Annotated in this window: 46 protein-coding genes (2 of these 46 running past the window's edge); 33 read left to right on the forward strand and 13 right to left on the reverse strand. The window is 55.6% G+C overall.

Annotated elements, in window-relative coordinates:
- The 5 genes from LOC70_RS10585 to LOC70_RS10605 form a co-directional block, all read right to left on the reverse strand.
- On the reverse strand, window positions 1–17 hold the 5' portion of the coding sequence (locus tag LOC70_RS10585; RefSeq protein WP_230253570.1) for a sensor histidine kinase. Its footprint begins 1,681 nt before the window's first position; 17 of the gene's 1,698 nt are visible here — the first part of the coding sequence; its start codon is at window positions 15–17; its stop codon lies beyond the left edge, outside the window.
- Window positions 18–262: 245 nt separating this feature from the next.
- Window positions 263–4,294, reverse strand: coding sequence for a chemotaxis protein CheB (locus LOC70_RS10590; RefSeq protein ID WP_230253571.1), 4,032 nt, complete (start codon window positions 4,292–4,294; stop codon window positions 263–265).
- A gap of 84 nt (window positions 4,295–4,378) precedes the next feature.
- Window positions 4,379–5,131 carry a response regulator gene (locus LOC70_RS10595; RefSeq protein ID WP_230253572.1) on the reverse strand — a complete coding sequence of 251 codons (753 nt, stop codon included), beginning with the start codon at window positions 5,129–5,131 and terminating at the stop codon, window positions 4,379–4,381.
- A 261-nt stretch (window positions 5,132–5,392) separates the two neighbouring features.
- Entirely contained in the window at window positions 5,393–6,916 is a 1,524-nt protein-coding gene (locus LOC70_RS10600; RefSeq protein ID WP_230253573.1) for a mercuric reductase, read from the reverse strand.
- Window positions 6,917–6,995: 79 nt separating this feature from the next.
- Window positions 6,996–7,907, reverse strand: a complete 912-nt coding sequence (locus tag LOC70_RS10605) for a TVP38/TMEM64 family protein (protein ID WP_230253574.1) — start codon at window positions 7,905–7,907, stop codon at window positions 6,996–6,998.
- A gap of 244 nt (window positions 7,908–8,151) precedes the next feature.
- Between LOC70_RS10605 and LOC70_RS10610 the strand changes: the two genes are divergently transcribed.
- From LOC70_RS10610 to LOC70_RS10620, 3 genes are all read left to right on the forward strand, one after another.
- A complete protein-coding gene (locus LOC70_RS10610; protein WP_230253575.1) occupies window positions 8,152–8,490 on the forward strand; it encodes an ArsR/SmtB family transcription factor in 339 nt (112 codons plus the stop codon).
- A 120-nt stretch (window positions 8,491–8,610) separates the two neighbouring features.
- On the forward strand, window positions 8,611–9,156 hold the full coding sequence (locus LOC70_RS10615; protein ID WP_230253576.1) for a rhodanese-like domain-containing protein: 546 nt from the start codon (window positions 8,611–8,613) through the stop codon (window positions 9,154–9,156).
- Window positions 9,157–9,258: 102 nt separating this feature from the next.
- Window positions 9,259–9,735 (forward strand): bacterioferritin, encoded by a 477-nt coding sequence (locus tag LOC70_RS10620; protein ID WP_230253577.1) that lies wholly within the window; start codon window positions 9,259–9,261, stop codon window positions 9,733–9,735.
- Window positions 9,736–9,775: 40 nt separating this feature from the next.
- Here the strand turns inward: LOC70_RS10620 and LOC70_RS10625 are convergent, their stop codons facing one another.
- The 3 genes from LOC70_RS10625 to LOC70_RS10635 form a co-directional block, all read right to left on the reverse strand.
- Window positions 9,776–11,218 carry a hypothetical protein gene (locus LOC70_RS10625; protein WP_230253578.1) on the reverse strand — a complete coding sequence of 481 codons (1,443 nt, stop codon included), beginning with the start codon at window positions 11,216–11,218 and terminating at the stop codon, window positions 9,776–9,778.
- Window positions 11,219–11,296: 78 nt separating this feature from the next.
- Entirely contained in the window at window positions 11,297–12,484 is a 1,188-nt protein-coding gene (locus LOC70_RS10630; protein WP_230253579.1) for a winged helix-turn-helix domain-containing protein, read from the reverse strand.
- A gap of 52 nt (window positions 12,485–12,536) precedes the next feature.
- Entirely contained in the window at window positions 12,537–12,713 is a 177-nt protein-coding gene (locus LOC70_RS10635) for a hypothetical protein (protein WP_230253580.1), read from the reverse strand.
- Window positions 12,714–12,733: 20 nt separating this feature from the next.
- Here LOC70_RS10635 and LOC70_RS10640 point away from each other — a divergent pair, with 20 nt between their 5' ends.
- Together LOC70_RS10640 and LOC70_RS10645 are read left to right on the forward strand one after the other, a co-directional pair.
- Window positions 12,734–13,696: a GNAT family N-acetyltransferase gene (locus LOC70_RS10640; RefSeq protein WP_230253581.1), complete on the forward strand. Its 963-nt coding sequence runs from the start codon at window positions 12,734–12,736 to the stop codon at window positions 13,694–13,696.
- Between the two features lie 188 nt (window positions 13,697–13,884).
- On the forward strand, window positions 13,885–15,483 hold the full coding sequence (locus tag LOC70_RS10645) for a mechanosensitive ion channel family protein (RefSeq protein ID WP_230253582.1): 1,599 nt from the start codon (window positions 13,885–13,887) through the stop codon (window positions 15,481–15,483).
- A gap of 133 nt (window positions 15,484–15,616) precedes the next feature.
- Here the strand turns inward: LOC70_RS10645 and LOC70_RS10650 are convergent, their stop codons facing one another.
- A complete protein-coding gene (locus tag LOC70_RS10650; RefSeq protein ID WP_390889025.1) occupies window positions 15,617–16,879 on the reverse strand; it encodes a GDSL-type esterase/lipase family protein in 1,263 nt (420 codons plus the stop codon).
- 277 nt (window positions 16,880–17,156) lie between these two features.
- On the opposite strand from LOC70_RS10650, the gene LOC70_RS10655 reads away from it, so the two are divergent.
- Together LOC70_RS10655 and LOC70_RS10660 are read left to right on the forward strand one after the other, a co-directional pair.
- Window positions 17,157–17,759, forward strand: coding sequence for an RNA polymerase sigma factor (locus LOC70_RS10655; protein ID WP_230253583.1), 603 nt, complete (start codon window positions 17,157–17,159; stop codon window positions 17,757–17,759).
- Complete coding sequence (locus LOC70_RS10660) at window positions 17,756–20,509, forward strand: serine/threonine-protein kinase (RefSeq protein WP_230253584.1); 2,754 nt, start codon at window positions 17,756–17,758, stop codon at window positions 20,507–20,509. Before LOC70_RS10655 ends, LOC70_RS10660 begins: the two co-directional genes overlap by 4 nt.
- Before the next feature lie 85 nt (window positions 20,510–20,594).
- On the opposite strand, the gene LOC70_RS10665 is transcribed toward LOC70_RS10660, so the two are convergent.
- A complete protein-coding gene (locus LOC70_RS10665; RefSeq protein ID WP_230253585.1) occupies window positions 20,595–21,680 on the reverse strand; it encodes a methyltransferase family protein in 1,086 nt (361 codons plus the stop codon).
- A 482-nt stretch (window positions 21,681–22,162) separates the two neighbouring features.
- On the opposite strand from LOC70_RS10665, the gene LOC70_RS10670 reads away from it, so the two are divergent.
- From LOC70_RS10670 to LOC70_RS10725, 12 genes are all read left to right on the forward strand, one after another.
- Window positions 22,163–22,987 (forward strand): sulfite exporter TauE/SafE family protein, encoded by an 825-nt coding sequence (locus tag LOC70_RS10670; RefSeq protein WP_230253586.1) that lies wholly within the window; start codon window positions 22,163–22,165, stop codon window positions 22,985–22,987.
- A 34-nt stretch (window positions 22,988–23,021) separates the two neighbouring features.
- The gene (locus LOC70_RS10675; RefSeq protein WP_230253587.1) at window positions 23,022–24,449 is read left to right on the forward strand and encodes an MBL fold metallo-hydrolase; all 1,428 of its coding nucleotides are present in this window, start codon (window positions 23,022–23,024) and stop codon (window positions 24,447–24,449) included.
- 274 nt (window positions 24,450–24,723) lie between these two features.
- Window positions 24,724–25,677 carry a DsrE family protein gene (locus tag LOC70_RS10680; RefSeq protein ID WP_230253588.1) on the forward strand — a complete coding sequence of 318 codons (954 nt, stop codon included), beginning with the start codon at window positions 24,724–24,726 and terminating at the stop codon, window positions 25,675–25,677.
- Window positions 25,678–25,708: 31 nt separating this feature from the next.
- Window positions 25,709–26,323 (forward strand): c-type heme family protein, encoded by a 615-nt coding sequence (locus LOC70_RS10685; protein WP_230253589.1) that lies wholly within the window; start codon window positions 25,709–25,711, stop codon window positions 26,321–26,323.
- 65 nt (window positions 26,324–26,388) lie between these two features.
- Window positions 26,389–26,928, forward strand: coding sequence for a rhodanese-like domain-containing protein (locus tag LOC70_RS10690; protein ID WP_230253590.1), 540 nt, complete (start codon window positions 26,389–26,391; stop codon window positions 26,926–26,928).
- On the forward strand, window positions 26,925–28,079 hold the full coding sequence (locus LOC70_RS10695; protein ID WP_230253591.1) for an FAD-dependent oxidoreductase: 1,155 nt from the start codon (window positions 26,925–26,927) through the stop codon (window positions 28,077–28,079). The genes LOC70_RS10690 and LOC70_RS10695 overlap by 4 nt, the downstream gene beginning before the upstream one ends.
- An 88-nt stretch (window positions 28,080–28,167) precedes the next feature.
- On the forward strand, window positions 28,168–29,124 hold the full coding sequence (locus LOC70_RS10700) for a hypothetical protein (protein ID WP_230253592.1): 957 nt from the start codon (window positions 28,168–28,170) through the stop codon (window positions 29,122–29,124).
- Between the two features lie 61 nt (window positions 29,125–29,185).
- Window positions 29,186–30,619, forward strand: a complete 1,434-nt coding sequence (locus tag LOC70_RS10705) for a hypothetical protein (protein ID WP_230253658.1) — start codon at window positions 29,186–29,188, stop codon at window positions 30,617–30,619.
- A gap of 371 nt (window positions 30,620–30,990) precedes the next feature.
- Complete coding sequence (locus LOC70_RS10710) at window positions 30,991–31,368, forward strand: helix-turn-helix domain-containing protein (protein ID WP_230253593.1); 378 nt, start codon at window positions 30,991–30,993, stop codon at window positions 31,366–31,368.
- A gap of 283 nt (window positions 31,369–31,651) precedes the next feature.
- Window positions 31,652–31,987, forward strand: coding sequence for a Fic family protein (locus LOC70_RS10715; protein ID WP_230253594.1), 336 nt, complete (start codon window positions 31,652–31,654; stop codon window positions 31,985–31,987).
- 671 nt (window positions 31,988–32,658) lie between these two features.
- The gene (locus tag LOC70_RS10720; protein ID WP_230253595.1) at window positions 32,659–33,471 is read left to right on the forward strand and encodes a DUF2262 domain-containing protein; all 813 of its coding nucleotides are present in this window, start codon (window positions 32,659–32,661) and stop codon (window positions 33,469–33,471) included.
- 12 nt (window positions 33,472–33,483) lie between these two features.
- Complete coding sequence (locus LOC70_RS10725) at window positions 33,484–33,984, forward strand: hypothetical protein (RefSeq protein ID WP_230253596.1); 501 nt, start codon at window positions 33,484–33,486, stop codon at window positions 33,982–33,984.
- Between the two features lie 99 nt (window positions 33,985–34,083).
- Here the strand turns inward: LOC70_RS10725 and LOC70_RS10730 are convergent, their stop codons facing one another.
- Window positions 34,084–34,689, reverse strand: coding sequence for a nitroreductase family protein (locus tag LOC70_RS10730; RefSeq protein ID WP_230253597.1), 606 nt, complete (start codon window positions 34,687–34,689; stop codon window positions 34,084–34,086).
- A 945-nt stretch (window positions 34,690–35,634) separates the two neighbouring features.
- Between LOC70_RS10730 and LOC70_RS10735 the strand changes: the two genes are divergently transcribed.
- From LOC70_RS10735 to LOC70_RS10745, 3 genes are read left to right on the forward strand one after another with little or no spacing between them, the layout of a single operon-like run.
- Entirely contained in the window at window positions 35,635–36,126 is a 492-nt protein-coding gene (locus LOC70_RS10735) for a DUF2924 domain-containing protein (protein WP_145295178.1), read from the forward strand.
- The gene (locus LOC70_RS10740; protein ID WP_145295175.1) at window positions 36,123–37,697 is read left to right on the forward strand and encodes a recombinase family protein; all 1,575 of its coding nucleotides are present in this window, start codon (window positions 36,123–36,125) and stop codon (window positions 37,695–37,697) included. The genes LOC70_RS10735 and LOC70_RS10740 overlap by 4 nt, the downstream gene beginning before the upstream one ends.
- Window positions 37,694–38,110, forward strand: coding sequence for a hypothetical protein (locus tag LOC70_RS10745; protein ID WP_196784637.1), 417 nt, complete (start codon window positions 37,694–37,696; stop codon window positions 38,108–38,110). The genes LOC70_RS10740 and LOC70_RS10745 overlap by 4 nt, the downstream gene beginning before the upstream one ends.
- Before the next feature lie 8 nt (window positions 38,111–38,118).
- Here LOC70_RS10745 and LOC70_RS10750 read toward each other — a convergent pair whose 3' ends face one another.
- Both LOC70_RS10750 and LOC70_RS10755 read right to left on the reverse strand, forming a co-directional pair.
- On the reverse strand, window positions 38,119–38,997 hold the full coding sequence (locus LOC70_RS10750) for a hypothetical protein (protein WP_145295173.1): 879 nt from the start codon (window positions 38,995–38,997) through the stop codon (window positions 38,119–38,121).
- A gap of 49 nt (window positions 38,998–39,046) precedes the next feature.
- Complete coding sequence (locus tag LOC70_RS10755) at window positions 39,047–39,469, reverse strand: hypothetical protein (protein WP_145304739.1); 423 nt, start codon at window positions 39,467–39,469, stop codon at window positions 39,047–39,049.
- 186 nt (window positions 39,470–39,655) lie between these two features.
- On the opposite strand from LOC70_RS10755, the gene LOC70_RS10760 reads away from it, so the two are divergent.
- The 11 genes from LOC70_RS10760 to LOC70_RS10810 all read left to right on the forward strand — a co-directional run.
- Entirely contained in the window at window positions 39,656–40,567 is a 912-nt protein-coding gene (locus LOC70_RS10760; protein WP_146414935.1) for an anti-sigma factor family protein, read from the forward strand.
- 9 nt (window positions 40,568–40,576) lie between these two features.
- Window positions 40,577–42,904 carry an efflux RND transporter periplasmic adaptor subunit gene (locus tag LOC70_RS10765; protein WP_145295168.1) on the forward strand — a complete coding sequence of 776 codons (2,328 nt, stop codon included), beginning with the start codon at window positions 40,577–40,579 and terminating at the stop codon, window positions 42,902–42,904.
- A 15-nt stretch (window positions 42,905–42,919) separates the two neighbouring features.
- Window positions 42,920–46,897, forward strand: a complete 3,978-nt coding sequence (locus tag LOC70_RS10770; RefSeq protein WP_230253598.1) for an efflux RND transporter permease subunit — start codon at window positions 42,920–42,922, stop codon at window positions 46,895–46,897.
- 770 nt (window positions 46,898–47,667) lie between these two features.
- A complete protein-coding gene (locus tag LOC70_RS10775; RefSeq protein ID WP_206036134.1) occupies window positions 47,668–49,365 on the forward strand; it encodes an efflux RND transporter periplasmic adaptor subunit in 1,698 nt (565 codons plus the stop codon).
- An 11-nt stretch (window positions 49,366–49,376) separates the two neighbouring features.
- On the forward strand, window positions 49,377–52,619 hold the full coding sequence (locus LOC70_RS10780) for an efflux RND transporter permease subunit (RefSeq protein ID WP_146414938.1): 3,243 nt from the start codon (window positions 49,377–49,379) through the stop codon (window positions 52,617–52,619).
- 30 nt (window positions 52,620–52,649) lie between these two features.
- Window positions 52,650–53,012: an RND transporter gene (locus tag LOC70_RS10785; RefSeq protein WP_145295156.1), complete on the forward strand. Its 363-nt coding sequence runs from the start codon at window positions 52,650–52,652 to the stop codon at window positions 53,010–53,012.
- Between the two features lie 184 nt (window positions 53,013–53,196).
- Window positions 53,197–53,544: a heavy-metal-associated domain-containing protein gene (locus tag LOC70_RS10790; protein ID WP_196784632.1), complete on the forward strand. Its 348-nt coding sequence runs from the start codon at window positions 53,197–53,199 to the stop codon at window positions 53,542–53,544.
- A gap of 96 nt (window positions 53,545–53,640) precedes the next feature.
- Complete coding sequence (locus tag LOC70_RS10795; protein ID WP_145295153.1) at window positions 53,641–54,093, forward strand: thioredoxin family protein; 453 nt, start codon at window positions 53,641–53,643, stop codon at window positions 54,091–54,093.
- Complete coding sequence (locus LOC70_RS10800; protein WP_146414939.1) at window positions 54,090–55,349, forward strand: cytochrome P450; 1,260 nt, start codon at window positions 54,090–54,092, stop codon at window positions 55,347–55,349. Before LOC70_RS10795 ends, LOC70_RS10800 begins: the two co-directional genes overlap by 4 nt.
- Complete coding sequence (locus LOC70_RS10805; protein ID WP_174820141.1) at window positions 55,346–55,990, forward strand: cation diffusion facilitator family transporter; 645 nt, start codon at window positions 55,346–55,348, stop codon at window positions 55,988–55,990. The genes LOC70_RS10800 and LOC70_RS10805 overlap by 4 nt, the downstream gene beginning before the upstream one ends.
- Window positions 55,983–57,671 carry the 5' portion of a heavy metal translocating P-type ATPase gene (locus LOC70_RS10810; protein WP_165701112.1) on the forward strand. The gene runs 450 nt beyond the window's last position, so only the first 1,689 of its 2,139 coding nucleotides appear in the window; the start codon lies at window positions 55,983–55,985; the stop codon falls past the right edge of the window. The genes LOC70_RS10805 and LOC70_RS10810 overlap by 8 nt, the downstream gene beginning before the upstream one ends.

Consider the following 57,671-nt stretch of genomic DNA (forward strand, 5'->3'; position numbering starts at 1 on the left):
TCATCGGCACGGATCATGAACCAACTGATGATCGAGACAGCTGCGACACAGCCTCCAATGCAAAAAACGAGCGTTCGCGTGCGCATCGAGATCACCAAGTAGCGAAATTTGTGCGGAAAACGACCATTCTGCTAGGTCCTGCGGAGCAACGCAAGTGAACATGGTCGCGTTAAGCCTCGCCGACGCGAGCACTTAGATGGGCGATCGAACATCCTCCACACAACAGAATTGACCAATTCGTGCTCCGAACACGACCGACGAGTCAGTTGGCCAGAACACATGGCTGCATCTCAGAAAGTTCAGCCAGAATTTGATCCAGCTTCTCGGGATTCAGCGGCTTGACCAAATGCAAATCGAATCCGGATTCGCGAACGGCCTCGCGGTCTTTGTCCTGCCCGTAGCCGGTCAACGCCACCAACCGAGTCCCGGCCAGCTCCCGATCGGCTCGCACTCGCCTCGCCAACTCGTGGCCGTCCATCACTGGCAATCCGATGTCAATGATCGCAGCATCCGGACGCACCTCACGGATTTTTTGCCAACCCGCCGCACCATCCTGCGCCTTGAACACTTTTAGCCCTCGCAACTCCAACAACACCGACAACATTTCGCGAGCGTCTTCGATGTCTTCGACGAGCACAACGGTTCGCAATTCAGACACCGAATCTTGCGTGGTTTCCTCCGGCTCAACCGTGACCCCGCACGACAACGGCAACGAAACGGAAAAGGTACTGCCTCGACCAATCCCGTCGCTGGATGCGGTCACGCTGCCGCCGTGCAACTCCACCACCGCCTTGACCAAAGTCAATCCAACTCCCATGCCTCCATTGGATCGATCCAGGGTCTCATCGGACTGATAGAATAGCGAGAAGATTTCATTCAATTTGTCTCTGGAGATCCCTGCACCGGTGTCTCGCAAATGAATCAATGCACTTCCTCGGTCGGCCGACAATGAAAGATGGATCGAACCTCCGGCGGATGTGTACTTCACGGCGTTGGTCAGCAGGTTCACCGTGACCTGCTCCAACCTGGCAGGGTCGCCTTCCACAATGATGGGATGATCCGGGAGTTCCGCAGACAACTTCAGCCCGGCTTCCTCGGCTCGCCCCGAAATTGTCCCCACCGCCTGCTCCACCACGACCGCCAAATCGGTCTGTTGCTTTCGCAGCTCAATCTTTCCATGGGTGATTCGCGAAACGTCGAGCAAGTCATCCAGCAAACGTGACATTTGTCCCAATTGTCGTCCAACGACTCGCAAGGCTTTCTCGGTCACCTCCGGTTCGATCTGGTCCGACGACATGATTGCGATCGCGTTGGTGACCGCCCCCAATGGGTTCCGCAGCTCATGCGACAGCATTGCCAAGAATTGGTCTCGGCGGGCGACGCCTTGTTTGACCTCTTGTTCCGCCACGCGACGCTGTGTGACGTCTTCGAAGGATCCCGCCATTCGAGTTTCTTTGCGTCCAGCTTTTCGCTCGGCCGAACCACGCATGTGAAACCATCGGTACTCGCCGGTGTTTCCATATTCCATTCGATATTCGATATCGAAGGCACTGGATTGCTCGAGATGAGAACTCAATGCTTTCATCACCCGTCCATGATCGTCCGGGTGCATCAGTTCTTCCCACAAAGAAACCGTCATTTCGTCGCTGGGAGAACGCCCGAGCAGGGTGTACATCCGGCGGGAACACCAAATCGCTTCCTTGGTGACGTCCTTCCAATCCCAAATGCCCGCATTGCTACCTCGCACTGCCAAATCGAAACGTTCTTCGCTCTTTTGCAACGCTTCGGTAGCGGCCTGGAGCATGGTGACGTCCACCAACGTCACCACTGCTCCTTCGACCGTGCCCCGCGACAGATAAGGAAAGATCCGTAGCAGATACCACTGCCCATTTTCGTCTTTGATCTCGCGTTGGACCGATTGTTCGGTCTGAATCACTTCGTTGATGCTGTCAATCAATGAAGGATCTTCGAGACGATGCGTGAACGCGTCGATGGGACGCCCGATGTCCTGAGGAATGAGATTGAACAACTCCGCAATCTGAGGCGTGAATCGACGCAATCGCAGCCGTGAATCCAAGAACAACGTGTGCACGTTCGTGGTGGTCAACAGATTGTCGATGTCATCATTGAGCTCGGTCAGTTCATCGATTTTGCGCTGGTGCTCCGCATTGACCGTGTAGAGTTCTTCGTTGACCGAATGCAACTCTTCGTTGGTGCTTTGCAATTCTTCATTGGACGCCGTCAATTGCTCGTTGGCCGACTGCAGCTCTTCGTTGGTCGACTGGTGTTCTTCGATCGTTGACTGCAAATGACTTTGCGTGAACTGAAGCTCGCGTTCGAGATACTCGACCGCCATGACCTGCTCCGCATTCAGGACGCTCGTTTCCTTTGGGCTGACCCTGGTTGCCTGTCGTTCCAATTGAATCAGCACGTTCCCTTCACGGCCGTCGCCCATGTCGAACTGCTCGACACTCATACGAACCGCCTGGGGCTGACCATTCAATTCGCACATAATGTCTTCGATGGAGACCGGCTTTTCATCCCGCCGAAGCTGCACCAAAGCAATCGATAGAGGCGACCTCAGTTCCGGAGCGATGATCTGCAGCAGATTGTTCTGAGGGCGTCCGTCGGCAAACGACAGATACTCACCAGCACCGCCGAAGACATGCAAAATCTCTTTTTGGGAATTGACCAAAATCGCGGGTGACAAAAATCGCTCGAGCAATTTGTCGTAAGTTTTCAACAACTGGCGCGTCGCCACCCGGCCCTGAACGGTCTCTTGTGGGGGCACCGCGTGAGGAGCCCAGGAACGTCGGGCATTGATACCGCTGTGAGTCGTCGGGCTGATCTCTCGATGCTTCCGAAAGATTCGCTGCGATTCATCCAGCGGCTGAAACTCGTTTCGCAACGCGCCCAGCGATTCGCTTCCGCCCAGGCACAACACCCCACCTGACTTCAACCCAAAATGGAACAAAGACAACACGCGTTGCTGCGTCGCCGGTTGCAGGTGAACCAAGAGGTTTCTGCAGGAGATCAGATCCAACCGCGTGAACGGTGCATCACGGATCACGTTGTGAGGCGTGAACACGACCAGTTTGCGAATTTCAGGCGTGAGGTGAAATCCGTTTTGACGTTGAATAAAGAAACGCTCGCGTCTCTCGGGTGTGATTGCAGACAGGCGATCTCCGGTGAAAACGCCCCGACCTGCGACGGACAGGGAAGGCTCATGAACGTCGGATGCAAAGATTCGAATGTTCTTTTCCAAACCACGCCGCTCGAACTCCTCCACGAGCTGAATAGCGATGGAATAGGCTTCTTCGCCAGTCGCTGTTCCGGCCACCCAACATCGAAAATCCTCATCCGGCGCAAGCTCATCGACCAACCGCGGAATGACGTCCAATTCCAATCGGTCAAACGCTTTCCCATCTCGGAAGAAATCCGTCACACCGATCAGCATGTCGCAGTACAACTGGTTCAGCTCATCCGCATCTTCCCGAACCAGCTCAACGTATTCCTGCATCGATTCCTTTTGGGCCAAACGCACGCGTCGTTCGATCCGCCGATGGAACATCTCCGTTTTGTATTGCGAGAATTCAATGTTGAAAGCGTTGTGCAGCAGGCCAAAGATCATTCGAGCGGGCGAATCAACATATTGGCTGTTATCCAAGGCTCCGATTGAGGCGGGGTCGCTCAACAAAGACGAATCGTCCATCGCCATCCGCTGCAACGCCTTCGCGATTTCCGGCGGACTGAGCACCAAATCCGCAACGCCCGTTTCGAAAGCACTGCGAGGCATCCCATCAAACGCCGCTGACTCAACCGATTCCACGATGACCGTGCCGCCCGCGGCTGCGATATCGCACACGCCGCGGCTGCCGTCCGTTCCCGTCCCTGACAAAATGATGCCAATGGCATCCTGCCCCGCGTCCTGAGCCAAGGTCCGAAAGAACTCATCAACCTGAAACGATAGGCTGTGCCCCTTGTTCCGTTCCGCAAGATACAGCCGACGATTGGAGATGATCACGTGTTGCCCCGGCGGCAACAAGTAAATCTGGTTCGGCTCAACCAGCATCCCGTCTTCGATCAAATGAAGCGGCATGTCCGAATGACGAGACAGCAACTGATCCATCATGCTGTCAAAGTCGGGGGACAGATGCTGGATGACGATGATGGCCAATCCGGCGTTGGGATCCAGCTCATCAAACAGCGATTCCAACGAATGCAACCCACCGGCCGAAGCACCGATGCCAACCAACTTCGTTGGCGCAGCGGACGCGGAAGATTGCTCGTTCATCGTTCTCTCTTCCGAAGGAATCGCAGCGTGGCGAGGAACGCATTTCATCGCGTCCGCTCAACCAAGCTCAATCAAAAAACCTCTTCAGCACGCCGACCCGAGATGACTTTCGATGTCAGACAAAAATTGTTGGGGCCGAATAGGCTTGGAGAACCACTGGTCGTAAGGGCTTTCACTTTCAGGCGGCGTTTCTTCTGGATCGCATCCGCTGATCACGAACAGCTTCAACTCTTGGAACCGAGGGTCACAACGAATCGCCTTGGCCGTATTGGTTCCGTTCATGCGAGGCATGTTCATATCCAGCAGCACGACATCCGGCGCATGATGCTGAGCCAAATAGTCCATCGCGTCTTCGCCATCTTCGGCCACGCTAACGTCAAAACCATTGACACGTAGATACTCTGCCAACAATTCACGCTCCTGCGCATTGTCTTCCACGACCAATGCGGTACGGCGACGCTTTTCCGGAGATGTTTCATTGCCGAAAGCCGGAGCGGCTCCCGTGAAAGCATCCAGTTCGGAAAGCTGAGAAAGAGCCGATTCAAGCGTCTTCTCCGCTTTCTCCAATTGCCCCGATTGAACTTGGTGCTGCAACACCGACAAAGTCAGCGAAGCCGTGTTCAGCTGGTTCCGGAAAGCATGACGAGTCACTCGACTCGCAACTTCCAATTTCTCGAGCGTTTCTTCCTCGACCAACTCACTTCGCAAAACGCGAACCGAGTCTGGTGCACTCACGCCGACCTGAACCTTCTTCCCACTGACTCGCAAGATTTCGATCTTGATCCCAAGATTGACGAACGAAAACTCTTGCTTCACTTTTCTCGATAAGACGAGCATGGGAGGTCTCCTTCCCAAGAAGTTAGGTGCCCCTTCATTCGAACTCCGCGTCCGAAAAGGGCGAGCGTCCAGCATCTTGCCGAACGTCAGTCGATGAAGACGTGAGGCAGTCCCTTCCTCACAACTCGCCCAATCAGTTGCGTTTATCCACCCATCCCCGGGGTGTTGTCAAGAAGATTCTTCAAAAAAGACCAAAACAGCGAAACTTGACGATTGACAGGCAAGCGATTTCGTCTCACCGAAATGCCACGCCGAGCAAGTCTATTGACCAACGTTCAGGCGTTGCAAATACCCCAACATGGTTTGATTGAAGGTTGTCAAACGCGTTCGATTGAACTGGTCGCCAAGCTTGCGAATGGCTTCTGCCTGCGTTGGATAGGGATGAATGCTACTGGCGATGGTGCCCAAACCGATGCCGTTGTTCATCGCCAAGGTGATCTCGGAAATCATGTCACCGGCGTTTCCGGCAACGATGGTTGCCCCCAGGATTTTGTCCGTTCCCTTCTCGGTCAGGACTTTGACAAACCCGTTCTCCTCGCCCTCCAGGATGGCGCGATCCACCTCATCAAATCGCTGGATGAACACGTCGACCTTCGTCCCATCTGCTTCGGCTTCATGCTCATGCAACCCGACGTGCGCCACTTCGGGAGTGGTGTAAGTCGCCCAAGGGACAATCAGATCGCTGACCTTTTTTTGCCCGAGTGGCCCCACGGCGAACAAGGCGTTTTGGATGACAATCCTCGCGTGGAAATCGGCCACATGAGTGAACTGATAGCGAGAACAAACGTCCCCCGCAGCAAAGATGTTCGGATTCGCCGTTCGGAGTTGATCATTGACTTGGATTCCGTTTCGATCGTAGCGAACACCGACCTCATCCAGACAAAGGTGCTCGACATTGGGAGCCCGCCCCGCAGCGACGAGAAGTTGGTCCAGCGGTTCGTCGACATGCGTTCCATCCGTATCCAATGAGATTCGAATTCCGTTGTCATTGCGAACGGTGAGCCCCTTCGCCGACGACAGCAGCCGAACTCCGTCGGCCAACATGGATTTCCGCACGATCTCCGCAGCGTCCCGATCTTCTTTTGACAAAATCCCTTTGCCGGATTCAATCAGCAGTACTTCCGCCCCCAATTGGGCGAACGCCTGAGCCATCTCGCACCCAATCGGCCCCGCCCCGATCACGCCGAGACGTTTGGGAAGCTCGGTCAATGAAAACAGCGATTCGTTCGTCAAATAATCAACCTGATCGAGGCCCGGAATGGACGGTGCCGCCGCGCGAGCTCCCGTCGCAATGACCGCACGTTTGAACGGGATTTGAGTCTCGCCCACCTTCAGAGTTTGATCGTCGACGAAGCTGGCTTGACCAAAATAAACATCGACTCCTAGCTCGCGAAAACGTTTGGCTGAATCGTTGCGGCTGATCTTCGCCCGCAACTCTCGCATGCGACGCATCACCCCCGCGAAATCGACGTTCACCTCACCCGTGAGTTCGATGTGAAATTGATTGGAATGTCGTAACTGCGAAGCAACGCGAGCGGCACTGATCAACGCCTTGGACGGAACACATCCGACGTTCAAACAATCACCGCCCATCAGGTCTCGTTCGATCAGCGCGACCCGGGCTCCCAAACCCGCCGCACCAGCCGCCGTCACCAACCCGGCCGTGCCCGCACCAATCACCACCAAATGGTACGGCTGGTTCGGAGTCGGGTTCTGCCAATCATCTGGGTGCACGTTGGACTGCAACTGCTGATTGAATTCGTCATGGGGCTGCAGTGTGTTCATCAGTCACTCATCGAATCATTTGGTTGTGCTGCCGAACCTCGACAACATACATTTCTTGAAATTCTGCTACACGTACTCGCTACCCCGGGGACTTCAACCACTGGTTGAGCTGATCTTCGATCGTGGATTGATTTTGCACGACCCACACCGTCAGCGGCACGATCACGGCGGCGACACCGAACAACCACCACAATGTCCCTCGCGACGAGGCTTGGTCACTCGAATTCGTGTGTCGCCGCGACTCCACTTGATCGACCACGTCTCCATCGCGCAGTTCACCCTGTGGTTCATTCTGCGTGCCCATGTCGCCAACAGTCTGCTCGCTCAGTTGCCGCCTCGCCAAACGCGTCACATAAACCGTCACCGCAATCGTTGCTAACAAACCCACCCCGAGCAAAACCCATTCCGCGGTGGTTCGGTCTCGGTCACCACCAACCGCGGCCCCCGTTACGTGGCCCAAATACACGTAGAGGAAAGTCCCCGGCATCATCGCAATCCAGCTCGTCAAAACATACGGGCCGAATCGAATGGGCGTTAACCCGTAGAGGTAGTTCTGCAAATTGAAGGGAAGCGCCGGAGATAGACGCAGCAAGCCGACAATCTTCCACCCGCCTTCACCGATCGCTCGATCGATCGCCGCGAATCGGGGATTGGATTTCGCAACTTGTGCAACCTTCTCCCGTGCCACATAGCGGGTGATCAAAAAGGCAAGGGCTGCCCCAACCGTGGATCCGATCGACACCACCACCATTCCAATTACCAACCCAAACAAAGCCCCGGCCGCCAACGTCAAAATGGTCCCGGGAACAAACAATACGGTTGCCACGATGTAGAGCAGCACCAGAACCAACGGGCCCCAAACACCCAAGGTCCGCACCCAATCATTCAGCGATTCCATGAGCTGGCCCAGCGGCAGCGAGCGAACCATCAAGAGACAGCAGATGGCGATCACGGCGATGCAGCCCCATCGGACCAAAGTGTCGCTCTTCATCAAGGCAGATTCTCTCGGGCCGACGAAACAGGAACGTTTGGGCGCCACATGAACGGTTGGAAAGGGAAGTCGCACACAAACGATAGAAAACAGAATAGCCGACGCCCAAACGCCAACGCGGTTGCCTGCTAACTCCCGGTGGAATGGACGCCCAACCGCGAATTCCGCCGATTGCCAGCAAAACAACTCATTGACACATCAAGACATTCCGATATATTGAACATAAGCAACCAAAGGAGACAACATGGCCTCAAAAACCCAAACGAAATCAGAACCAACGTCCAAACCGAGAGGAGGCGTGGATTGCTTCACCGAAGCCGCCGAATGCCTCAAAGTCTTGGCACACCCGGTGCGTCTGCGAGTGGTGCAGCTCTTGCTTCACGGGCGTTTCACCGTCGGTGAATTGGCGGAAGACTGTCAAATTGCTGACAATGCCATGTCCGATCACCTGCGGTTGCTGCAGCGATGCGGTTTCCTGAACAGTGAACGTGATGGCCGGCGAGTTTACTACCAAATCGCGGAACCTCACCTGCAGCAATTGATGGGGTGTGTGGAAAGCCGGTTTCTTCCCGCTGACGCCTGACCGGTCACCCGGACCCGCCAACAACGAATTTTCAGTGCGGTTCACGCCGCACTCTTATTTGCACAAACACATCAAACAATCACGACATTTCGATACGAAACACACGAAAGGGCATCCGATATGAAAACCATTGATGTCAAACAATGCGCCGAACAACTGCGTCAAAGCAACGCGGAATTGATTGACGTTCGAACGCCAGTCGAATTTCGCGAAGTGCATGCCGAAGGCGCCACCAACATTCCACTGGATCGTTTGGATCCGAAAGCCTTCGTCGATTCGCGAAATGGCAACTCGGGGCAACCGTTCTACGTCATCTGCCGCAGCGGAAACCGCTCGACTCAAGCTGCCCAGCGTTTCCTAGACGCGGGTATCAACGAGGTGGTCAACGTCGAAGGTGGAACCTCCGCTTGGGAATCGGCTGGGTTGCCAGTCCAACGTGGCAAGAAAGCCATTTCACTCGAGCGGCAAGTCCGCATCGCCGCCGGTTTGCTGGTCATCGTCGGGGTCTTGCTGGCGATGTTCATTCATCCTTGCTTCATGGGCCTGTCGGCCTTCGTCGGTGCCGGACTCGTTTTCGCGGGCGTCACGGACACCTGCGGAATGGGTATGTTGTTGGCCAAGATGCCATGGAACCAATGTTCCTCAACGGGATCTTGTTCCGTCTAAAAAATTTCGCGTCGTCTCCCGAACTTGCGTTCCACAGAGCCGATTTGCACCCTTTCTTGCCGCCTCACACTCAATCGATTCCCTTCTGTTTGGAGACCAACAATGAGTCACACCAAAACCATTGAAAACTTGCAACGTGCGTTGTCCATGGAACTGACGGCCACGCATCAATACCAACTCCACGCTTGCGTGTTGGATGATTGGGGAATGGGATTGCTCGCTTCGAAGATGCGAGAGGAATTGCATGAGGAACTGGGACACTCCGAGGAATTTCTCAACCGCATTCTCTTCTTGAAAGGCGAACCCAAACTGGACATGCAAAAGACGCCGGTCCAAGCGAAATCGCTGAAGGAGATGTTTCAATCTGACTTGGCCGACGAACAGGAAGCCATCGAGTTTTACACGACGGCTTCGATCCAAGCCGCTGAAGATCGTGACATTGGAACGCGACAACTCTTTGAACGCATCGCGGTGGACGAAGAAGGCCACGCCGGTTGGCTGGAATTGCAACTGGATCTGTTGGAACGCATGGGCGAACCCGCTTACATCGCCAAGCACATGCCTGCTGACGGTTCTTAAAACGGACAACTCGCATGGCATTTTCAAATGCCATGCGATGTCACTGCCGCCGTGCGGGACGTCGCAGATCCACCGTTTGCGGACGTTGGAGCACACCGTCCTGCACGTCCCGCAACGGCTGGGCCACCACGCCACCAAAGCGTGCTTCGGTGACGATGACCGGTCGACGGTTGACGAAGCAAATCACCGCCAAACAACTGTGTGGTTTTGGCTCGGGTTCATCGGCGTGGGCATAGTAGAGTCCGCCCGAAAAACTGACGTTCCCGAATGTCAGACGCCGCCCATCGCCATCTTCTGCCAGCCCCAAGCATTCCGAACAAAGGTACCACGGGTACCGAGGCACGCTTCGCTGAGATGCGCCGCACACCGGACAATGATGGTCCGGCCATTCACCGGTCGGCGTTTTCTTGTCCTCGATCGGCTGCTCATCAACCGTGAAATTCTGCACTAACGAACGGACGGACGAATCCGAAGATCGAAAGCTGACAATCTGCACATCCAGATCAGCGGATCGGTACTGCCGGCAAGCCCGTTCAATGGCGTCCAAGATCCACTGGCGGTCATTCCCAAACGCGCCACCACCCAGCAGCGTTAGGAACACGTCTCGATTGCCGGTCTGCGACGCGTTCAAGATCCCCACCGCCAATGTGGCCTCGTACGCCGCCTCCAAAATCAACCGTGCAAACCGTTCCCACTTGGCGGTTGGCAATCGCCTGTACGCGACCGGAAGTGCGGAACAATAGACTTGCGTGACCAAGTGCGTTCGTTGCTGAAGAGTCACCTGGGTGCTCCACTGCACACCGATCGCCAGCTTCGACCGCAGCTCGTCACGCTGCGCGGTCGACATCGCCGCAATCATTCGATCGACTTCGTCTAAACCATGTTGACTGGGCAAAGCATAACCGTTTCGCATTTCCCACAATCGCCCATCGCCATTCCCCAGCAACTGTCCGATCGATTGCAAACAGTCGATTTGACGGTTCCCGGATTGGCCTCGCTTACCGTCCAATTCGACAAAATAATTGCGGACGATGGTCCCGGCACCGCAAGCGATGGCACACGCCGGCCCTTGTGTTCGATCACGTTCGTAGATGCCGACCCCGCGGTCCGGCGTGACCTCCGGTGACACCATTTCTAATAAATTGAATTGAGACGCCACCTGGAATGTCGCTCCCGCATTTGCTGACTCCACATGCAACTCACGGGCATCCCCGACTCGCTCGCGAAGACGAATTGGGGACGTGCCACCACCGAGAGCAGCGACACGTTTCCTTAGATCCTTCAGTGAAACAACTTCTAACTTTCCCGCTTGGTAACAACGACCATTTCCTTGCGAGTAAAGCATGTTGCCTTGGAAGGTCAACGACTCGCGAACCTGATCCGGTGACCGTTCGCGAAATCCGGTCAACCGTTCGAACCAGTCTTGTCGGTCCAAGGATCGATCGCTCGCCAATTCGTCGCATTGCATAGGGTCTTGTGACAACGTTCTATCTTCTTGCTATGTCAATCAGTTCAAGGCGATCTGGATACGGGAAATCCATTCGCCCCGATCGCCGCAAGTTCATGTGAGCTCACGTGGCAGATATCGTGACAGATTCCCTCGTCGTCCGACGCGAATTTCGTTCAGCCCGAGAAAACTTGCAAGCTCTCGCAAAGCGATCGCGAGCGAATCGGCGACCTCGCCAGGGTGCTCGTCTGGTTCGTGAAAGCAAGCTTTGGCGAGCAACGTCCCCGACGCTCGATCCGCTTTGACATCCACGCGGCCCGCCAACCGGTCATTCAACAAGTAAGGCAAAACGTAGTAGCCATACTTTCGTTTCGATTCCGGCGTATAGATCTCGATCTTGTAGTCAAAGCCGAATAACCGTTTGGCTCGCGGACGAAACCACACCACGGGATCAAACGGAGTCAGCAACGTGTTGACTGAAATGGATTTCGGACAACTTGTTCCTGGGATCCAGTACGCATCTTCCTCCCATCCGTCGACCGTCACCAATTGCAAACGCTGCTCGTCCACCAGTTCTTTTAGCAGTGGCCGAGCCTCGGGCATCCGAATCCGAAAGTAGTCCGCTAGATCGGTCGCGGTCCCAATCCCATGAGCCTTGGCCCCGATGAGCAACAGTTGCTTCTGCGCGTCCCGTCGTGCCATCGGTTCAATTGAACGGACCGGTTCCGGGATCAGCCGTTCCGGAACATCGTAGTGCGAAACAAAACTGCGATCGCGATGGCAGATGTTGATTCGCCCGGTCGTGTACAACCATTCCAACGTCCGTTTCCCAATGGATCCTCCCCACCAAGTCCCGGTTTTCTGTCCGGGGTTCGAAAGATCGCGAACCGAGATGGCTCCGACTTGTCGTACTTCCTCGAGTACCTGCTGGACGTACTCCGGGTGCTCTTCCTCGATCTTGGCTCGCCCCCAACGATTCTCTTCGAAGCGATGAGCCAACAGTGGCCGCGTGGACACGGGAGTGATCGAAGCTTCATGTCCCACGTATTCCAGATTTTCACCGCTCCGCCACAACCACGTGTCCAGTTTTTCACGATCGTAATTTCCCAATCGCGAAAACATCGGCAGGAAGTGCGACCGACAAACCACGTTGACGGAGTCCAATTGCAAAACTTGCATCCGATCCAAGGCTCGCCGAAAGTGGCGGGCGGTCACCGGCCCCGTGGGGCGTTTGTCTCGAAAGCCTTGAGACGCCAGCGCAATGCGGCGTGTCTGTTCGATCGAGAATTGTCGGGTTTTCATACGACGCAACGTCCCGCGGGCGGGCTCTCCAGTCACGGGCGAGTCAGGTGAGTCACCCGTTATCGAACATGCAATGGGCTGAGTCCATCCGACGCATGGGATCGGCGAACCAGAAGAGCACCGACCACTTGCGAAGCTGTGATACGCTGGAGGAATTCATCGCTAAGAAGTGCATCAATGGGTTTTGCTGCCAACAGGTTTTCGTTGCCAACACCTTTCGACGTGACATTTGTTTGATCCCCGATTCACATGAACGATTCCCATAAAAACGCCCTTGGTCGAGCCACCGAACAAGCGATGGGCATGAGCCAGGCCACTTGGGAGCGTCACGCGAACCCGTGGAGCGGCTGGACTCGTGTTGCCATCTTTCCATTGTTAACGCTTGCGATCTGGAGCCGCGTCTGGATTGGATGGTGGTCCGTGACCTGCGTCGCAATCGTCGCGATATGGATCTGGCTCAATCCGCGAGTGTTCCCACCGCCTCAATCGGTCGACAACTGGATGTCACGGGGCGTGCTGGGGGAGCAAATTTGGTTGCGCCAGCGGGACGCACTGGCGAGCCACCACCGACACGTCATTCGATCCACCATCACGATCGCATCCGTCGGCGCATTGGTTTGGTTGATCGGTGTGACCACGCTGAATCTAACCGCGACGCTCACTGGCATGGTGGCATCGATGCTGGGCAAACTCTGGTTCATTGACCGAATGGTTTGGCTGCAACGCGAAGCGGAAGCTTCCGAACCGAGTTCAAACAGATTGCCACTTCCTTTCCACAACACAGCAACATCGCACGTGAACCTTTCATCCACCGTCGCCTATCAAACAGAACCTGATTTAAGTGTTGATGAATTCATTCAGGTGCTGCAACGATCCACGCTTTCCGAACGTCGGCCAGCCGATCGCTCACGTTTGGAAACGATGTTGCGCCGTGCGGATTTGATCGTCACCGCTCGGACCGAGTTGGGAAAAATCATCGGAATTTCACGTGCGATTTCTGACTTCAGCTACTGCACCTATTTGTCCGATCTCGCCGTCGACCAGGACTACCAGAAACGTGGCATCGGCCAGCAACTCATCCGCCGGACACATGTTCACGCGGGACTGCAGACCACGTTGATTTTGCTTTCGGCACCGTCGGCTCAAACGTATTACCCTCACATCGGCATGCATCCACATGATTCCTGTTGGGTCATTCGCTCGGACCAATGACACGAATCTGAATCCGTTAAAGACGCTGCGAAGGACACAGAATGGGATCACGGAGCCTGAGCCCCATGCAATCTTGGCCGGCATCCTTTCGGCCTTCATGGCATGAGTCATCAGCGGTAGGGTATTGGGAAAACGAAATCGCCCGACCGAACCCATTCGCCTCGAGGAGTCACCGCATCATGTTTTGCATGCCACGACATCCAGCCATTTCCCTCAGCATGCTTCGCGTGCTGTGCTCCACTTGGATCGCAGCCATTTGTCTGGTTGGTTCAACGTGCTTGGCGCAAGATTCCGATTCGAAAGAGGCCTCCGCCGAAACGCCCAAGCCGGCTCCGCTGACGACGGCCGATCCACAGGTGCCGCTGGACAATTTGAAGGTGATGGTCAAACCGCTGACTCAAGATGAGCTTGCGATCGAGGCCGACGCTTGGTTTGAATTGCTTAAGAGCAAAGCTCGCCAGATTGCGGTCGTCAAACTGAGTGTCAAGAAGACCAGCGAAGCACTCGATGCCGACGATCAACAAACAGCATCGAAATCACTGGAAGAAGCCGAAAAGGTTCGGCATCTGGCAGACGACGCGGCGGAACGCACGAAGCAATCTGTCACGCAAGCCGCCAAAGAGAACCTGGGTATCACAGAAGACGATGCCAATGGCACAGACGCGACCAATGAGGATGCCAACGAAGAAGACGCGGAAACCATCGACCAGGACAGCTCCACCGAATCAGCCGATGACGGTGTCACGCCGACGGCAAATGCCGCCGCGGAAATGAAAACGGAATTGCTGGAGGACATCACGGTCCTGCAAGACGAACGCACCTCGTTGAGCGACCGGCTTTCTGTTGTGCTGGATTCCTGGGAGGCCAAGGGCGGGGAGGTGGAAAGCTATCGCCAGTACATCGTGGCGGTCTCCGGAGTCGAATTCGACACGACGGATGCGGAAGCGGCTTGGTCGACGGTGGTCGGATGGTTCATTTCCAAAGAGGGCGGCCAACGTTGGGCGTGGAACATCCTGAAGTTCGTTCTAATCTTGTTGATTGCCTATGTGCTTTCAAAGATTTTGGCCGGCATGGTGAATTGGTTGCTGGAAAGAAAGATCCATCTCTCGCAACTGGCGGAGCGATTGATCGCGAACACGATCCGCAATGTGTTGCTCGCAGTTGGATTCGCCGTGGCTCTGACGGCGTTGGAAGTGGACATCGCGCCGATCCTGGCCGCGATCGGGGCGACCGGCTTGGTTGTCGGCTTGGCATTGCAAGACACCCTGAGCAACTTTGCCAGCGGATTGATGATCTTGGTCAATCGTCCGTTTGACGTCGGCGATGTGGTCAACGCGGGAGGCGTGACCGGGAAAGTGCATCAAATGAATCTGGTGTCCACCACCTTTCATACCTTCGACAACCAAACGATCTACGTTCCCAACAACGAGATCTGGAACAACGTGATCACCAACATCACCGCCAACGACAAACGTCGTGTCGACATGGAGTTTGGGATTGGATACAGCGATGATTTCGAAGAAGCCGAACAAATCATCACTGATGTTGTGAAGGCTCACGAACTGGTGCTCAGCGATCCCGAACCCGTCGTCGTCACCCACGCGCTGGCCGACTCTTCGGTCAACATTGTCTGTCGCCCCTGGGCCGCCACGACCGATTGGTGGCAGGTCAAAACGGAGGTGACACGCGAGGTCAAACGACGCTTTGACGCGGCCGGAATCTCCATCCCATTCCCACAGCAGGACGTTCACATCTACCAAACCAGTGCACCGAATGGGAACGAGTAGGCAGTGGATCTCTCATGCGTATGACACGCCGCCAAAGGCGGATTGGCCAACGCAGCTTTCACGAAGCGAATGGCGACATTATTGCGTTCGGGACCGAATCGGTCGGACAGATCGCTCGCATCGCGCGACCGCTTCACTCAAGGTTGCCAATCAACATCAGCGATGACGCGTACCAGGTATGCCCCTGGTACTTTTCGGGCTTTTGGTCGATGTCGGCTTGATTGCGTTCAAACAAGATTTCTCGTTTGTCCAATTCGGCTGGAGTGAGTTCGATTCGGACGGTATGTCGACCGGGCATCAAATCCGAACCGAGGTTCAATGTCGCCATGCGGTGATAGGTGCAGTAGCCATCGATTCGATTGCGTGTCTGCTGTTTGCCATCCAGTTCGATCCGAACTTGCCCACCATCCGGCCCCAGCAAATCAAACACGCCCGCGTTGATCCCGTTGAAAGTGAATTCAATCGCAGCGCCGGGTTCTTTGGCTTGATACAAGACCGACATATTGCGTTGGAAACGCTTGGCCAAACCGTCGTTCGAATCAAGCTTTTGCCATGCCCCGCTCAGCATCTCCGGCGTGATAGGAACCATCTTTGCTCCCTGCCAGTTGTCGTCCCGTAGCGGTTGCTTGAGTTCGTGAGCTTTTGCCGAACCGCTTGCCTTCGAAATCGCAGGCCACGATCGGACAATCGTCTCGGTGTAGACCCTATGCCCCGTTTCCACATGAGGATGCACTCCGTCCGTGGAGAACACCATTGGCGTTGCCTGGAAGTCCGCCGGCTTGGGTGCCTGGAACACCAACTCTCCGGCCGACTCCAACCGAGCCACTTCGACGCCAAAATGAATCGATGGGATTTGGTAGTGGTCGGCCAACACTTCCATCGCACTGGCGGCTCGCGGCATCTTTCCCGCTTGCAGATCACCCAGCATTTGTTTGGTCAACGTGTAAAGAAAGCAGATGTCGATGTTCGGATCCGCCGCCCAAGTCTGCCGAACGATTCCCTCCATCGATTGGTGAATGCGTTCGGGTGCAACACCCCCATCGTTGACCGCGAATTCCACGAACAACAAATCAGGTTGGTGACGCAGAGCATCTTGCTGCAGACGAAAAACGCCCAGCCCCGAACCGGTCCCTCCAATCGCCGCATGAATTTCTTCGATCGTTGCGTTGGGGTATCGCTCCGCCAACCAGTCTCGCGATTGGACTCTCCACCCAGGTGCCGCGGTGATGCTTCCGCCCAGATAAGCGACTCGTACCGTTTCCCCCGCTTCGGCTTTCGCGATGAAGTTGGGCAGTCCCTGCCGAGGATGACACTCAACCGCTTCACGAAGCGAATCCTCCGCACCCGCCGGGCTCAACGAGCCCACCACGAGCGAGAATACGATTGGCGCGAGCAACGAGGGCGTTGCTGATGAGGACGCTACTGATGGAGACGACTCTGACATGAAGAAACGCATGGTGGGAAGATTTGGGTGGGAGACAACGCAACCTCGAATGGGTCGCTGGCGGGGACCGTCACGGACGCGACGGCTGAGCCCAAGCATAGACCGAAGACTCGACGAGTTTCCAGCAAATCACCGTTCCAACGACGACATGACGGTAGAATCGTTTTCTTTTCGAAAATCTGTGTGACAAACCTGCGGCGGCCGTGTTTGGCTGGCAGGAGAAAATGTTTTGCTTGGACCAGAAACACGAACGTCGCTGATCGGCAACCTCGAGAACCCAGCTTCGGAAGAAGTATGGACCGAGTTTGTCGCCATTTACCGACCGCTCGTGATTCGCGTGGCCCAAGCCAAAGGGTTGCAACACGCCGACGCGGAAGATCTCTCTCAAGAGGTCTTTGCCGTCGTTCGCCGTTCCATTGCTTCCTTTCATTCGCGCGGTGATGGATCGTTTCGAGCTTGGTTGTTTCGGATCACTCGCAATTTGGTCATCAACCATCTGACTCGGTCCCAAGGGCCGATCGGGTCGGGTGACAGCCAAGTTCATCGGTGGTTGCAACAACAGCCGGATCCAACCCAAGAGACGGCAACGCTGTTTGATTTCGAACTGCGTCGTCAACAACTTCACTGGGCCGCGGATCGGGTGCAACCCAAAGTGGAACCGGACACATGGCAAGCGTTCTGGATGACCGCTGTGGAAGGGCACTCTTTCTCCGAGGTCGCTCGGTCCCTCGACAAATCGGTGGGAGCCGTGCGGATGGCAAAGTGTCGTGTGATGGCACGATTGCAAAAAGAAGTCCAGCAACTTTCCAGCCAATGGGAATCCAACCAATGATCGCACGACCTCCGATAAAACAGACACACCTTTCCGAAGACACGCTGCATGCCTTTCTTCATGACGAACTGAAAGACGACACCCGCGAGGTCACGCAGCACATCGAAACGTGCGAACAGTGCCAACGACAAGTGGAACAATTGGCCACGAGCGGTTGGAATGACGACGATCTCGGGCAGCTTCTTCGCGACCGCGGATCGGCGAATCGACTCGCCCAAGAAAACCCAACCTTGCCACCATCCGGTCGCAACGATGTTGATACGGACGACTTTCTCACGAACGCAAATCTGAAACACTCAGCGGGTGCTCGGCCTCTGAGCTTTCTGGATGAGCCCACCGACGGTGACTCGATCGGTCGTTTCGCACGCTATGAAATCAAAGAGATCCTCGGCCGTGGCGGCATGGGTATTGTCATGCGTGCCTTGGACACTTCCCTGGGGCGTCAATGTGCCGTGAAAGTCTTGTCTCCTGAACTCGCCACTTCCGCCGCAGCTCGCAAACGTTTTTCGCGAGAGGCGCGTAGTGCGGCCGCCGTGGTGCATCCGCATGTGGTGCCCATTCAAACCGTCGACGAACACAACGGTTTGCCCTACTTGGTCATGCCGGTCGTGGAAGGACAAAGCCTGCAACAACGAGTCGAACAAGGCGGCCCGTTGTCGCCGTTGGAAGCCGTCCGCATCGCAACTCAAATCGCCGAGGGTTTGACTGCGGCCCACGAACAAGGGCTCATCCATCGCGACATCAAACCCGCCAACATCCTACTGGAGAACGGAGTCGAACGTGTTCAAATCACCGACTTTGGTTTGGCTCGCGCAGTTGACGACGCCAGCATGACTCGCAGCGGAGTGATCGCGGGAACGCCACAGTACATGTCACCGGAACAGGCTCATGGTGACGCGATGGATCATCGAAGCGACCTGTTTTCTTTGGGCAGTGTCATCTACTTCATGCTGACCGGCCGCAGTCCCTTCCGAGCCGAAACCACCATGGGCGTGCTTAACCGCATCGGTAACGACGCCCCACGTTCGCTTCGTGAAATCAATGCGGAGGTTCCGGATTGGCTGGAATCATTGGTAATGCGTTTGCTCAGCAAAGATCCATCGCATCGCTACCAACGATCCGCAGACGTCGCGGAGGTTCTCAAAGGTTGGCAAGCGTATTTGCTGGATCCCACTCGCTCGCCACCCGAACCCATAAAACCCATTGCAACCAGTCCGACCAATCCCAAAGGTGGCAGAAGCTTTATCGGAACTCGTTTCCCCTGGATCTTGGCAGCCGGGATGTTCGGGTTCTTCGCATGGGCCGCGATTGTGTTGGTGTTGCAGTCGGACAATGGCACGCTCCGCATCGAAAGTCACGCGGAGCAAGATCTGCCCATCCAAGTTCGTCGTGGGGACGAAGTGGTTCAAGAGATGACCGTCACGGACGATGGACAATCGATCCAAGTCCGCTCGGGTGAATACACCGTCGAAATCGCAGGGCAATACGATGGGATCCAGATCGACAACCAACAAGTCAAGATTGAACGTGGTGATACACACGTCATCACCATTACTCAGCAGACCAACGATCCCAATGCCCCCAATCCGTTGAGCCAAAATGCTCACCGACAAAACAAACCCGTTTCCGAGCCACCCAAAATCTCGCCTTTCACAAGAATGGTGTTTGAAGGCGGACGCGTTGTCGTTGTCTCGGACGACGAGACCTTTGAAGTCTTAGAAATTGAACGTTTTCCGATTGACGAGCTGATCGAAAAGACGCAGCGGATCTATGGTCAGAAGTGGAAAAAGCGTCTCAGCGAAGATTTACCCGAAGTCCTGGGCAATTTGGATGTCGAACCGAAGCAGACAGTGCGTCTGAAACTGAGGGCAATCGACACGGGAGACATTGAGATCACCGAAAAGATGATGACGGAAGCCAATCGCCGGCAGCTTTACATCGACAACGAACACAACCAACCTGAAGTCGCCAAACGACTCGAGATGTCACAACTCAAGCGTGAGCCCTCCACCGACAGCGATCTCGAAAAAACCAAAAGCATCTTGCCACTTCATTGGGGTGGCACGACCTATGGCTTCCGTGTGACGATCGACAACGATGTCAAACACGAAGGCGATGCAAGCGCTTCGTTGGAAGCTCTCAACAAGGAGCGAGGTATGGGATTTGGAACCTTGGTGCAAGCGATCCGCGCGGATCGCTATGCCGGCAAACGCCTGAAATACAGCGGTTTCCTCAAGACCAAAGACGTTCGTAATGCCGGACTTTGGATGCGAATTGACTCGGAAGAACGCGGAACAGTCGCCTTCGACAACATGGTGTCCCGCCGAATCCAAGGCACCCAAGATTGGCAACAGGTGGAGATCGTCTTGGATGTTCCCAAAGACGCCACCATCATCACGTTCGGCGCGATCATGTCCAACAAAGGCCGGCTTTGGGCAGATGACCTGTCGCTCGATGTGGTCGATGAATCAGTGCCCGCCACTCAGCCCGAAATGAAACCCGTGAAGCAGGAAATCCAATCTCCCATGGGAATGGCGGACCAGCCTCAAAACCTCGACTTCGAAGAAGGCCCCGGGCATACCGTCTTTCGCGGAAGAAACGTTCGAGTCTTCAATCAAGCGAGCAATCAGTTTCGGCTCAATCGTCTCCCGGGCAACTCGCGTATCCGAAAAATGCAAGACGCTGTTGAGACCTACATGTCAACGCTGCAACCACCAAGTCAGTCACAGCCAGATAATCCTCAGAAGTGAGGCTTTGCACAACGGTTGATCATTGTCGCCTTTCGCTTAGCAAAAGCTGCGTCCCTCAACGCCACTTCTGCGGAGCAGAAGGCGACTATGGTTTGAACCGCTCCACTGCATCAACAGATGTTTCACTTGGACTGGAAAGCCTCATCAAAGTCGTTCTAGACGCCAGATGCGCCCCCGGCCAACGTGGAACCCACAACGCAACTTCATTCTGATACCGCAGGTAGTCTTCGCCGAAACGAAGCTTGAGATCGCGTTCTTCCACCGGTCGGACCAGCAGGTGCCACACGACCGCGCCGGTGAACGCGTAGGCAATCACGAACCAACTGCCCAAGTACCAACCCACGGCGATGCCTTGTCCGATCCCGGCAACCGCCATTGGGTTCCGGACCAAACGGTAAGGCCCCTCAACCACCAACTTTGACGCGGTGGCGGTTGGCAGCGGTGTTGCCTCGCCTCCAACGGACATGCTGATCCCGCTCCATAGCCCTAAGACCGATGCGACCAGAAATCCACCGATGGCCACCGGTTCTTGCAATGGATGCTGGAACCGTGTTACACCCATCGTGAGCTGCCATTCCAGCAACCCCATCGGCAGCACCCACAGGAACGTGCTCCAAAAGATCGCTGTCTGAGCAAGCGTGCAAACGATCGCTCGACGAGGCAACATGCACGTCGTTCGAATCGTGGCGGGCTGTCCGTCTCTGCCGTGAATGGTTGCCATGGCCAACGATAGGCCCGCCATGCTGATCATCAGTGACGAACCAACCCACGCCTCACCGGTCCAAGCACTGACCGCGACGCAAACCAAGGTGGGATACCAAACCGTCGCTGCAACCGACCAAACCGCGATGGATGCCCAAGCAGACTGCCTCATGACCAACAGGGCCGCCAAAGCCGAACCGGCAACGATCAATCCTCCGTCCGCCAATCCAAACACCCACAACGATTCCACCGGCCAACGTTCCGGCCAAAACCAACGGATGCTGGCGGGAAACAGGATCAGCATCCCCCACCAAATCAACGTACTCGCGGCCTGCACAACCAGATAACCGGCCACGATTCGACGTGCCCATCCGCCGTCCGACACTGTCGCGTTCTGCTGACGGCTGATGGTCGTGGGCGACTCCATCGATGGCTCGGGAACGGAAGAAATGAATGTGCTTTGCGGCAAAGGTGTCGTTTCGATGACCGCAAATTCGATCGAAACCTAACGTCATTTTGTCGCAGCAATGTCCAGCGGCCCGCGGTCACTCGCTTGTTCTGCCGAGCGTCCTGGCCGCTTCGAGAAACCGCGGTGCAGGCCATCTCGGTCCCCCAAAAGACCGTTTTCACTCGGCAAAACACTGGTAAACGCGGGGGAACGGCCACGATCGAGTCCTCTAAGGGACCGCAAATCCAAACCGGTTGGGTCAAACCAAGACCTGATTCGGCCGCCCCTCGGCGGACAACTCAGCACAAAAAAGCATCGAGCCAACGAAACCACTTCATTGACACCTCAAGACATTCCGATACATTGACCTGTGAGGTCGCGTCACCGGACCGGAGATTCGCGAGACTGGGGATCCCAAGTTCCAAACGGTGCCTCTCGTCACGACAAACACATCAAAACATCTCGACCTTTCCACTTTCTGTTGTTTTCGCGGTTGATGAACCATGTCCGGACTCGAGGTCCTATTCGGTTGCATCGTTGGATTCGCCTTGGGCTTGACCGGCGGAGGAGGCGGAATCTTTGCCGTCCCGTTGTTGGTGTACGGGCTTTCGATCGCTCCACGCGAAGCGGTTGGAATCTCGTTGGCTTCCGTTGGAGGAACCGCTTTGTCGGGTGCCGTCCCAAGATTGATTCGCGGTGAGGTGGAGCTGCGAACCGGATTGCTTTTCGCCATCTCGGGAATGCTGGGGGCTCCCGTTGGCAGCTACCTGTCGACGTTGGTTCCCGAGAACGTGCTTCTGATTTTGTTCGCTTGCCTGATGTGCGTTGTCGCTCATCGCATGTGGGTCAAAGCCGCTCACCCTCAGTTGGCAACCGGAACCTGCTCCACCGAAGGCAAACCAAGAGTCGATCGATCGGCGTGTCAGCGCGATGCCGACGGCCAGCTTCGATTGACCTCGCGTTGCGCCCGATTGTTGATCGTTGTCGGTTTGGTCACGGGAGTGCTGTCAGGTCTTTTCGGAGTCGGCGGTGGATTTGTGATTGTTCCCGCGTTGGTGCTCTTCAGCGGGATGGCCATTCACTCCGCGGTGGCAACGTCGTTGTTTGTGGTTGTCTTGATCAGCATCAGCGGTGTTTCCTCCCATTTGATCGCCGGCAATGAACTCTCAAGCACAACCGCCGCGTTATTCACAGCGGGTGGACTCGTTGGCATGCAATTTGGAGGCTTCGTCGCGAAACACCTTCATGGTTCCACGTTGCAGAAAACTTTCGCGATCGCGGTCATCGTGGTCGCATGCTTTGTCATTTTGAAATCGGTCGTTGCGTAAGTCCACCTGGACATCCTCACTTGGAGAGAAACCTATGTTGCTGAAATACTTTTACGACTCCAAATTGGCTCATGCCTCGTACATGGTCGGATGTCAAAAAACCCAAGAAGCAGTGATCGTGGATCCGGGGCGTCGAATCGAACGTTACCTCGAGATGGCAGAACGCGAAGGTCTGCAAATCACCGCCGTCGCGGAAACTCATATCCATGCGGATTACGTCTCCGGAGCCCGTGAACTGGCGGACCGAGTGGGTGCCAAGCTTTTTGTGTCCGACGCCGGCCCCCAGGATTGGAAGTACGAGTATGTGAGTGGCTATCCCCACCAACTCTTGACCGATGGCGATACATTTCGGATTGGCGAGATTGGATTCGAAACGATGCACACGCCCGGACACACTCCGGAGAGCCTCTCGTTCTTGTTGACGGATCGAGGTGGCGGCGCAGCGACACCAATGGGAATTTTCACCGGTGACTTCGTCTTCGTGGGATCGATCGGCCGCCCTGACTTGCTCGAGGAAGCCGCGGGAATGATGGACACGGCGGAACCGGGAGCAAGGGACTTGTTCGCCTCCATCAAACGATTTTTCGAATTGCCTGATCACTTACAGGTGTGGCCCGCCCACGGTGCCGGAAGTGCCTGCGGCAAAGGTCTGGGTGCGATCCCTTCCTCCACCGTCGGATACGAAAAACGCTACAACCCCGCGTTGCAGTTCGACGACGAAGAGGAATTCGTTCAGTACATCTTGGCCGACCAACCCGAAGCTCCGAAATACTTCGCGGTGATGAAACGAGTCAACAAGGAAGGCCCCAAAATCCTGGGCGCGGACCATCACCACGAGATGCTTTCACTGGACCGTTTGGATGACTCACTCGAAAACGGTGTGGTGGTCGATCTGCGATCGTCCGATGCGTTTGCAAACGAGCATGTGCCGGGATCCATCAACATCCCCATCGAAATGCTTTCGCCCTGGGCCGGCTGGTTGGTCGACTACGACAAACCTGTGTCTCTGATCTGCAAACCAGAGGAACTGGAGGAAGCCGCACGCGTTCTGCACGCGATCGGTTGCGATCACATTGCCGGCGGCTTCGATGCCTCCGCAATCTTAGGGAGCGGCCGGGCCACTGAATCTTATGAAACAGCAACCCCAGAAGATCTTGCCGACGCCATCCGAGGTGGCGAAGTCACTTTGATCGATGTCCGCTCGCAAGAGGAATGGGACGAAGGACACATTGAGCAAGCGACGCACCATTTCTTGGGCCGACTTCCTGACACCCTCGGGCAGATTCCCCGCGAGACCAAAGTGGTGACGCAATGCCGCAGCGGAGCCCGCGCCGCCATCGCAGCCAGTGTTCTGCAATCCAAAGGATACAAGGACGTCGCCAATTTGACCGGAGGCTACATGGCTTGGAAACAAGCGGAACTGCCCACCGTCCACCAACAGCCCGCTTCGTCAACTGCTTGATTGTGCCAAGCAAGCTGGAGCCTACACATTGTCACAACCAAACAACTCTGTGAGGCAAATGCTTGACACCTTTCTTCGACCTCCGACTTCCATTTGCTCCTTCCCCACTCAGGCCGCTCCAATGAACACCCCGTTGCGATTTTCTTTTGTCCTGCTTTCTACTTTGCTCCTTTCGGTTTCGTCCGCGGCACAAGAAAACACGCCAGGTTTTCGAGGTGGCCGAGGCCCCGGATTCGGACAGGGCATGGGACGGGGGCCGCGAGGGGGTCGCGGAATGGGGCCCGGTCGGGCTGCTGGCAACGAGTCACCTCACGCGGACAACCAACACGGCCACGACGAACGTCATGATGCCGACCACGAGGTGTTTCAATACCTCCTGCAAAACCACGACAAGATCAAACGCACCGTGAAGGAGCTTCCCAACGGTGTGGAGACCCTGACGCAATCCGACGTTCCAGACATTGCAGATAAGATCAAGGAACATGTGCACTGGATGGAGGATCGCATTGAGAACACAAATCCGATCCGGATGCGTGATCCGTTGTTTGCCGAATTGTTTCAACACACGGACAAGATTCAGATGAGACACGAAGAGACGGAAACGGGGGTGCGTGTCATTGAAACGTCCGACGATCCTTACGTGGCCGACCTGATCCAAGCCCACGCGAAGGTGGTCTCGGGCTTTGTCGAACGAGGTTTTGCGGAGGCGATGAAGAACCACGCCGTACCTGGTAAACCAGCTCGTGATTTCAAAACGACTGCGACTCCCGCGATTGCAGGTGTCGGCGAGATTGTCCGCTTACCCGATGCGTCCCAGCAACCTCGACCAGGAACCAAACTCTTGGTCGATCTGACTCGGGGAGCCAACCCGAACGACGTCAATCCGGCACTGAAGAAACTTGCGAAGTACCTCAACATCTGGGCAGGTGCGGGAGAGGAACCCGCCAGCCTTCAATTGGCGGTGGTGTTCCACGGTGACGCAACGCTTGTCGTTCTCGAACCAGGTGCCTACGCGGCCAAGTTCCAAACCGATGACAATCCGAATCTCTCGTTACTGCGAAAACTTCACGAGGCCGGAGTGGACATGTATGTCTGTGGCCAATCGTTGATTTCGAGTGGCGGTCAACCCGATGAGGTGGTCGTGTTCGTGGAAACCGCAGTTTCAGCCGTGACTTCCGTTGCCAACCTGCAAGCGGACGGCTTCGCTTACCTCCCGCTCGGGAATTGAGACACCGAGATATTGAATGAGGAGACAACCCATGACACTCAAAACAACACTTCTTCCCGCAGGCATCTCGCTCGTCTTAGTTTGGACAATCGGATGTCGCCCCGCATCGCAGGCCACCTCGTCCAACACGCAGTCCGCCGACCAATCCGACATTGTGATTGCCGCGGATCAGGTCCCCAGCGAAGCGAATCGACAAGCCATGCTGCAAGCCAAAGACGACCTCTTTCAAAGCCTGTCGGGACGTTTGAAAGAAGTCATGAGTGGCCAAGGACCGACCGCGGCCATTTCAGTTTGCAAAAACGAGGCGACTCAGATCGCAAAGGAAGTCAGTGAGAAACACGGATTGCAGATTGGACGCACCGGCGTGCGTTTGAGAAACCCGAACAACCAACCGCCGAAGTGGGCGAAAGAACTGACAGACAACCAGGTCGATGAACCAACGTTCGTTTCCCTCAGCAATGGCAACGCCGCGGCGCTGCTTCCAATCAAGTTGCAATCACAATGTCTGATGTGCCACGGCCCCCGCGACGAAATCGCTCCAATCATCCAAGAACAACTGACCAAGCTCTACCCGGACGATCGGGCGACGGGCTTTCGTGAAGGAGAACTCCGCGGTTGGTTTTGGGTGGAGATGCCAACAAGCTAAATTCAAACTCACAAACTGTCTGCTCGCTTCAGTCGACATTCCTGCTTTCTTAAGACACTCAACCAATGCACTTACGACCGACCTCATTCTTCTTCGTGGCAACCATGGTGTTGCCGTTTTTGGCCTCCAATGAGGCTCATGCTCAACTGGGTGGCTTGTTCGGTGGTGGCCCAAAAATCGAAACGGTCGACACCAGCACGGTCGCCAAAATGCTTGCGTCACAACGTGCGGCAGAAAAGGAAGCGAAGGAAGCTCGGAAACCCTCTCCCGCCGCGAATTTTGTTTTGGTCGATGTGCGAAGCGAGGCCGAGGTCAACGTCTCTGTGATTCCAGGTGCCATCACGAAGCGGGAATTCGAACAGAACCGCGAAAAGTACTCGGGCCGAGTGGTCATTCCTTACTGCACCGTGGGTGGTCGCAGTGGTGCTTATGCCAAACAACTCGCCAAAGAAAATGTGTCCGTCAAAAACTACAAGGGCAGCATTCTAAAATGGATCGACGCAGAATTGCCGCTGGTGACACTGGACGGGAAACCCACCCATCGCGTGCATACCTATAGCGATCGCTACAAGGTTCCGTCGAAGTACGAACAAGTCACGCAATGAGTTCCTCACGGCGACAACTCGTCCTGCTTGGAATCGGACACACCAATGCCCATGTCGTTCGCCAGTGGCAATCGGATCCCATTCCGAATTGCGATTTGGTTTGCATCAGCAAATTTCCGACGGCAACTTACTCAGGCATGCTGCCCGGAACCCTGGGAAATCAGTTCAACGATGCGGAGTGGCGGATTGATTTATCCACGCTCTGCGAACGAGCCGGGGCGAAACTGATTTTGGCCGCCACCAACGGCCTGGACCTCGACATGGGCTTGGTGAAATTCGAGAGTCACGAGAGCGTTCGCTTTGATGCCTTGTCGATCGGTGTCGGATCGATGCCCGCTGGTTGGTCGGAACATGCCGACCAACCTTCGATGGTGCCCATCAAACCGATGCAAACCTTTTTGCAACGTCTTGATACGCGACTGACCGAACGCCCCATCGCGGACGGCCGCCCCATGCAAATCGCCATCGTCGGTGGCGGCGTTGCCAGCGTTGAAATCGCCTTCTGTTTGCTGCAGCGATTGCGAAGCCGGTTTGAAACATATCCGTTTTCAATCACGATTTACACCAGCGACTCGAGTGTCGCCGGCGGAATGACAGCGGCCAGCGTTCGCAAAATCGAACGACTGCTTTCCACACGTGGCATCCAGGTGGTACCGAATCAACGTGTCACCAACGTCGCGGAAGCCAATCTTGTTTTGGAAAATGGTCAGACTCATTTGGCGGACGTTGTCATTTGGGCAACCGGTGCCACCGCACCACCCGTGCTGAAAAAGCTCGGCTTGGAATGGGACGATCGCGGTTTTGTCGCCACCTCGGACACGCTGCAATCATTGACCGATCCGCGCATCTTCGCCGTGGGCGACGCTGGGACGATCTTGGAATCACCTGCTCCCAAAGCAGGTGTCTATGCCGTTCGACAAAGCCCGATTCTGTCGCACAACCTGCGGGCATTCTTTGCCAATGAATCGATGCAACGTTTCGAACCGCAGTCCAACTTTTTGAAGTTGCTCAACACCGGCGATGGCAAAGCCCTGTTGGAATACGGTCGGATCACCGTGCACGCCAAGTGGTGCTGGTACTTGAAAAATTGGATTGACCAACGTTTCATTCGTCAGTTCCAAGAGTCGCAGCAAGAATCACGCATTCAGTAATCACCACGTTCTCGGCTGCGACGGTTAAGATACGGCAGTTCGTTTCTTGATCCGTTGCTTCGTTCCGTGCCAACAGGGAGGATGTCCGATGCGACACGACGTGTTGTCCACCGCCATGGTTGTCATCACGGTCTGCTTGATTTCGACACTCTGCGTTGCAACCTCCATCCAAGCTCAGTCCCAACCAGCCATTCAATGGGTCGAAACAAGCCAACTCCCCAAGGGACAGGGATTCGCGGCTCGCTTCGTTGCCGATCGAAACATCGCCAGCCACGAAGACGTCCTCTTTGCCGACGATTTCGAAACAGGTGAGCTGGGTGCGAAATGGGACGACATCAGCAACCGAGCCCATGCGCTCGCCTATGTGCCCCCGTCCGGTGATTTGTCGTTGCTCGGTGAACGATCGTTGCAAGTCTCGGCGAAGTTGAACGAAAACACCGGGGGCGGCTTCACCAAATGGTTTGCTTCCACCGACCGTTTGTTCATTCGCTTCTACACAAAATTTGATGCGAACTGCGACTACGTGCATCACTTCTGCACGCTCCGCGCGAACAAGTCTTTGCAGGGGAAAGAACGTTGGAGCGGCTTTGGAGGTGCTGGTTTGTTGCCCGATGGCGACGAACGTTTTTCCACCGCGATTGAACCGTGGGGGAACTGGGGCAAATGGCAGCCTCCGGGACGCTGGAACTTCTACAGCTATTGGCACACGATGAAACCAAGCCCTGATGGAAAGTATTGGGGCAACGGCTTCCGTCCCGAAGAGCAACCGAAAATCGAGCGTGGACATTGGATCTGTGTTGAATTCATGCTTCAACACAACACGCCCGGCGAAGAGGACGGCGAGCAGGCATACTGGATCGACGGCGAACTCCGAGGCCATTGGCGAGGCTTCAATTGGCGAACCAATCCCTCGCTGCTGGCCAACGCGTTCACACTGGAAAGCTATGTGACCGATCGCTGGACTCAGCAGACTCACAACACGGTCTTCTTCGACAATGTGGTGATTGCGAAGCAGTACATTGGACCGTCGGGAGCTCCCAAGTGAAACGTTCGGTATGGCTCACCTACTCGCGGTCTCAGCTTCGAAACAACAGGCGGTGCAGGCAATGAAGTTGCAACCTCAGTCCGATACCCGAGACCGCCGGCAGTTCATCCAGGCTTCGGCCTGGGGCGCCGCATCGCTTCTTGCTTCTGCGAAATCAGCCAGCCTCGCTGCCAACCCGTTGCAACTGATTCGCTCTGAAGGGGTGAAGATCCTTCTGCCACGCAATCGCGTGCCGTTGTCATTCATCATCGATGACTCGACTTGCTTGGTGAACATGGGGCACTTTTGCAATCCACAGTTTGCCACGGCTTGGCCGAAACGCTCGGAGTACCAAAAGCCCTGGAGGGCTTGGCCGCGCGAGATCCCCGACACCTTCGTTCGCCGGTTTGGTCAGTGGTGCATGCAACACGGCGTCAAAGGCAAATACAGCATCGTGCCGTATCCGGCTTGTGTGGGATGGCTCGACAGGGAACTGCCGGGCTGGTCACGGACTGAGCTGCAATCCAGTCTGAAAACCGTTCGAGAATGGATGGTGCCTCACTGGGACATTCATCCCGAGATGCTCACACACACCCGAGTGATCGACCTCAAAACGGGCAGACCAATGGACGAGATCAGCTCAGCCACCATGGAAAACTCGTTCCCGCAACGAAAGATCAGCGTTGATCACTTGGCCTCTTACCTGGCCTACGCGTTACGCATCTTGAAAAACTGCGACTTGCCTTGCGAAGGCATCACAACTCCCGGTGGTTTTGGCAATGCGATGAAGGCTGAACTTCCCATCGCGGTCGACCAAGCTGTTCGCGATGTGTACGGCGTCGAGTTACCTCACTACTTCAAGTACGTCGTGTCCGATGACCAAAGCACCGAACCAAGGCTCGAACATTTAAGAAACGCCGGAACCGATGATGTACGCGTCACCGTCAATGTTCCTGCTGGAACGGGCGATTGGTTCGGTGGTTGGCAAGGCGATGTGTTGTCGGAACCAGATCGCTACTGCAACCAAGACGCGACCTCCGGCCGTATGGTCGAACTGATTGAGCGACGCCAACCCGCGGTGATGCTCTGTCACTGGCCGGGGATGTACAGCAACGGCAGTGAAGAAGGTTTCGATGCGTTCAAGCGAGTCGTTGTTTCCTTGGCCTCAAGATTCGCCAATGAGACCATGTGGATGAAGGTCAGTGAAATTGGACGCTATTGGGCCGCGAAAGAACTGACCCAAATTGAGTCAACTGACAACGGCCTAAATTTGAAAGCCCCATTCGCGACGAACGATTTCACCATCGAAATCAATGGCGCAACTGGCCCGGTCGCCATCCAACAAGGCGAAGAGCAAACCATGCTTCAAGAAGTCGCATCCCCCGCAGCACTGACGGCGGGAACCTGGCACGCCAAACAGCAATCCATCATCGCCTGTTTCAATCTCCCCAAAGGCAACTCACGCGTTGCCTTTTCAGCAACTGCGTTGCTAACAAAAGAATCCAACTCACGTTGACGCGGATACCAGGCACGAAAAAGCCGACGCCGGAATGATCCAGTGTCGGCTTTTGATTCGGTCGTGAATGACGTGTAGCTGTCAAATTCTCTGAAGTTGAACAAACCACACCTCCCTCAAACCGACTCTCCTCCACTTTCTTGCGGGGATGGTGCTTGCGCGGGGATCGGCGGGCCCAATTTCGGGCCGTTCTTGTTCCCACTTGAGTCGCATCGCGTTTTCGTCGTCTTTTGCAAGGCGTACCGTCGCTACCGAGCAAAAAACCAATTGATTTTTGTATCACAAATGAAACAATTAAAGAGCTATCGATGAGTTGCGGTTTCCTGCCCAATTTGCGAATCAGCTCCTCCATATGACGCGGACCTGTCGCCATGAGCCTTCCAGAAATCGTCGCCCGCATTCAAGAACGAAAACGAGACCTCGACATCTCTGTTTCGGATCTTGCGCGTCGCAGCGGTGTTTCGCAGGCCACGGTCATTCGGATTCTCGGTGGTGAGGACCAAGAATTCTCTTTCGCAAAGTTGCAGGCCATTCTGCTCGCGTTGGGCATCTCTTTCGATCTAACAGAGATTCCTGCTGAGCAATTCCGAGACCAGATTGCGACTGCAAAAGCCAAACGTTTGATTGCACTCACGCAGGGTAATGTGGCTCTCGAGTCACAAGCTGTCTCGCAGGCTTCGGCTCAATCGCATCTCGAAGAAGCAAAAGCTCGCATTGTTTCGTCCAGTCGAAAACTGTGGGCGTCATGAATGCTGGTAGTGGCGAGAGTACGGGGCTTGGTTCGAGCGGGAAGGATGACGACGCGCCGTTTGATGGATCAGGGCTCAAGCTCAAGACGGTCAAGACAAGGCGCGAGCTCACCGAAGTCGAGTTTGCATCGATCCTTCGCGTAACGGAGAAATACCTCCTATCGAAACCATCCCGGAAGATCGCGTCGTTCAATTTTGACTGGCTTCTAGGACTCCATCAGGAAATGCTTGGTTCAATTTGGAGCTGGGAGGCGAGATCCGATCGACTGAAAAGAACATCGGAGTGAGCCCCAATATCATCGCCGCGGAACTCGGCGTTATTTCGATGGAGTCCGACAAAAGACACAACGAAACGGGCGCTCTCGTGATCGCAACCGCCGCTGAGTTTCATCATCGCGTGGTTTGGGTTCATCCCTTTGAAGATGGCAATGGTCGATGGGCTCGACTATTGGCAAACATCTGGCTGATGCAACATGACCAACCAGCAACACTCTGGCCGGCGACCGACTTGCGAAACAAAGAGAGTCCGATTCGCGACGAGTACATTGCTGCAATCAAAGCAACTGACTCGCGAAACTATGGACCGCTGATTGACTTACACCAAAAGTTCAGCGAGTGACAGCGTCACCCAATGGAGCCAAAGAATAACTATGTCGAGTTTCGCTCCCACTCAAGGTCGCTACCTTTCGTTCATACTGGCCTACACCGAGGGATTCGGTTTGCCGCCCGCCGAATCAAAAATCGCGGACGCGTTGAAACCCTCGACGTAAAGCTCGCCAATTTTCACGAAGCCATCCAAACTGCGATATGTTGGACCACTTCTCATCTTCACGCGTACGAGATTGGCAGAGTCCTCTACACCGATCCGAGAATGCTGGACGATGTGTTTCCCGATCCATCCGAGAAACGCACTGCGCCGGTGCAACTTTTTCAACAAGCAAAGACCGTCTTGTCGACATCCAAGCATCTCAACAACGAACCGATCAGCGAGCAGGTTGATCTAAATCCACAACAAGTCAGCGTCTGCCGCAAGCGATGGCGGGACAATTGGCAACGATTGATCTCCGTCGAATGCTCCGAGTCGTTACGAGAACTCAAGAGACAGATTGAAACACTGTTGGCTGACCTGCCTCGACCGGTCATGCCGTCTCGCTTCACAGCCGAGCAGCAAGCGGCGATCGTTTCGAATGCCTGTGAAGATCCGAGGCAATGGGATCTTCGAACCGACGTTGCTTGCGGTTCAAGCTGTCTCGATTCAAATCTCAATCCACATAGAAAACTGGCCTCCCAATGAGTGAGTCGTACGAGCCACCGACGGGTGAAGAACTTTCAACAGTTGATGTGGCAGACTGTGAATACACGTCCGGGTTGATTGAAATTGACGGCCTCATTTCAGAATCAGGCCAAGGCGGCTGGCCTGGGGAAGGTCGCTACACCGTTCACTCGTTCACCATGGCGGCATGGCGGAGGACAGGACAATCGGTGCGAAACGAAACCTTACTCCTGCTTCGGCCAGTGCCAGAGACAGCATCGTATTTCGGTGACTTTCAAGCGGGCACGTTGCACCGTTTTGAAGTCTTGTTGTCGGTCGACCAAACCCGTGCAATCGTGTCCAAAATCGTCGAAGAGAACATCAAGGACGACGAACTGGAAGCGATCGCAATTGAACTCGCGCGTCCAGTCGTGTTGCAAACGGAAAGGTTCGGTGAACTGACTTTGAATCGCAGCATCCATTGGTTCGAAGGTGTCGCGAATTGGAACAGTCAGGAAGTCGAAATCTCGCTTGAGACCGACGAGGATTTAGACATCACCAACCAACTCGAAACCGCGGAAACACTTTTCGCAAACGCAGCCGAATGGCAAGAGAAAATCAACGCGTTCGCTGTCGCCGAGAAACTAGAGCTTGCAAACGATTGGCAAGAAAAGGGACAGAAGTTGGATGCAGATGAATTCCTCCAACGGATGTCGCTGAACTCAATCACGATCAAACCGGACGGTGAGTTCGAGTTTTGGCACGACGACGGCGACATTTTTTTTGGCCATTCCATTCAGATCAGTGGTTCTCTGACGCAGGGATTGACTGATTCGGACATCCCCGGATAGGAGACGTCGTTGATGAACTCATTTGAGCAAATCTGGGAATCATCCCGGGACAACGCTTACTCCTGGGGCTACCCAGTGGTGGTTGGCAGCGGCGTTTGCATGCTCATCATATTATCGGTCATTCGGAATGATGCGTTCCGCCGTTTGCTAAAGCTGGCTGTCATCTTTGGATTGGCCATCCTAGCAACCTATTGGTCGGCTTCAGAAATTCATGAAAAGTGGCGAATCAGAGGTGACTGGGCAGACACACATCCGGAACAGATGACACCCGAAGGCTACGAAGCACTGACCATCGACGGCGCCAATCGTGCTTTAGGCCCTTTGATCTACGGTTTTCAGGCGTTCCTAATATTCGGCATCGCCGCACTGATCTTGTTCGTCATCCGGGCCTCGAAAGACAAGGCGTCCTCAGCAGCGATTTCTATTACTACGCCTGCAGTTGAAACCGAACCGGTGAAGGAAAGAGGAGAAAGTCTTCACCCGGACAACCCATATCACCCACCAGCATCGTGACTTCGACGTCTGCGATACAACACGATCGCGAATAGCTTCACCGAGCGAGAATCTTGCAGCTTGATTGACGACCAGGTTCGTCCCTCATTCGAGCAGAGATCAAAAACTGTTTTCGAGCGTGACTTCGTCCAAAGGCAATTGGCCAGGTTTGGGCCACGGGTCTTGGGTGCCTTTTCCGATGGCGACCATGGGCCCCATCACGTGGTCGTCGGGGAGGTTGATCAGTTTGGCAACTGCTTCGATGTCAAAGCCGATCATCGGGCAAGACTGATAGCCCATGCCCTGAGCGGCCAGCATCATCGTTTGCATCGCGATGCCGATGGAGCGTTGAGCTTCGTCACGCTGCAACCATTCGCGTCCATCATGAAACGGCCCCATCCAACTCACCAACATCTCCGCGACTTCCTTTGGTGCGTTGGCGAAGTAGCGTGAGGGTTCCTTATTCCACGCCTTCATGTCGGCGGTGAAGAGAACCAGCAGCGACGCGTCGGTCATTTGGGACTGATCGTTTCCATGCTCCGTGCGGATCTTTGCCCTCAGGTCTGGGTCACGCAAGATCACAAACCGCCAGTGCTGGATGTTGAAACTGGTGGGGGACAGCAGCGTCGTTTCCAACAGTTCTTTCTCCTCCGCCGCGGTCATTTTGTGATTGGCGTCGAAGTGCTTCACGGCCCGACGGTTGAAGATGGCGTCTTTCACTTGCATGTCTTTGACTCGAAAGAGAACTGCTCTGGGAACCTCCAAGAGATGGTTCCAAAACGCAAACCCCCGCCACTCTCGCGGGCGATCCACCCGTTGCTCTCAAAAGGTCCCGACTCGCGTTAACGCGGAAACAGAGAAACGAAAAAAGCCGACGCCGGAATGATCCGATGTCGGCTTTTGATTCGGTCGTGAATGACGTGCAGCAGTCAAATTCACTGAAGTTGTGGGCGACCGGCGGTTTTCAAACTCTTGTGGGATTCTAACCGTTGGTCAGAACACTTGGCAGATTATGTAGTGATTTTCTCTTAGGAATTGCTCGATCTCGGGGATCGGTTTGTTCGTTACCGTTCCTTGGTGGGGTGAATATTTTTTTGATTGGCTTGAATTCTACTTTGGCGCGCAGGCGAACGGTAGGACGGCATAGGTAACCGGGGAGGGAGCGTTTGGTTGCTCCCGGTTGCTTGTCGTTCTTTCAAAGGGTTGCGTGTGGGTAAGTCGGATTTTGATGTGGCTGAGTTGTCGCCAGATGCGCGACGACGGGCTGTGGCTGAGTTGCTTGGTCGCGGTGTGGGGCGATGGAAACGGTTTTGCCTGGAAGCTGTTTCGGGAACTCTTGAAGACTCTTTGGGAAAACGGCTTGAGGCGGGTCGGTTTCCAGGGCTCTCTGTGACGGACGCGGTTTCTGAGCGGCAGATGACCGCGGCCGAATCCATTCCTTCTTTCACAGAGGTACCCATTCATGAGTGATGCAAGACGCAGCAATATCGCTGCCATTCTTTCGCGTGCATTGACTCGATGCCGGACCAAGGCAGAACAATCTTCGACGCAATGTGCGATCTACACTCGCCAGTCGAATCAAGTTGACGTCGAACAAGATTCCGATTCGCTCGACAAAAATGATATGTCGATCGTCTCCGAAACGGAGCAAGCTAACACGGAGGTGAGCCGATGACGGATGAAACTCGACTGGCGGTTGCCGCGCTTGAGGACAAGACAGTCAATGAACTGCGATCGCTCTACGAAGAAGTGTTTGATGAAGTTTGTCGCAGTCGCCACAAGAAGTATTTGGTGCGACGAATCGCTTGGCGGCTGCAAGCGTTGGACGAAGGCGGGCTGAGCAACGAAGCGAAGCAGAAGGCTCGAGAGTTGGCGGCAACATCGGATCTTCGTATGACGGCTCCACGCGAAGAAGTTCTGGACAACGTTCGTCGGGCCACGCCGGAGGAAGATGGGTACGTCGACTGGGATCCTCGCTTGCCACCGCCGGGCAGCTTTCTGGAGCGGCGATACAAGGGCCAGATGGTTCGGGTGCTCGTATTGACGGACGGATTTGAGTACGAGGGCAAACGGTTTCGTTCGTTGTCGAAAGTCGCTGGCGAGATCACCGGGGTCAGCTACAACGGATTCCTCTTCTTTCGGCTCGGAAGGAGACAGAAATGAAAAAGAAAACGGAATCTGAACGGCGGATCATTCGGTGCGCGATTTACACTCGTAAGTCGACTGAGGAAGGACTCGATCAAGAATTCAATTCGTTGGACGCCCAGCGTGAAGCCGGCGAGAACTTCATCGCCAGTCAATCGCAAGAGGGCTGGAAGGTCATTTCGACGAGGTACGACGATGGCGGCTACTCGGGCGGCAACGTTGACCGGCCCGCGATGAAACGATTGCTGGAGGATATCGCGGCGGGCAAGATTGATTGCGTGGTCGTGTATAAGGTCGACCGATTGAGTCGTAGCTTGCTGGACTTCTCGAAGATCATGGAAACGTTCGACAACCATGGCGTGTCGTTCGTTTCGGTGACGCAGCAGTTCAATACGACGCACTCGATGGGTCGGTTGACGTTGAATATTCTTCTTTCGTTCGCACAATTCGAGCGAGAGATCATCGGCGAGCGGATTCGCGACAAGATCGCGGCTCAGCGACGGCGTGGTAAATGGGCAGGCGGTATCCCGGTGCTGGGCTACGACGTCGACCGATCCGGGCCAAGCCCGAAGTTGGTGGTCAACGCGGACGAGGCGGCGAAGGTGCGGCGTATTTTTGGCTTGTACCTCGAGATGGAGTCGATGACGCCGGTGGTCGAAGAACTTGACCGTCGTGGATGGTGCTTGAAGTCTTGGAAAACGAAATCGGGAAAGACGAGAGGCGGCAAGCCGTTTGATAAATCGTCGCTGCACACAATGTTGACCAACCAAACCTACATTGGTCGGATCAAGCATAAGACGCAGACGTTCAAGGGTGAGCACACGCCGATCATTGACCAGAAGTTGTTCGACGATGTCGCGGCGATGATGCGTAGTCACGCTCGCGGCGGCGGCAATCACTTGGTCAACAAGTATCAGGCGTTGTTGAAAGGTTTGATCTATTGCCCGGCGTGCAACTACTCAATGGTTCACAACGTCGCTCGCCGCCGGTCGAAAGTGTACCGCTACTACACGTGTGTGACGGCAATCAAACGCGGGCGGAAGTATTGTCCGTCACCCTCGTTGCCAGCGGCTGATATCGAGGCCGCTGTGGTCGACCAGATTCGCTGCATCGCGGATGATCCAGGTTTGCGCCGCGATGTGCTGGAACAGTCGAGCAAACGTTGTGAAGCGGAGTTGGCGGAGTTGACTACCCAACGAACGCAGCTCACCCAACGGTTGAATCACCAGCACGAGCAGATGAAACATGTGAGCAATTCGACGGATGCCGGGTCTGGCGATTCAGAGCGATTGGCCGCATTGCACCAGGAGGTCGCCGGCATTATCGAGTCGCTTGAAATCGTTAACGGCGAGATCGAACGTTTGACTGCGGAACAGATCGACGAGCGTGATGTGAACGCCGCCTTTGCAGATTTTGGCAACGTCTGGAATGAGCTGAACACTCGCGAGAAGTCGGCGGTGCTGACGTTGCTGATCAGTCGGATTGAATTCGACGCAGACGAAAGCTCGCTTTCGATTTCGATGCACCCGGCGGGCATCAAAGCCTTTTCCGCCGAAGCGACCGAACAACAACAGGAGACGAATTCATGATTACGGTCAAATGTAAGGTCAACGTGAACCTGAAGAAACCCGCCAAGAAGAAGGCGGAATCGGCCGACGAACCGCCGGTGAAAAGGCGCGGAAAGGTTCCCAGGATTTCTCGCTTGATGGCGCTCGCGATTCGTATGGACGAGATGCTGCGGCGTGGCGAGGCACAGGACACGATCGAACTTGCCGAGTTGGGCAAAGTCTCGCAGCCCCGTCTCACTCAAATTCTGAGCCTATCGCTGCTCGCACCCGAGATTCAAGAAGCGTTGCTCTACCTGCCCCGCGAAATGACGGGGCGTTCCAAAATTCACGAAAGGAACTTGCGTCCGATTACAAAGCAACTGTGTTGGGTCAAGCAGCGTGAAATGTGGAGCGATCTGATTCGCTCAGTCGGTCCGGCGGCGAAAGATGTTTGACGCCATATTTAGAACGCCGGTGGCGTGATTCCCTTGGCTTTGAGGGCGGCTAGGTATTTGTCTGGTTCGGCGACCAACTTTTTGGCACAGCCGGGGCAGCAGATGTAGACAGCTTTTCCATTGACATTGACCTTGCCTGGGACGCCCATGCCGCCCAGCGGTTCGTCCATCACGGGACAGGTTTTCTGTGCGGCGATTGCGGCAGCATCGGCAAGCGTCGATTTGAAAACGCCCTCGCGGACTTGTTCGCCTTTGGCGGTGTAGTACTTGGTGAGGTACTGGTCGGGTGAGGCTTCGACTTTCTTCGTGCAGCCCGCACAGCAGACGAAGAGTGACTTGTCACCGATTGTGATCTTGGGTGGCTTGCCCATGCTGCCGAGCGGTTGGCCGCTGACGGGGCACGTGGCTTGAAGGCTGATGAGGAGTTCGTCAGAGAGCTTACCGCTGGCGAGTTTGCCCATCGCATGGAAGACCAGAGGCTGGCTTCCGATGTTGGTGATCTCGACGTTGATGTGCAACGGTCGATCGACGACTTTAGACAGGTCGATGCCGACGCCGATTGCTAGGTTTTTGAGCGTTTTGAGTTCGTAGGCGTATTCCTTTTCGCTGTCGCCGACTCGCAGTTTCAGTGTGCCGGTCGCGTCGGGCGGGGCGATCGGTTGGTCGTTCTTGCCAAGGATCATGAACATGATGCCTTTGTCGGCGATCACGGTTTCAACGCGGCGGTCGCCAACGGTTTGCACAGTGCCACCGTGCGGGCCAGTTGCCGCAGTGGCGTGACTGTGCCCAGCGTGGTCGTGTCCGGAGTGGACGTCCTGCGCGGTCGCGAGTTGGGGCGACGCGAACAGTGTGGCCGCGACAATTGCAGTGAGAATGCGAAGTTTCATTGAAATAGTTCTTTGAAAATAGTGATGGTACAGGGTGATGAACGTGGGGCTACTGATTCAACTTGGCGAGGTACTTGTCTGGGTCGGCGAGCAGCTTGTCTTTGCAGCCGTCGCAGCAAATCCACACTGACTTGCCGTTCACATCGACCTTTTCAGGGGCTCCCATCGTTCCAAGCATCTCGCCGCTGACGGGGCACATGTGTTGGGCCATGGCGGACTTGTGATCTTCCGGCGATAGCTCTTTCAAGCCCGCCATCATCTTGGCCATTGGCGAATCGGAATCTGCGGTGGCGTGGTCGCCGTGATCGTGATCGGCGTGGTCGCCATGGTCATGGTCTGCGTGGTCCTCGGCCGTGTCGCTGGCGGGAGTCGCGGGTGGCGTCACAGGATCGGATTCGGGCGAGTTGCAGCCGAAAATGCCGAGAATGAGCAACCCGCCGAGTAGAAACGGGATGAATTTCGTGAGTCGCATGGGGTTTTGCCTTCGCGGATGAGGAGGGCGAATTTTTCGATTGACGTGCATTTGGATACTTGGGCGGTCGCTTTCTTCACGCCGTGCGGAAAGAATTCTGCAAATTCACTGAAATGCGTGAATAAACACGTACTTCGGGCATCAAAAACACATCAGCAGAAGCGTCTCCCAGAGAATGAGTGGGTTATGTCAACCAACGATTGCAAAACTGTGCAGCCAGACCTGTCGGCTTATCACGACGGCGAGCTTGCGGCTGGACGAGCGGCAACGGTGGCGAAACACGTTGAGTCATGCGAATCGTGTGCGGCAGAGCTGAGTTCGTTCAGGTCAATCGGGTCGAATTTCGCTCAAACGCCCATCCCAGCAAAGCCGTCTAGTCTGTGGCAGCGAATTGAGCGTGAATTGCCGACGGCCGTTGAGCCGGTGACACTGTCGCGACGGTTTAGCGTTTGGATTCGCGAGTCGCCGTATGGCGCGGGGCTGGTGTCGATGGCCGCGTCCGTTTTGGTTCTATTGGGTGCAGGTCTGTGGTACGGCGGCGGCAACAATCACAACATGGCCAGCAGTGGTGCGATGGCGACGCACGGCACCGATGGACATTCGCCTGATGGTGAGATGTCAGCCGAACACATGGTCGAGTTCGCTGGCGTGATGGACGAATACTTGCAGAAGCTGCCCAGCGATCCAGACGCAGCGGAACGAATGCTGCTTACCAAGTACGACGGTGAGAAAGTCGACGCGGACGGAGCAGTTAAGTTGGTCGGCTATCGACCGATCGTCTCGGGCGGATTGCCCGAGGGATATTCGTTGGCATCAACCAGCGTCTTGAAAATGCCTTGTTGCACGTGCGTAAAGGCGGTTTGCAAACGCAACGACGGTTCGACGTTGGTTCTATTTGAACACGACGACGAAGAGACGGCTTGGTTTGGCGATCGCCGCCAAAGCATGGCAACGTGCGGCGACAAAGATTGCTGCCTCGTCGATCTCGATTCCAGCATCGCGGCAACTTGGAAGCAAGGCACTCGAAGCGTCACCGCCGTCGGTGTTCGCGACCAAGATGAAGTGGCGAAGCTGGTGACCTGGTTAGACAAATCCTAAAGCGAACTCATGAACGAATTCTTCAAACAACACCGCGGGAAACTCTGGATTGCACAAGCGGTGGCGTTTGTGCTGCTCGGTGTCTTCGTCGCTTCTTGGTTTGGCGGCGGCTCGGATGAGCCGAATGTGTCCTCGAATTCCGGTACGTCGAATTCGGAGGCCATGCAAGGGAAACCGTCGATTTGGACTTGTTCGATGCATCCGCAAATCCGTCGCGATGGTCCGGGCAGTTGTCCGATCTGCGGGATGGACTTGGTTCCGGTCAGAGAATCGGCCGACGGTGTTCGCACCGTTTCGATCAGCTCTGAGATCAAGAGCCTAATGAACGTTCAGGTCAGCCCCGTGCGTCGGCAATACGTGACGGCCGATGTTCGGATGGTGGGCAAGATCGAGTACGACGAAACACGACTTGCCCACATCACGGCTTGGGTTCCCGGCAGGCTCGAACGCATGTTCGTTGACTATACGGGCGTCGAAGTCAACAAGGGCGACCACATGGTGCAAATCTACAGCGAGGCACTCTACACCGCACAGGAAGAGTTGCTTGCCGCCACTCGGCGGGACCGGCCGCAAAGCTCATCGCGTTTCATCGAACCACTCGATCTTGCCGAATCCGCTCGCGAGAAATTGCGGTTGCTGGGACTGACGCCAGAACAGATTCAGACAATCGAGCAACGTGGTAAGTCATCCGAAACCGTAACGATCTATTCGCCGGTCGGCGGCGTGGTCGTCGGCAAGTTGAAACAAGAAGGTGATCGCGTACAGACCGGCGACCGCATCTACACTGTCGCTGATTTGAACCACTTGTGGGTTCAAATGGATGCTTACGAATCGGACCTAGCTTGGTTGCGATACGGGCAAGACGTCGAGTTCACGACCGAAGCTTATCCGGGCGAGGTTTTTCACGGACGCATCGCGTTCATCGACCCGGTGTTGAACGAAGATACGCGAACAGTGAAGGTTCGCGTGAACGTCAGCAACGATGACGGCCGACTGAAGCCGGAGATGTTCGTGCGGGCGATCGTGAAGAGCAACGTCGCGGCGGGCGGCCGAGTGCTTGATGCGTCGTTAGCTGGAAAGTGGATCAGCCCGATGCATCCCGAGATCGTGAAAGATCAACCGGGCGACTGCGACATTTGCGGGATGCCATTGGTACGGGCCGAATCATTGGGCTATGTCACTGCGGAACCGACCGATGCTGCGAAGCCGTTGATCGTACCGACGTCAGCGGTGTTGCTAACCGGCACACGAGCGATCGTCTACGTTCAGATTCCCGACGCAGACAAGCCGACTTATGAAGGTCGGGAGATTGTGATCGGTCCGCGAGCAGGTGAATTCTATCTGGTGAAGTCCGGTCTCAACGAAGGCGACCTCGTTGTGACCAACGGAAACTTCAAGCTCGACAGTGCGCTGCAGATTTCTGCGAAGCCCTCGATGATGACACCTCAAGGTGGCGGCGGCGGTGGACACAACCACGGCGGTATGGAAATGCCAAAGGCAGACGAAGGTGTCACGATGAACGCGAGTCCGATGGAGTTGGTGCCAGCGGTACGTGATGCGATGCAAGGCATTGTTGAGCAATACAAAACGATTCAAGAAAAGGTCGAAGCAGCGAACCTCGCAGAGATTCGTGCCGGCTACGACGAACTGGGTAAAGCGGTCGAGGCGTTGCCAGCAGACTTGATCGGCCCCGACATGCGACCGCAATGGTTCGAGATTGCGATGTTATTGCGGAACGACGTCACCGAAGGCCGTGAGACCAATTCCATGCGTGAAGCCGATCGGGTGTTCGCGTTGACTCGCCAGCACGTCGATCAAATGAAGACGCAATTCCCGTTGCCGATGTCTCACGATGAAATGCAGATGCCAGCGATGGCGAACATGGATGCTCCGCCAGAAGTGACCCAGCAATTAGACGGCTTTGTCGGTCCTTATTTGGGACTTGGTAAGGCGCTCGCGGCCGACGATCTGGAGGGTGCGAAGCAAGCCGTCGAGCCGTTGCATCAGCGATTGGCTTCATTGCTGCCGATCGTCTCTGAGTCCAAAGCGGTCGAAATGTGGAACAAAGAGAAACGCGACTTGTCCGAGATCGTCGCAAGAATGCAGAAAGCAAGCGACCTCGCCGCCTTGCGGAGCGGATTCGCGTTGCTGTCTGAGCAGATGCTGAGCCTGGAGCGGATGTTCGGCCTTCCCACCGACGCGGCTCTTTACGAACTGCATTGCCCGATGGCGTTTGAGGGACGTGGTGCATCTTGGATTCAGTCCGACGATGCAGTTCGCAATCCGTACTACGGCCCGTCGATGCTGAAGTGTGCCGACAAAGTCGAAAAGTTGTAGGCCAAGTAATTCAACATGACTGACAACGATGAAACCATTGAATACGCAAAACGCTCGATCCTCGGCCGGCTGATCTGGTTCTGCTTGACCAACAAGCTCGTTGTCCTGTTGCTGGTCATTGCGACGCTGGGCTGGGGCGTCATGGTCGCGCCGTTCGATTGGGAAACCGGCGCGTTGCCTCGCGATCCCGTTCCCGTCGACGCGATTCCCGACATTGGCGAGAACCAACAAATCGTGTTCACGCAGTGGATGGGTCGCAGCCCACAGGACGTCGAGGACCAGATCGGTTATCCGTTGACGGTTGCGCTGTTGGGCATTCCCGAAGTCAAGACGATCCGCAGCTATTCGATGTTCGGCTTCTCGTCGATTTACATCATCTTCGGCGAAGACGCAGACTTCTATTGGTCGCGAACGCGAGTGCTGGAAAAGCTGAACAGCTTGCCCGCCGGTACCTTGCCCGATGGCGTGCAACCGACTCTCGGACCGGACGCGACAGCATTGGGGCAGATTTATCTTTACACGCTCGAGGGCCGCGATCCTGATGGCAACCCGACCGGCGGTTGGGACTTGCGAGAGCTGCGAACGATTCAAGACTACTACGTTCGCTATTCGTTGACTTCAGCGGAAGGGATCAGCGAAGTCGCGTCGATCGGCGGCTTCGTTCAGGAGTACCAAATCGACGTTGATCCCGATGCGATGCGGGCCGCTGGAGTGACGCTTGCGAAGGTGTTTGAGTCGATTCGCATGACGAACGTTGATGTGGGTGCTCGGACGATCGAACTGAACAAGGCGGAATACGTCATCCGCGGTCTCGGCTTCATCGAGGATATCGAAGACATCGAGAAGACGGTCGTAAAAGTGACGGACAACGTGCCGATCACGGTGGCCGACGTAGCCAACGTGTCACTCGGGCCGGCTCTCCGGCGTGGTGCGCTCGACAAGGCCGGTGCGGAAGCCGTCGGCGGAGTCGCGGTCGTGCGTTACGGATACAACCCGCTGGCAGCGATCAAGAACATCAAACAGCGTATCAAGGAAGTTTCGCCGGGCCTGCCGACGAAGGTGCTTGTCGATTACACAAAGACGTCGGCCGATGAAGTTGATCTCTACGCCGACCGGCATGACCTGGAACCGATCACGGGAGCGACGGCCAGTAGCGATGCCTGGGTCAAGCATCTTCGTGGCATGCCCCAAGAACAGTGGCCGACATGGATTACGACCAGTCAAGTCGCGGTCGTGCCCTTCTACGATCGCACGGGGTTGATCTACGAGACGCTGGGCACGTTGAACACAGCGCTGTTTGAAGAAATCCTCGTGACAATCATCGTGATCCTGGTGATGGTCGTCCACCTACGCAGCTCATTTCTTATTAGTGCGCTACTACCGCTGGCCGTTTTGATGTGCTTCATCGCCATGAAGACGTTTGGCGTGGACGCAAACATCGTGGCGTTGTCTGGCATCGCGATTGCGATCGGGACGATGGTCGATATGGGGATTATTCTCACCGAGAACATTCTCAAATACCTGGATGAAGCTGCGCCCGAAGACGACAAGTTGACGGTGATCTTCAAAGCGGCTCACGAAGTCGCCGGTGCGGTGCTGACCGCCGTGACAACGACCGTGGTCAGTTTTCTGCCAGTATTCACGATGATCGGTGCGGAAGGAAAGCTGTTTCGTCCGCTCGCATTCACCAAGACGTTTGCACTCACGGCATCCGTCATTGTGGCGCTGACAATCATTCCGCCAGCCGCCCACGTGTTGATGGGCGGGCGCATTGAGTCAAAGAGTTTGCGTCGTGGGGCTTGGTTCGCGTTACTGATTCTCGGTATTGCGGCGTCGATGATGTTGACGTGGTGGGTCGGTGCAATCTTGATCGTGCTGTCCGCATACAAACTGTACGAAGAACGGATTCCTGAGCGTTACCACCGTTTCGGACCGTACGCGGCCAGTGCACTCGCGGCGATAGTCGTCGGTGTTCTGCTGACGCAGGAGTGGTTGCCGCTGGGACCGCAGAAAGGTTTGCTACTGAATTTGCTGTTCGTCGGCGGATTGATTGGCGGCATCCTCGGCTTCTTTACTGTCTTTCAACGATTCCTGTACGAACCGATCCTGCGTTGGTGCCTGAATCACAAGCTCGCGTTTCTCTGCTTGCCAACTGCGATCCTGTTGTTCGGTGGATCGGCTTGGTTGGGTTTCGACAAGGTCTTTGGTTTCGTTCCCAAGGCGTTCTCGATGGTTGGCATTTCAGATTCGACTGTTCGGGAGTCCGGTCCTTGGAGAACAGCAACCAACGTGCTACCGGGACTCGGCAAAGAATTCATGCCGCCGCTCGACGAAGGCTCGTTCCTCTACATGCCCACCACGATGCCGCACGCTTCGATCGGTGAAGCGATGGACGTGTTGCAGTTGCAGAACCAACTGCTCGTCTCGATCCCCGAAGTCGAATCGGTCGTCGGTAAGATTGGTCGCGCCGACACTCCGCTTGATCCGGCACCCGTGTCGATGATCGAAACCTACATCACCTACAAGTCGGAATACAAAACCGACGAAGACGGTCACCGGCTGAACTTCCGCTATGACACGGAAGCAAACGAGTATATCCGCGACGACGACGGTGAGCTGATCCTTGATCCCACCGGTCGTCCGTTCCGGCAATGGCGAGACGAAATACGCACGCCTGACGACATTTGGCAAGCCATCACGACGGCGGCCCAGATTCCAGGCACGACGTCCGCTCCTAAACTGCAACCGATCGCGGCTCGGATCGTGATGCTGCAGAGCGGCATGCGTGCGCCGATGGGGATGAAGGTGAAAGGCCCGGACCTGGAAACGATCGAGCGGGTTGCCTTGGAATTGGAATCGCTGTTGAAGCAAATTCCAACGGTCCAATCGTCAGCCGTCATCGCTGACCGCATCGTCGGCAAGCCGTACTTGGAGATCGACATCGACCGCGATGCGATCAAGAGATACGGACTGCATATTCGCAGCGTGCAGGACGTGATCGAGGTTGCGATTGGCGGCCGGCAGATTACGAAGACAGTCGAAGGCCGTGAGCGTTTCCCAGTGCGAGTTCGTTACGCCCGCGAACTGCGGGACGATCTCGAATCGCTCGAACGGATTCTGGTCCCAACGCCGATGGGATCGCAGATTCCGCTCGGACAACTCGCAGACATTCGTTACACGCGCGGCCCGCAGGTCATCAAGAGCGAAGACACGTTCTTGCTCGGATACGTGCTATTCGACAAGAAGCCCGGTGAGGCGGAAGTCGACGTTGTCGAAGATGCTCAGGCATTTTTGCAATCGAAGATTGACTCGGGCGAGTTCACGCTGCCCGCTGGAGTCACCTACACGTTCGCAGGCAACTACGAAAACCAAATCCGATCGCAAAAAACGCTGGCAATCGTGTTACCACTCGCACTCGGGATCATCTTCTTGATTCTGTACCTGCAATTCAAATCAGCCATCACAACATCGCTAGTCTTCAGTGGCATCCTGATCGCGTGGGCGGGCGGTTTCATCATGCTATGGTTGTACGGGACCGAATGGTTCCTCGATTTCAGCTTACTCGGCACCAACATGCGTGAGCTGTTCCAAGTCAAAACGATCAACCTAAGTGTTGCCGTTTGGGTCGGCTTCTTGGCCCTGTTCGGCATCGCCAGCGACGATGGCGTCGTGATCGCATCGTACCTTGACGAAAGCTTCCGCAAGGATCGCATCGAGAACGCCCAGCACGCTCGCGAAGCCACTGTGGCTGCCGGCATGAGACGCGTTCGACCGTGTTTAATGACCACGGCGACGACAATCCTGGCATTGATTCCAATCCTGACATCGACCGGCCGTGGCAGCGACATTATGGTGCCGATGGCGATCCCCAGTTTCGGCGGCATGGTCATCGCAATCATCACGATGTTTATCGTGCCGGTTTTGTATTGCAGTGCGATGGAGTGGAAGTTGCGGCTGGGTATCCGAGACGAACGCTTTGCGAAGGACGCTTGAGGGAAGATGGGGAGTGAAGCTGGGTTAATCAGACTCCCAAGTGGGCGTGTTGGTATGCGAATTGCTTGATTTGCGGCTGGCCATGCAAGAATGACAGAACAACGCGGCAAGCATTTGCCGATAAACTGGACTGGTCGCAAGGCTAGTTGTAGCCTACAATCTTTTTGATGGCCTACCTATTAAGAAGAACCAACTGACACGATGTTTCGGCTGCTTTTACTATCGTTTATCGCATTGCGAGTTGTCGCGTGCCCGGTGTTTTGCCTGGGTGGGTCTGATGATCGTTTTGTGAGCGATGTGGCAGTTGTGCATCATTCTTGTGGTTGTTCTGGTGAACAGAACGCGCCTTGTGATGACGATAGCGTTCCACCGGTGGAATCGCCTTGCCCTTGCGAAACGGGATGTGAGTGCCAGGTCACGCCTGAGCTGAACCACCGAACGATTGCTGATTTTCAGCTCGCCTTGGATCTCGCTCCGCTGAAATTGGAGTCGCTTGATCTCTCTGAGGTCTTGGTTTCTCGATTCGAGCATCAACCACGTCCATTCAATCTCTTGACGGGTCGCTCGGTGCGCGTTGCGCACTCTTCTTGGCTGCTCTGAGCCGCGACTAGGTCACTTCGTCTGCTGACCGGCGAACTCGGTTTGTAATTCCGGCTACGGATTTTCGCGCTTGGGTTCTCCCTTCTGGTTGGCTGCGATTTTAGTCGTTGTATGCGCTCGCGGTTGTTGCGTGCGCTGCTTGCACCGTCTCTAGCCAGCAAGGTTTTCCAATGAGTCATCCGATTCCCCATGCGCCGAGAAAAAATCCTCGGCAAGAACCCGTGAAGCCGTCCGTCAACGGACACAAGGTTCCAGACGCCAAAACTGAAATTACTCAGGACGGGAAATCAAAACCTCGCGGTCCCGTTCGCCGCGGTATCTCGTTCGTGCTCGGTAGTATCGGACCGACGCTGGTTCTGGCCGGTTTCGCTGCCGTGTTTTGGTATGGGCATCACAACGATTGGCGGATTCCCAAATTCGCCGCGTTAACCGGCGAAGTCGAACCGGTTGTCGATGATTGGTGTGAGGAACACGCGGTGCCGGAGTCCATTTGCGTCGAGTGCGATCCGACGTTGATGCCCAAAGGACCGGACTACGGTTGGTGTTCGGATCATGGCGTTCACAACTGCGTGCTGGATCATCCCGATGTCGCGCAACTCAAGCAGCCGCCATCGCGGGGCGAGCTTGCGGCGGACTTGCAGCGTGCGGCCCGTGCGTTGGCGATTGCCCCGCGCAAGGAAAACAACAGCGGCTGCAAGATCTACCAAACGCGGATTCAGTTCGCGTCGATTGAAGCTGTGATGCAGGCGGGCGTTGATGTCGAACTGGTTGAGCGGCATCCGATTGTGGAGTCGATTTCTGGCAATGGTGAAATTGTCTACGACCCGACGCGGCAAGCCAAACTGGCGTCTCGCGTGCCGGGCAGCGTTTGGAGAGTTTTCAAGAATGTGGGGGACAAAGTCTCCAAGGGCGAAGTGTTGGTGGTCGTCGACGCGGTCGAAGTCGGGGAATTAAAAACCTCGCTGCTGCGTTCGCTCGCCGAAGAGAAGTTGCAACAACAGAACGTATCGCGTTTGACCAAGGCACGAAGCGCGATTGCGGGGGCGAGAGTTCTGGATGCAGAGGCGGCGCTGGCTAAAGCACGTGCGGATGTCTTGAGTGCGGAGCAATCGTTGCGGAATCTGGGGTTGCCGGTTGACGTCAAACGGCTTCGGGGAATGGACGAACAACAGGTGCTCGATGAATTGCGTTTCATCGGTATTCCTTCGTCAATCCGCTCGCAACTCGACGCACAAAGCGACACTGCCAATCTGCTACCGCTTGCGTCGCCGATGGATGGGATCGTCATCGAGCGAACCGTGACGCCGGGCGAGGTGGTCAATCCGTCGCGGATGCTATTTCAAATCGGTAACACTCGCCAGATGTGGCTGCAACTGAGCGTGCCGCTGGAAAACATGGACCAATTGGCGATCGGGCAACGCATCCGGTTCGCACCCGATGGCAGTCGTCAGGTCGTCGAAGGCGTGCTGGACTGGATCGACACATCGGCCGATCAAGACACTCGCATGTTGGAAGTGCGGGCGGTTCTGGCCAATGACGGCGGGCGGCTTCGAAACGAGACATTCGGCATGGGAGAGATCGTCCTGCGTGAGGAAGCCGATGCGATTGTCATTCCGACCGGAGCGTCACATTGGGAAGGCTGTTGCCAAGTCGTCTTTGTTCGCGACAAGGATTATTTCTCCGGCCCCGACAGCTACAAGCTGTTCCACGTCCGCTCGGTTCGATTGGGTGCCCAAAACGGCGACATCACGGAAATCATCTCCGGTGTCTTGCCCGGCGAGGTCATCGCGACCGCTGGTAGCGACGTGCTGAAGGCGCAGTTACTGAAAAACAATCTTGGTGCAGGCTGCGACTGCGTCGCTGAATAGGGAGAGCACGGATGCTTAATTGGCTCATTGATTTTTCGCTCAAGCACCGCGGATTGGTGATTGTGACGGCGTTGTTGTTTGCGGTTGTCGGCGGTTTCTCGCTGCAACAACTCGACATTGACGCATTTCCCGATACGACTCCGGTACAGATTCAAATCAACACGGTTGCGCCGTCACTGGCCTCCGAAGAGATTGAACGCCAAATCACCTTTCCCGTCGAGCAAGCCATTAGCGGTTTGCCGGGACTGCACGAACTGCGCTCGATTTCCAAGTTCGGGTTGTCGCAAGTCGTGGTCATCTTTGACGATGACATCGACATCTACTTCGCTCGGCAATTGATCAACGAAAGGCTTTCCACAGTCGAATTACCCGACGGAATTGGGCGGCCCCAAATGGGGCCTGTATCGACTGGGCTGGGTGAGGTCTTTCACTACGTCGTGGTCAATGACGGTGTTGATCTTTCGCAGGTGTCGCGAGAGCAACGCGTCAAGCAATTGACCGAACTCCGCACGATTCATGACTGGGTCATCAAGCCTCAGCTTCGTTCGGTGCGTGGCGTGGCGGAAGTCAACAGTTGGGGCGGATATGAAAAACAGTATCAGGTGCGGATCGACCCGGACCTACTGCTCAAATACGGACTGACGTTCGAGCAAGTCAGCGAGGCAATTCAGGAGAACAACGAAAACGTCGGCGGCGGTACGGTGACCGATGGCAGTGAGATGCTGTTGGTCCACGGTGTTGGTCGGACGGTGAACATTGCACAAATCGAAGAAGTCATCGTCACGGCCAAAGACGGTGTGCCGGTTCGTGTTCGCGACGTGGCCGAGGTACAGATCGGTCACGAGATTCGTCGTGGTGCGGTCACGGCCAACGGTCGAGGCGAAGCCGTGCTGGGTCTCGGTTTCATGCTGATGGGCGAGAACAGTGACGAGGTCACATGGGCACTGAAGGAAAAGCTCGAACAGATTAAGGAAACCCTGCCTGCCGGTGTAACGATTCAAACGGTCTACGATCGGACGGAACTGATCGACCACGTCATCCATACCGTGCAGAAAAACTTGTTTGAGGGCGGCCTGCTGGTCATCGCCATCCTGTTCATTTTTCTTGGCAATTTGCGAGCCGGGTTGATCGTGGCTTTGGCGATTCCGTTGTCGATGCTGTTCGCGTTCTCGGGAATGTTGAAGTTTGGCATCGCCGCGAGTTTGCTCAGTCTCGGTGCGATCGACTTTGGATTGGTTGTCGATAGCAGTGTCGTGATGATCGAGAACTGCGTGCGGCATTTAGCACACAACCGGGACGGTAAGAGCCGCTTGGAGATTATTCGCGATGCAGCCATTGAAGTTCGCAAGCCGACGATGTTTGGCGAACTGATCATCATGATCGTCTATTTGCCGATCCTGACCCTGGAAGGCATCGAAGGAAAACTGTTTAGGCCGATGGCGTTGACCGTCATCATGGCACTCGCCGGTTCGATGATTCTTTCGCTGACGTTGATGCCCGTTTTGGCGAGCATCTTTTTGCCCAAAAACATCAAGGAAACGGAACCTTGGTTGATCCGCGTTCTGAAATGGCTGTACGCCCCGGTGCTGCGGTTCACCATGCATCACAAGGCGTTCGTGATTGGTTCGGCCGTGCTGTTGTTGGTCAGCGTTTTCACCCTCGTCGCACCTAACCTCGGCAGCGAGTTCGTGCCTCGACTTTCCGAAGGAGCCATTACGCTCAATGTTGTGCGTTTGGCGGGCACGCCGCTTGAAGAATCCATGCGTTACAACACGCGGATGGAGCAGGTGCTACTGGAAAAGTTCCCTGACGAAGTCAACCAAGTTTGGAGCCGCATCGGGACCGCCGAAGTCGCCACCGATCCGATGGGGACTGAACTTACCGACCTGTTCATCACGCTGCATCCCCGCGAGCAATGGACGCGGGCGGAAACGCAAGAGGAACTGACGACTCTGGTGCAACGGGAGCTTCGCGATTTGCCGGGGCCGCGTTTGGCGTTGTCGCAACCGATTGAGATGCGAATGAACGAGATGATCTCGGGCGTTCGCTCGGACGTCGCGGCAATCCTGTACGGCGATGATCTCGATCTGATGAACGAGAAAGCAATCGAGATTGAACGGGCATTGAATTCGATTGCCGGGGCTTCGGACGTGAAGATCGAGCAGATATCAGGTCAGCCGGTTTTGCAAATTCAAGTCAAACAGGATCAGATCGCTCGCTACGGTATCCCCGCCAGCACGGTGATGAACATCGTCCGCTCCTTGGGAAGCAATCATGTCGGCGAAGTCTACGAAGGGCAACTGCGATTTCCGTTGGTGATTCGATTGCCAGAAGAAGCAAGGTCTGACCCGGAAGCCATCGGTGAAATTTTGGTCGCGACGCCGTCGGGCCAACGCATTCCGCTTTCGCGTCTGGCCTCGATCGAGCGTGTGGAAGGTTTCAACACGATCAAACGCGACTGGTATCAACGTCGCATCACGATCGAGGCGAATGTGCGTGGCCGCGACCTTGGCAGTTTCGTCGCCGAGGCACAGCAAGTCGTCGATGCCAAGGTTCAATTGCCCGCCGGTCGCTATCGCATCGAGTGGGGTGGGCAGTTTGAAAACCTCGAGCGAGCACAGACGCGGTTGATGATCGTCGTGCCGATCGCGCTGCTGTTGATCTTGGCATTGCTCTACACAACGTACCGCAACTGGATCGACTCGTTTCGTGTGTTCACGGGCGTTCCCTTCGCATGGATCGGCGGCGTGCTGGCGTTGTGGATTCGCGACATGCCGTTTTCGATTTCGGCCGCTGTTGGCTTCATCGCCTTGTCCGGCGTCGCGGTGCTCGATGACATGCTGCTGGTTTCAACGATCCGACAACTGCGACGGCGTGGGCGTTCGCTGGATGAAGCCGTCGAGGAAGCGGCAATGACAAGATTGCGTCCGATCCTGATGACCACGTTGGTGGCCAGCCTCGGCTTTGTGCCGATGGCCTTCAGCACGGGCATGGGAGCGGAAGTGCAACGACCGCTGGCGACGGTCGTGATCGGTGGCGTTTGCAGCGCCATGATCATGAGCCTGCTTGTACTTCGTGTGCTTTACGTGGTCTTCAACATGCCCACCGAGAGCCACGATGACGATGGAGGAGACGATGACGGTCATTGTCTTGAGCCGGAAGAACCGACCGACCCGGAGGCCGGACTGGAGTTTGATGCTTCGCAAGAGCGAGAGTCACAACGTTGGTCCGAACCGACGACGGTCACCCCCTAGAAATTCGGCCCTGAGCCGAAGGAGAACAAGATGAATTGGATGATGAATGGACGCGGCCTGATGTTTGGTTTGCTGGTAACAGCGGCGATCGGACTGGCAGGATGCAATAGCGACGACGTTGCTACCGAACCGGGCGTGGCGGAACCCGTCGCGGCCACAAACGTGGACCACAGCCACGGTGGTTGGTGGTGCGTCGAACACGGCGTGCCCGAGGAGGAATGTCCCCGATGCGACAAAACGCTGGTGTCCGAGTTCAAGGAAGCGGGCGATTGGTGCGACGAGCACGAGCGTCCCGAGTCGCAGTGTTTCATTTGCAGCCCCAAACGCGCCGAAAAGTTTGTCGCACGTTACGAAGCGAAGACCGGTCACCAACCGCCCGAACCGACCGAGTAATTTGCTCGAGCCAAGTGGCTGGGGGTGTGGTGGCTTCGACCAGCCCGTTGAAAACGCTCGCTCCCAGTCACTCTTTCGTCCCAACTCCCAACTCAAAAGGAGATCGCCATGTGACACTCAGCCCCCATCCGAAAGGACTGACCATTTTGAAAACCACAATCTGTTACCTGGAAGGAATCTGAAAATGTACCGCACCTCCCTCTGCCTTGCCCTGACGTTCGCCTTTGCCGTTTGCATGACCGCCCAAAGCCGAGTGGCCAATGCCGCTGGTGCTTCGACGACCAAAACCACCATCACCTTGAAGGTTCTCACCTGCGAGAACTGCGCCAAGAAGGTGGCGGCCAAGTTGAACGAAGTTCCCGGCGTCGAAAGCGTCAAGACGGACGTCAAATCCAAGACCGCGACCGTCGTTCCCAAAAGCAACGCGACCCCGTCGCCGTTGAAACTTTGGGAAGCGATCGAGAAGGCCGGTAAGGAACCAGTGAAGCTCGTCGGGCCGAGCGGAACGTTCACGTCCAAACCGAAGCAATAGTCTCACACCGACTCTCAATTGATACGCCGCCGATGTGGAGACTTCTTCCGCATCGGCGGCAGTCGGCCAACGAATGTCGGAAGCCAACAACCACCTATGCCATTTCACCAAACTCACCACATCGCCGCCGCGTTGATCGCTCTCGTTTTGCTAACCGTCGGATGCGATCGCGACTCATCGCCAACGAATGTAGTTCCGTCACCGACCAGCGCGGGACCGATTCAGTTGACGGATGATTCGTTTCAAGCTGAAGTCCTTGAAAGCGAACTCCCGGTGTTGGTCGATATGTGGGCACCGTGGTGCCAGCCCTGCATCGCGATGAAGCCGACGATACAGCGACTTGCATCGGAGTTGTCCGGAGATGTGAAAGTGGCCGAATTGAACATTGAAGAGAACCCGTTCATTCAACAAAAGTATGACATTGACAAGTATCCGATGCTATTGATTTTCGTCGATGGCATCGAGGTGCAAAGACTTGTGGGAAGCGAAACCCACGAGCAACTACTCGACGCGCTATCAAATCATGTAGCCGTGGAGAAACAACGATGAGCAAGCTGCCTGTAGAAACAAGACTCGATAGCACACTTGCGCTCGCACGCAATCCGTACCGTTTTGTTTCGTCACGATGCGAGAAGTTCAACACCGACGCATTTGAAACTCGGCTGTTGCTGCAAAAGGTCATTTGCATACGAGGCGAGGAAGCCGCCAAGGCGTTTTACGACACCTCGCGTTTCACCCGCGTCGGTGTCGCTCCGCCGCGAATCGCCAAGACTTTGTTCGGACGCGGCGGGGTACAGGGCATGGACGGCAAGGCCCATCGTCATCGCAAGATGATGTTCATGTCGTTGCTGACCGAAGACAAAATTGGCGGACTGACGAGGCTTGCTCGTGACATTTGGAACCGTCGAATTCTGCAATGGTCACGCATGGATCAGGTCGTGCTTTACCGACAGGCTCAGGAAGTTCTCACCGAAGCGGTTTGTCAGTGGGCAGGCGTGCCGCTCGATCCCGCCGATGTGGATCGCAGGACCAGCGAGCTGGCGGCGCTTTTTGACTATGCAGGCAGTATTGGTCCAAACCATTGGTGGGCAAGGATCGCACGCAAACGCAACGAGGCTTGGCTGCGTGGAATCATCGAACAAATTCGTGCTGGAACCTATCAACCCCTCGAAGACACCGCCGCATTCATCGTCGCCAACCATCGCGATCTCGATGGAAACTTGCTCGACGCTCAAATCGCTGCGGTCGAGCTAAACAACATTTTGCGTCCAACGGTCGCCGTGTCGGCTTACATCGTTCAGTGTGCGCACGCCTTGAACGAGCATCCTGTGATTCGCGAACAACTTCGCGATGGCTCCCCGGATGATTTGCATTGCTTTGTGCAGGAGGTCCGGCGTTACTATCCATTCTTTCCGTTTGCCGGAGCAAAGGTGAAAGAATCATTCGAGTGGCACGGTTACCACTTTCCGAGCGGTCGGAAGGTGCTGCTGGACCTATACGGCACCAACCATGATCCACGTCCTTGGAACCAGCCAGAATCGTTCAGACCATCCCGTTTTCGCGAATGGGACGGGAATCCATTCACCTTGATACCTCAAGGCGGCGGCGATCACTACCAGAACCACCGCTGCCCCGGCGAATGGATCGCGATCGAGCAAATGAAAGCGGCCACCGACGTGCTCGTCAACCGATGCAGCTACGAGATCCCGGAACAGGATTTGCAAATTGCGATTGATCGACTTCCCGCCATTCCCGCTGACCACTTTGCCATGACGAACATTCAACTGCTAAGAGAAGTGCGATGAGCGAGGAACGAGCAAAATTGATACGCCGGGGTCGCAATGTCGAAATTGCCAGCCTGATCTACAACATCACCGAAGTGACCATTTCGCTAACGGCCGGATTCATGACGGGCAGTTCGGCGCTGATCAGTTGGGGCGTCGATAGCATCGTCGAAGCGAACTCCGCCGCGTTCATGATCTGGCAATTGAACGGCGAAGCCAAAGGTATCAACGAGCGAGACAAGCGGAAGAGAAAGAAGATCGCGTTAGGGGTTCTCTCGGGTGCCTTTACGATTGCTGTCTTATTCATCTGTTACGAGGCGATCAGCAAGTTCATCAGCCAAGAAACTGCGTCGATGTCGTGGTGGGGCATTGGCATCTTGCTGGTGTCGTTGGTCGTCAACCCGATGCTGGCATGGGGCAAGTATCGCTACGGCAAGAAGACCGATTCGGCGACTCTGAAATACGACGCCATTGACACGATGATCTGCGAGTACCAAACCATTGTCGTGCTGATCGGCGTCGGTCTGGTGCAGTGGCAAGGTTGGTGGTGGGCCGATCCGGTGGCTGCACTGTTGATCGTTCCCTATGTGGCTTGGGAAGCCTACGAGTCTGGACGCGACGCATGGCAAGTTCAAATCGACGAGGAAGACAACGATGAGTGATACAAACAACATGCAACTTAAAATTCACGGCATGGATTGTGCCGAAGAAGTATCGTTGATCAAACGCGAACTGGTGCCGCTGCTCGGTGGCGATGAGCGTTTGGGTTTCGACTTGCTAAGTGGTCGACTAACCGTCGACCTCGATGGCGTTGACGTTACTTCCGGTGACGTGTTGGCGGCGATCGAGCGAACCGGGTTGAAAGCTGAAACGTGGGAGAACGCACAACAGTCCTCCGACGACCAATCGTTCTGGGTCAAGCATCAGCGGGCGATCATGACCGCGATTAGCGGTGTGTTCGGCGGGATCGGGCTGGTGATTCATTTGCTCTCAGGCGGATTCGACGGGGCCGTCGCAACGCCCGCGATCGTTTGCTACCTGATCGGAATTTTGGCCGGGCTGTATTTGGTGCTACCGAAAGCTTGGCGAGCACTGGTCACCTTGCGGCCTGACATGAATTTGCTGATGTCGGTCGCGGTGATCGGGGCGATCGCGATCGGCGAATGGTTTGAGGGAGCGGCGGTCGCATTCCTGTTTTCGCTGTCGTTGTTGCTGGAATCATGGAGCATCGGTCGGGCTAGACGGGCGATCGCTTCGCTCATGGACCTGACGCCGCCGGTCGCTCACCTGCGACACGAATCTGGAGAAGTCCGCGACGTTGTTCCTGCCGAGGTGCCGGTTGGTTCGACCCTGATCATTCGACCGGGCGAGAAAATACCGCTCGATGGGGAAGTCACCGTGGGCATTAGCGACGTCAATCAGGCACCGATCACCGGCGAAAGCGTGCCAGTCGAAAAGCAGGTCGGTAGTGAGGTGTTCGCTGGAACGATTAACGGCGACGGCTTGCTGGAAATGCGAAGCACCAAAGCCGCTGAAGACACGACGTTGGCCCGCATTATTCAGATGGTCGGCGACGCCGGATCGAAGCGTGCTCCGTCAGAAAAGTGGGTAGAGAAGTTTGCCGCGGTCTACACACCGGTGGTGATGGCGGTCGCGTTGTTGATGCTTTTAATTCCGACTTTGCTGCTCGGACAACCATGGTCGGTTTGGATCTATCGGTCGCTGGTGTTGCTGGTCATCGCCTGCCCATGTGCATTGGTCATTTCTACACCGGTGTCGGTCGTCGCATCGCTGGCCGCCGCTGCACGCAATGGCGTGTTGGTTAAAGGCGGCGTGTTCATCGAGCTACCTGGTAAGCTGGTCGCGATCGCGATGGATAAGACCGGGACGCTAACCAAGGGTGCCCCCGAAGTCATCGACGTCGTTCCGATGAACGACCACGACGAAGAAGAATTGCTAACGCGCGGCGGAGCCTTGGAACTCAATAGCAACCATCCGCTCGCACGAGCCATCGTTGATGAAACCAAGAAACGTGGCATGACGATGCCGCCAGCCGAATCGTTCGAAACGATTCAAGGCAAGGGGGCGACCGGAGTCATTAATGGTAAAAGCTACTGGCTCGGTTCGCATCGCTATTTGGAACAACGCGGTCAGGAAACCCCGGAGGTTCACCAGCAACTCGAAGCGATGCAGGAGGCCGGGCGAACCGTCGTCGTGATCGGCAATGACCAGCACGTTTGCGGCTTCATTACGCTGGCCGATGCCATCCGTGACGAGACTCGAGAGGCAATCAAGACTTTGCACCAAGTCGGCATCAAGCAAATCGTGATGCTGACCGGCGAC

It is taken from the genome of Rhodopirellula halodulae (assembly GCF_020966775.1).
GTDB lineage: Bacteria > Planctomycetota > Planctomycetia > Pirellulales > Pirellulaceae > Rhodopirellula > Rhodopirellula halodulae.

What these genes read in the sequence shown, in the direction of transcription:
- LOC70_RS10590 (WP_230253571.1), bottom strand. Translation starts at nt 4,294, where the DNA reads ATGAACGAGCAATCTTCCGCGTCCGCTGCGCCAACGAAGTTGGTTGGC.
- LOC70_RS10595 (WP_230253572.1), bottom strand. Translation starts at nt 5,131, where the DNA reads ATGCTCGTCTTATCGAGAAAAGTGAAGCAAGAGTTTTCGTTCGTCAAT.
- LOC70_RS10600 (WP_230253573.1), bottom strand. Translation starts at nt 6,916, where the DNA reads ATGAACACACTGCAGCCCCATGACGAATTCAATCAGCAGTTGCAGTCC.
- LOC70_RS10605 (WP_230253574.1), bottom strand. Translation starts at nt 7,907, where the DNA reads ATGAAGAGCGACACTTTGGTCCGATGGGGCTGCATCGCCGTGATCGCC.
- LOC70_RS10610 (WP_230253575.1), top strand. Translation starts at nt 8,152, where the DNA reads ATGGCCTCAAAAACCCAAACGAAATCAGAACCAACGTCCAAACCGAGA.
- LOC70_RS10615 (WP_230253576.1), top strand. Translation starts at nt 8,611, where the DNA reads ATGAAAACCATTGATGTCAAACAATGCGCCGAACAACTGCGTCAAAGC.
- LOC70_RS10620 (WP_230253577.1), top strand. Translation starts at nt 9,259, where the DNA reads ATGAGTCACACCAAAACCATTGAAAACTTGCAACGTGCGTTGTCCATG.
- LOC70_RS10630 (WP_230253579.1), bottom strand. Translation starts at nt 12,484, where the DNA reads ATGAAAACCCGACAATTCTCGATCGAACAGACACGCCGCATTGCGCTG.
- LOC70_RS10635 (WP_230253580.1), bottom strand. Translation starts at nt 12,713, where the DNA reads ATGTCACGTCGAAAGGTGTTGGCAACGAAAACCTGTTGGCAGCAAAAC.
- LOC70_RS10640 (WP_230253581.1), top strand. Translation starts at nt 12,734, where the DNA reads ATGAACGATTCCCATAAAAACGCCCTTGGTCGAGCCACCGAACAAGCG.
- LOC70_RS10645 (WP_230253582.1), top strand. Translation starts at nt 13,885, where the DNA reads ATGCCACGACATCCAGCCATTTCCCTCAGCATGCTTCGCGTGCTGTGC.
- LOC70_RS10660 (WP_230253584.1), top strand. Translation starts at nt 17,756, where the DNA reads ATGATCGCACGACCTCCGATAAAACAGACACACCTTTCCGAAGACACG.
- LOC70_RS10670 (WP_230253586.1), top strand. Translation starts at nt 22,163, where the DNA reads ATGTCCGGACTCGAGGTCCTATTCGGTTGCATCGTTGGATTCGCCTTG.
- LOC70_RS10675 (WP_230253587.1), top strand. Translation starts at nt 23,022, where the DNA reads ATGTTGCTGAAATACTTTTACGACTCCAAATTGGCTCATGCCTCGTAC.
- LOC70_RS10680 (WP_230253588.1), top strand. Translation starts at nt 24,724, where the DNA reads ATGGGGCCCGGTCGGGCTGCTGGCAACGAGTCACCTCACGCGGACAAC.
- LOC70_RS10685 (WP_230253589.1), top strand. Translation starts at nt 25,709, where the DNA reads ATGACACTCAAAACAACACTTCTTCCCGCAGGCATCTCGCTCGTCTTA.
- LOC70_RS10690 (WP_230253590.1), top strand. Translation starts at nt 26,389, where the DNA reads ATGCACTTACGACCGACCTCATTCTTCTTCGTGGCAACCATGGTGTTG.
- LOC70_RS10695 (WP_230253591.1), top strand. Translation starts at nt 26,925, where the DNA reads ATGAGTTCCTCACGGCGACAACTCGTCCTGCTTGGAATCGGACACACC.
- LOC70_RS10700 (WP_230253592.1), top strand. Translation starts at nt 28,168, where the DNA reads ATGCGACACGACGTGTTGTCCACCGCCATGGTTGTCATCACGGTCTGC.
- LOC70_RS10705 (WP_230253658.1), top strand. Translation starts at nt 29,186, where the DNA reads ATGAAGTTGCAACCTCAGTCCGATACCCGAGACCGCCGGCAGTTCATC.
- LOC70_RS10710 (WP_230253593.1), top strand. Translation starts at nt 30,991, where the DNA reads ATGAGCCTTCCAGAAATCGTCGCCCGCATTCAAGAACGAAAACGAGAC.
- LOC70_RS10720 (WP_230253595.1), top strand. Translation starts at nt 32,659, where the DNA reads ATGAGTGAGTCGTACGAGCCACCGACGGGTGAAGAACTTTCAACAGTT.
- LOC70_RS10725 (WP_230253596.1), top strand. Translation starts at nt 33,484, where the DNA reads ATGAACTCATTTGAGCAAATCTGGGAATCATCCCGGGACAACGCTTAC.
- LOC70_RS10730 (WP_230253597.1), bottom strand. Translation starts at nt 34,689, where the DNA reads ATGCAAGTGAAAGACGCCATCTTCAACCGTCGGGCCGTGAAGCACTTC.
- LOC70_RS10735 (WP_145295178.1), top strand. Translation starts at nt 35,635, where the DNA reads ATGACGGATGAAACTCGACTGGCGGTTGCCGCGCTTGAGGACAAGACA.
- LOC70_RS10740 (WP_145295175.1), top strand. Translation starts at nt 36,123, where the DNA reads ATGAAAAAGAAAACGGAATCTGAACGGCGGATCATTCGGTGCGCGATT.
- LOC70_RS10745 (WP_196784637.1), top strand. Translation starts at nt 37,694, where the DNA reads ATGATTACGGTCAAATGTAAGGTCAACGTGAACCTGAAGAAACCCGCC.
- LOC70_RS10750 (WP_145295173.1), bottom strand. Translation starts at nt 38,997, where the DNA reads ATGAAACTTCGCATTCTCACTGCAATTGTCGCGGCCACACTGTTCGCG.
- LOC70_RS10755 (WP_145304739.1), bottom strand. Translation starts at nt 39,469, where the DNA reads ATGCGACTCACGAAATTCATCCCGTTTCTACTCGGCGGGTTGCTCATT.
- LOC70_RS10760 (WP_146414935.1), top strand. Translation starts at nt 39,656, where the DNA reads ATGTCAACCAACGATTGCAAAACTGTGCAGCCAGACCTGTCGGCTTAT.
- LOC70_RS10765 (WP_145295168.1), top strand. Translation starts at nt 40,577, where the DNA reads ATGAACGAATTCTTCAAACAACACCGCGGGAAACTCTGGATTGCACAA.
- LOC70_RS10770 (WP_230253598.1), top strand. Translation starts at nt 42,920, where the DNA reads ATGACTGACAACGATGAAACCATTGAATACGCAAAACGCTCGATCCTC.
- LOC70_RS10775 (WP_206036134.1), top strand. Translation starts at nt 47,668, where the DNA reads ATGAGTCATCCGATTCCCCATGCGCCGAGAAAAAATCCTCGGCAAGAA.
- LOC70_RS10780 (WP_146414938.1), top strand. Translation starts at nt 49,377, where the DNA reads ATGCTTAATTGGCTCATTGATTTTTCGCTCAAGCACCGCGGATTGGTG.
- LOC70_RS10785 (WP_145295156.1), top strand. Translation starts at nt 52,650, where the DNA reads ATGAATTGGATGATGAATGGACGCGGCCTGATGTTTGGTTTGCTGGTA.
- LOC70_RS10790 (WP_196784632.1), top strand. Translation starts at nt 53,197, where the DNA reads ATGTACCGCACCTCCCTCTGCCTTGCCCTGACGTTCGCCTTTGCCGTT.
- LOC70_RS10795 (WP_145295153.1), top strand. Translation starts at nt 53,641, where the DNA reads ATGCCATTTCACCAAACTCACCACATCGCCGCCGCGTTGATCGCTCTC.
- LOC70_RS10800 (WP_146414939.1), top strand. Translation starts at nt 54,090, where the DNA reads ATGAGCAAGCTGCCTGTAGAAACAAGACTCGATAGCACACTTGCGCTC.
- LOC70_RS10805 (WP_174820141.1), top strand. Translation starts at nt 55,346, where the DNA reads ATGAGCGAGGAACGAGCAAAATTGATACGCCGGGGTCGCAATGTCGAA.